Source organism: Nocardioides eburneus, from assembly GCF_040838215.1.
In the GTDB taxonomy this organism is placed as follows: domain Bacteria; phylum Actinomycetota; class Actinomycetes; order Propionibacteriales; family Nocardioidaceae; genus Nocardioides; species Nocardioides eburneus.
This window is the reverse complement of sequence record NZ_JBFPJR010000021.1, coordinates 1-55656: the sequence shown is the minus strand read 5'-3', so window position 1 is coordinate 55656 and position 55656 is coordinate 1. Positions and strand designations below refer to the sequence as shown.

Here is a 55656-nt window from a genome sequence, read left to right as displayed (position 1 = left end):
CCGGACGCTGGTGTGGACCGAGCCGGCGGCCGCGGTCGCCGCGGCGCGTGCCGCCGGGATGCGGTTCGCGCGCGTCGGGGCCGTCGCGTGGCGGACGCGGGCCGACGCGGTCCTCATCGCGGCGTCGGTGCGTCGCGGCCGTGGCGGCCGGGCTCTCGTCGAGCGCGCGGAGACCGTCGCCGACGCCCTCGAGCGGCAGGGACTCGCCTGGGTCGCCCGGGCGTCCCGCCTGGATGCCGCCACGGCGCTGCTGCGCGCCGGAGACCTCGCCGGCGCCCGGTCACGGCTGGGGAGCGGCAGACCACCCAGGGGCGCGCCGCTCGCCGTACGCCTGCAGGAGCGGGAGGTGCGGGCGCAGCTCGCGGCCGCGTCGGGACGGCGCGGCCAGGCGCTGGCGCAGCTGCGCCGCGGTCTCGGTGATCTCCACGACTGGCAGAGCTCGTTCGGCAGCCTGGACCTGCAGACCAACGTCGTCGGACACGGCGCCCAGCTGGCGATGCGCGGCCTCGAGCTGGCGCTGGCGTCCCCGTCACGGGCGGTGCTCTTCGAGTGGTCGGAGCGGGCGCGGATGCTGGCGTCGCGGATTCAGCCGGTGCGGGCGCCGGCCGACCCGCAGCTCGCCGCCGACCTCGCCGAGCTGCGTCGTGAGCCGGCGCCTGCGCGGGAGGCCGAGCTGCGGAAGCAGATCCGGGAGCGGTCCTGGCAGCAGCGCGGGTCGGGCGAGGTCGCCGAGCCGGTGACCCTCGACGCGCTGCGGGCAGGGCTCGGCGGGCAGACGCTGGTGGCGTACGTCGTTGCGGCCGGTCAGGTGGTGGCGCTGGTCGTCACCCGGGAGGCGGTCACGCGGGTGCCTCTCGGCGACCGGTCCACGCTCACCCCGCTGCTCGGCGGTCTGATGCCGGACCTCGACATGGCCTCCAGCGACCTCGACGGCCCCCTCGCGGAGGTGGTCCGCGGCGAGCTGGTCTGCCGGCTGGAGCGGCTCGGTGAGGCGCTGGTGGCGCCGCTGCGGCCCTACCTCGGCGAGGGCGGGGTCGTCCTCACCCCGTCGGGCGTGCTCGCCGGGGTGCCGTGGACGCTGCTGCCGGGGTTCGCCGGACGGCCGGTGACGGTGGCGCAGAGCGCGACCTCGTGGCTGGCGCGCACCCGCTCGCCGCTGCGGACCTCCTCCGTCGGTCTCGTCGCCGGACCACGGGTGGCGCGCGCCGAGGACGAGGTCGTCGCGGCCGCGAAGGAGTGGCCGTCCGCGCGGGTGCTCGTGGGCGAGGCCGCGACGGCGGGGGCCGTCGCCGGCCTGGCCGCCGGGGTCGACGTCCTCCACGTCGCCGCCCACGGCCGTCACTCCGCCGAGAGCCCGCTCTTCTCCGGTCTGGCGCTGGCCGACGGCCCGTGGTTCGGCTACGACGTCGACCAGCTCGCCGCCGTCCCTGACGTCGTGCTCCTCTCTGCCTGCGAGGGCGGTCGCTCGACGGTCCGTTGGGGTGAGGAGCTGATCGGCATGACCGCCGCCTGGCTCCACGCCGGCGCCCGCTGCGTCATCGCCTCGCCCGCGGCGGTCGGCGACGAGGCGGCGTACGACGCCCTGGTCCGGGTCCATCGCGGTCTCGCCGCGGGAGTCGCGCCCGCGGAGGCGCTGGCCGCCGCCGTACCTCCCGCGACCCGCGACCGGGCCCCGGCGCCGTTCCTGTGCTTCTCCTGAGGCGGCGGACGGGCTACTCCGGGACCCTTCGGTCGGTTACTGACGGGTCATGAGACGCGGACGTCCCGGACTACCACGACGGATCCGGCCGCCGGTGTATCAGCGGCCCGGTGACGTCGCTCCTTCCTGACGTCACCTGCCGGACCGACGCACCGAGGAGCACCGATGGCCGCCGTACCCGTTGACCTGCCCACGTCGCTGCGGACGGTGCGCGACCCGCGCAGCGGCCAGGTCGTGGAGTGCCCGGTGGCGTCGTGCGTCGAGGTGAGCTTCGCGCCGACGTTGGCGAGCCGGTGGCGCATCGAGGCGGCGCCGGGCCATCTCGTGCCGCTCAGCCAGGGCGACCACAGCTTCGTCTTCATGGTCTTCAGCCCGCGCGCGGAGCCGACGCCGCTGCGGCTCGTGCGATCGCGCGTCGACCGCGCCGGTGATCTCGAGGTGCGGCTCGTCCACGTGCTGCCGCGCGACCGCATCGGCGCCGGCCGTACGCCGGGGGCGCTCGTGCCGGTCGGCTGACGGCCCCTCGCGCCCGGCGTGGGAGCGGCGGGCTCCGCAGCGACGGGCACGGGAGCGGGCGGCCTCCCCCGGTTGAGGGGGTCGGGGGAGGCCGCGTCCGGGCCGGTTTTGGGCGGCTTTGGACAATAGAGCGATGGACGTACGACCGGGCGTGACTCGTCCTGACCCTTCTCGCAACGCCGGCGAGGCCCCCGAGCACGGGCCCGCCGGCCGGCCGACCTCGCGTGCCGTGGGCGTCGTGGCGGTCGGCGTGGTGCTGGCGGTCGCGCTGGTCGGCGTCTTCGTGTGGCCGGGCGGCCATGGCAGCTCCTCCGACGACGGCGCGGGGACGGACGCGTCCGACGCCCGCCCGTTCTTCGGCCTCGATCTGCCCTCGGTCGACGAGGACCGGGTGGCCCGGATCGCGAAGGCGGTCGGCTGCGCGCCCGCGGTCCAGAACGTCTTCGTGAAGCTCGACAGCACGTCGTTCGACGAGGGCCTCCTCCAGCGGCTGGGCGCGAACGGCCGGGAGCCGATGATCACGCTCGAGCCCTGGTCGTGGCAGTCGACGCCCGAGGAGACCGACCTGCCGGCGTACTCCCTCACGACGATCGCCGATGGGCAGCACGACGACGCGTTCCGGCGGATCGCGCGCGTGCTGGCCACGCATCCCGGTCCGGTGATGGTGCGGTTCGCCCACGAGATGAACGCCAACTGGTATCCCTGGGCCGTCGGCGTCAACGGCAACACCGCCTCGGACTACGTCGCCGCCTGGCGCCACGTGCACGACCTGATGAGCGGCATCGACCCGCGGATCCAGTGGGTCTGGGCACCCGCCACCGTGCCGTGGGACGACCAACCGCTGCCGCTGAAGGACGTCTACCCCGGCGACGACCAGGTCGACTACGTCGGGGTGAGCGGCTACGGCCACGCCGACCAGGACGGCACGCGGACGGCCACGCAGACCTACGGCCCGTGGTACGACGAGATCCGGACCTTCACGAAGAAGCCGGCGATCCTCAGCGAGATGGGCGCGGACGGCGGCGCGAAGGACTCCTGGATCGCCAGCCTGCCGTCGTTCCTCCACGACCGGCCCGGGATCGTGGGCTTCGTCTGGTATGACACCTCACCCGAGACGACGGGCGCCACGGGCGACTATCGCATCGACGACACCCCGGCCCACCTCGCCGCCTTCCGCAGCGCGCTGCACGACATCGGCGTGCACTGCCGCTGAGTGCGCGGCTGCGGTCACGCCGCGGAGGTCAGGTCGTGAAGTCAGGCCGCGGAGGTCAGGCCGCAGGCGACCAGCCCAGCAGCGGCCCGAGCCGCGTCGCCATGTCGGTGAGGATCTGGACGTAGTCGGCATGCGCGAAGGTGAAGGGCAGGGCGAAGGCGACCTCGTCGACGAGCTGGAAGCCGGCGTGGGCCGTGAGCTGCTCGGCGAGCTGCTCGGAGGTGCCGACGAGGTCGGGGGCGAACATCATCCGGCGCGGCCCCTGCGGCTCACGGGTGCGCGGCAGCCGGGCGGCGGCGTACTCCTCATAGCGGCGGGCCTGCTCCGGCGTCGCGCTGTCGGTCGGGATCACGACGAGCCCCTGTGACACGCGCGCGTCCTGGCCGAGCGGGTGGAGCGAGCGGAAGAGCTCGATCTGGCCGGCCTGGATGGTGGCGAAGTCGGTCTCCTCCGACTCGGCGGTGATGACGCTCGAGGTGAGCAGGTTGACGCCACGCCGGGCGGCCCACTCGACGCTGCGCAGCGAGCCGCCGCCATACCAGACCCGGTCGACGAGCCCCGGGGAGTGGGGCTCGATCCGGCGGGAGAACGTCTCGATCCCGACCTGGCCCTCGAAGTCGGAGACCGGCTCGCCGGCGAGGTTGTGGAGCAGCCGCTCGACCCGGGCGTAGGAGAAGTCCTCCAGGTCGGCGGTGTCGGGGTAGAGGTGGTCCTTGAAGCGCTCGTAGTTCATCGGCGGACCGACGCTGACGCCGGGGTTGATCCGCCCGACGCCGCGGTCGCTGTGGGCGGCGGAGAGCACGTCCACGGTCGCGAGGTCCTCGGCGAGGCGGAACGGGTTCTCCAGGCCGAGCGGGGTCACGGCGGTGCCGAGCTCGATCCGGCGCGTGCGCTGGGTAGCGGCCGCCATGACGGCGATCGGCGAGGAGATGCCGAACTGGAGGTGGCGGTGGCGCAGCCACGCGGAGTCGAAGCCGAGCTCCTCGCCCAGCTCGATGATCCGGAGCGTCTCCTCGTGGCCCGCGGCCGGGTCGTCCGGATCGAAGAGACCGATGGTGAGGAAGCCCAGCCTCCGCAGCGGTCGCGACTCAGCCATCGAGCCGCTCGCGCAGCCAGGCGAAGTCGGCGACGTGCTCGGCGGCGCCACCGGGGGTCTCGCACACGACCGGGGCGCCGGCGTCCTGGATGACCGCCGCGAGCAGGTCGGGATCGATCTTGCCGGCGCCGAAGTTGGTGTGGCGGTCGGCGCCGGAGTCGAACGCGTCGCGGCTGTCGTTGGCGTGGACCAGGTCGATCCGGCCGGTGATCTTCCGGATGTCGTCGACGACGGTCTCGAGGCTGTTGCCGCCTGCGTGGGCGTGGCAGGTGTCAAGGCAGAAGCCGACCATGTCGAACCCCTCCGCCTGGCTGATCGCGGCCCAGACGCCCTCGATCCGCTCCAGGTAGCGGGTCATCGCGTTGTCGCCGCCGGCGGTGTTCTCGATGAGCAGCGGGATCTTGAGGTCGGTGGCCTCGATCGCCTTGCGCCAGTTGTCGAAGCCCTTCGCCGGTTCATCGTCCTTGTTGACGTGGCCGCCGTGCACGATCAGCCCCTGGGCGCCGATCTCCGCGGCCGCGTCCATGTGCTGCTGGAGCAGCTTGCGGCTGGGGATCCGGATCCGGTTGTTCGTGGTGGCGACGTTGATGATGTAGGGCGCGTGGACGTAGAGCCCCACGCCGGCCTCCTCGGCCGCCGCGCGGAGGGCGTCCGCGCCGCCGGCGTAGGCCACCTTCGGGCCCTTGTAGCTCTGCGGGTCGCCGAGGAAGAACTGCACGTGGGGCGCCTGACGTGCCTGCGCCTCCGCGATCGGGTCGGTCTGGTCGACGTGGGCGCCGATGGCGATGGTGCTCATGGCGGTCAGTCTAGGAGCGGCCGGGGACGGCCTCGCCGGGCTATGGTCTCCGCGTGACGGGGATCCTGCTCGGGGTCGCGGCCCTGCTGGTCGCGGTCGGCTTCCTCCTGCTCTTCCGCGCCAACGACCGGCGCGAGCTCTCAGCCCAGGACGCGCGTGAGCGCCACGGCGCACAGTCCGATCGCGCCGGCGAAGCAGCCGAGCGCCGCGACCACCCGCGCTGAGCCCGTACGCCGGGCGGCCGCTGCGGGGAGCGCCAGCCCGCGCCGCAGCGGCATCACCGCATCGCCCAGCCGGTCCCGCACCTCCGGTCCGTCCGGTCGTGGCCGCAGGCCGCCCGGTGACGCCTCCGCGGCGAGCCGCAGCAGCCAGCGCTGGGCCTCCGCGGCAGTGGCCGGCCGGTCCGCCGGGTCGGGCGCGGTGAGCGCCCGGAGCAGCGGCGCGAGAGGACAGTCCGGCACCTCGGTCTGCAGGTGCGGTCCCAGGCCGGTGAGCATCTGGAGGCCGACCCGGCCGGCGGCGTACAGGTCCTGGCGTGGGTCGGGCGGGGCGCCGGCGGCCTGCTCGGGGGCGGCGTACCCCTCGGTGCCGACCATGCCCGGCGCCTGCGTCAGGCGTACGGCGTCGGTGGTGGCCGCCACCCCGAAGTCGCCGAGCCTGAGGTGGGGCCGGGCGCGGCCGGTGACTTCGAGCAGGAGGTTCGCGGGCTTGACGTCGCGGTGGACGACGCCGGCGGCGTGGACGGCGGCGAGCGCCTGGAGGAGCTGGTCGAGCAGCACCCCGGCGTAGGGGAGCGGGAGCGGGCCGTGCTCGGCGACGAGGTCGGCGACGGTGCCGCCGCGGATGAGGTCCATGGTGAAGACGACGACGTCGTCGTCGGCCGCCCAACCGGTCGGCGCGACGACGTGCGGGTGCTGGATCCGCAGGCCCTGCTCGCGGACGAAGCGGAGCAGCATGGCACTGCTGCGCTGGGTCAGCACCTTGGCCGCGACCCAGGACTGGGTGCGGACGTCGTAGGCGCGCCAGACCGACCCCATGCCACCGGCGCCGATCTGGTCCACGAGGACGTAGCGGCCGGCGACGGGGTGGTCCGCGGCCCCGAGCGACTCGATCATCCGCGGGAGCCTAGGCGAAATCCGGCTCAGGGGCTTGGTCGGTATACCCCCAGGGGGTAAGGTGGAAGCACGGCGACGAAAGGCTGACCATGAGCGAGCAGGCCGCACCCGGCTCTGTCGACGGGGCGCACGAGGCCCACGACGGCCACCAGCACGGCTATCTCCACCACGGCAACAAGGACGCCTACCTCAAGCGGCTGCGCCGCGTCGAGGGGCAGGTCCGTGGGCTCCAGCGGATGGTGGAGGAGGAGCAGTACTGCATCGACATCCTCACCCAGGTCAGCGCGGCCACGAAGGCGCTCCAGTCGGTTGCGCTCGGCCTGCTCGACGAGCACCTCGGCCACTGCGTCGCCGAAGCGGTCCAGGAGGGCGGTCCCGAGGCCGACGTCAAGCTCGCCGAGGCGTCCCAGGCGATCGCCCGCCTCGTCCGGTCCTGACCTACGAAGGAGAGACATGAGCAACCACACGTTCACCGGCACGGTCGTGGGGATGACCTGCGAGCACTGCGTCGCCTCGGTCACCGAGGAGGTCGCCGAGGTCGCCTCGGTCACCGGTGTCGACGTCGACCTGGCGAGTGGCACCCTCACCGTCGCCGCCACCGAGCCCGTCTCCGACGAGGCCATCCGGGCCGCCGTCGAAGAGGCCGGCTACCACTTGGCGTAGGCCCTCGATGACCACCCGCCAGGAACCCCTGCAGACCGTCGAGCTCGAGCTCGACGGGATGACCTGCGCCTCCTGCGCCCACCGCATCGAGCGCAAGCTCAACAAGCTCGACGGCGTGCAGGCCAGCGTCAACTACGCCACTGAGAAGGCGAGGGTGGAGTACGCCGCCGGCGTGACCACCGACCAGCTGATCGACACCGTGGCGGCCGCCGGCTACCACGCGTCCCTGCCGGTCCCCGACGCCGCCGAGGCCCGGGACGCCGACCGGTCCGCGGTGCTGCGCCGCCGGATGTGGGTCGCCGTCGTCCTCGCCGTGCCGGTCGTCCTGCTCGGCATGGTGATGCCGCTGCGCTTCCCGGGGTGGGACTGGGTCTCGCTCGCGCTGGCCACGCCGGTCGTCGCCTGGGCGGGCTGGCCGTTCCACCGGGCCGCGTTGGTCAACCTGCGCCACGGCGCCGCCACGATGGACACGCTCGTCTCGGTCGGGACGCTGGCGGCGTACGTCTGGTCGCTCGTGACGCTCGTCGGCGGGACCGGCGGCCATCTCTACCTCGAGGCCGCGGCGGTGGTGACGGCGTTCGTCCTGGCGGGGCGCTACGCCGAGGCGCGGTCGAAGCGGCGCGCCGGCGACGCGTTGCGGGCGCTCGGCTCGCTGGGCGCCAAGGAGGTCGCGGTGCTGCGGGAGGGCCCGGGCGGTCCCGAGGTGCGGGTGCCGGTGGCCGAGCTCGCGGTGGGCGACCTCTTCGTCGTACGCCCGGGGGAGAAGGTGGCCACCGACGGCGTCGTCGTCGAGGGCGTCTCCGCGGTCGACAACGCGCTGCTGACCGGCGAGTCGGTGCCGGTGGAGGTCACGCCCGGGGACGCCGTCGTGGGCGCGACGCTCAACACCAGCGGCCGGCTCGTGGTCCGCGCCACCCGCGTCGGTCGCGACACCCACCTCGCCCAGCTCGCGCGGCTGGTCGAGGAGGCGCAGACGGGCAAGGCGGCCGTCCAGCGGCTCGCCGACCGGATCTCCGGCGTCTTCGTGCCGGTCGTCATCGGGCTCGCGCTGCTGACCCTCGCCGGGTGGCTGGTCGCCGGGGGCGACGCGGACGCCGCATTCACCGCCGCCGTGGCGGTGCTGATCATCGCCTGCCCCTGCGCGCTCGGGCTGGCCACACCGACCGCGCTCCTGGTCGGGACCGGCCGCGGCGCCCAGCTGGGGATCCTGATCAAGGGCCCCGAGGTGCTCGAGTCCACCCGGGCCGTCGACACCATCGTGCTCGACAAGACCGGGACCGTGACCACGGGCCGGATGCAGGTCAGTGGGGTGTACGCCGAGGGCGCGCTGTCGCGCGACGAGGTGCTGCGCCTCGCCGCGGCCGTCGAGGCGGGCTCGGAGCACCCGATCGGCCGTGCCGTCGCGGAGGCCGGTCCGGCCGGCCTATCGCCGGTGACGGACTTCCGGGCCGAGGCCGGCGTCGGTGTGTCCGGCACGGTCGAGGGGCGGCGGGTCGAGGTCGGTCGTGCCGCGGACGGCGGCGTGACGGACGGGGCCGGTGTGGTCGTGAGGGTCGACGGCGAGGTCGTCGGGCGGATCGAGGTCGCCGACGCCGTCAAGGACAGCTCGGCCGAGGCGGTCGCGGCCCTGCGCGGGCTCGGGCTGCGTCCGGTCCTGCTGACGGGGGACCGCGCGGAGGTCGCGCGGGCCGTCGCCGACGAGGTCGGCATCGACCCCGAGGACGTCGTGGCCGGCGTACTCCCGTCCGGGAAGGTCGAGGTCGTCACGCGGCTGCAGCGCGAGGGCCACGTCGTCGCCATGGTCGGTGACGGCGTCAACGACGCCGCGGCGCTCGCGCAGGCCGACCTCGGCCTCGCGATGGGGACCGGCACCGACGCGGCCATCTCGGCCGCCGACCTGACGCTCGTGCGCGGTGACCTGCGGGTGGCGGCCGACGCGATCCGGCTCTCGCGGCGCACGCTCGCGGTGATCAAGGGCAACCTCTTCTGGGCGTTCGCCTACAACGTCGCCGCGATCCCGCTCGCTGCCGCGGGCCTGCTGAGCCCGATGATCGCCGGCGCCGCGATGGCGTGCTCGTCGCTCTTCGTGGTCACCAACTCCCTGCGGCTGCGGCGGTTCCGCTGACTCGTCACCTCCGGGAGCGCGGATTCGGCCGGCGTACTCCCGCGTTGATAGCCTGACGTGTCTCGTTCCGTTCGGAGGAACGACACAACGCAGTAGCCCTCCTGCCATGGAGAGACCATGGCCGCCGAGTCCGTAGGAGGTGGAGACAGCTATGCGTGCTTATGAAGTGGTGGTCATCCTCGACCCCAGTCTCGACGAGCGCACCGTCGCCCCGTCGCTCGACAAGTACCTCAATGGTGTCATCGTCAAGGACGGTGGGACCGTGGAGAACGTCGACGTGTGGGGCCGGCGTCGCCTGGCCTACGAGGTCAAGAAGAACGCCGAGGGCATCTACGCGGTCATCAACCTGACCGCCGAGCCCAAGTCCGTGCAGGAGCTCGACCGTCAGCTCACGCTGAACGAGTCCATCCTGCGCACCAAGGTCCTCCGTCCCGGCAAGTGAGCCGGGGGTGCGTCCTCGTGGCGCGCCCTGTGGATGACCATCTGTCCGTTGTCGGACCCGCCCTGTTGAATGGGCCGGGTCATGGACATCGGACCTGCATCACGAACTAGCCAGGGAGGCCTCATGGCAGGCGACACGATCATCACCGTGGTCGGCAACCTCACCGACGACCCGGAGCTCCGCTTCACCCCGTCGGGCGCTGCGGTTGCGAACTTCACGGTGGCCTCGACCCCCAGCACCTTCAACCGCCAGACCAACAGCTGGGAGGACGGGGAGACCCTCTTCCTGCGCTGCTCGATCTGGCGTCAGGCCGCTGAGAACGTCGCCGAGTCGCTCCAGCGCGGCATGCGTGTCGTCGCGCAGGGACGGCTGAAGGCCCGGTCCTACGAGACCCGCGAGGGCGAGAAGCGCACCGTCTTCGAGCTCGAGGTCGACGAGATCGGTCCCTCGATGAGGTATGCCACCGCCAAGGTCACCAAGACCTCCCGCCAGTCGGGTGGTCAGGGTGGCGGCTACAACAGCGGTGGTGGCGGCGGCTACGGCGGCGGTCAGGGTGGCGGTCAGTCCGCTCCGGCCAACGACCCGTGGGCCACGAACGCTCCCGCCGCCCCGCAGGGCGGCCAGGGTGGCGGCGGCTACGGCGGCGGTGGTGGTTACGGCGGCGGTCAGGGTGGCGGTCAGCCTGCCCCGGCCAACGACCCGTGGGCCACGCCCGGCGTCGGCAACGACGAGCCCCCCTTCTAGTTCGATGGTCGAGCCCGCCGGCGTCAGTCAGCGGTGCTGAGACCACAGCCCAGCCAACCGAATCCCTCAACCATTCCGGCGCGAGCCGGGCTTCTAGAAAGGAAGCACCACAATGGCCAAGGCAGTGATTCGCAAGCCGAAGAAGAAGGTTTGCCAGTTCTGCAAGGAGAAGGCGACCGGTGTCGACTTCAAGGACACCGCGCTGCTCCGCAAGTTCATCTCCGACCGCGGCAAGATCCGCGCTCGTCGGGTGACCGGCAACTGCGTCCAGCACCAGCGCGACGTGGCCACGGCGGTCAAGAACGCCCGTGAGCTCGCCCTGCTGCCCTACACCTCGACCGGTCGCTGAGAGGAGTTCCTGACATGAAGATCATCCTCACCCAGGAGGTCACCGGTCTCGGCTCCGCCGGCGACGTCGTCGAGGTCAAGGACGGCTACGCCCGGAACTACCTCGTCCCGCGCGGAGACGCGATGCGCTGGACCCGTGGCGCCGAGAAGCAGGTCGAGCAGATCAGGGCCGCCCGCGCTGCCCGTGCGGTGCGCGACGCCGACCACGCCGGCCAGATCAAGGGCAAGCTCGAGGCCGCCGCGGTCAACGTCAAGGTCCGTGCCGGCAAGGACGGCCGCCTCTACGGCGCCGTGACCGCTGCCGACATCGCCGGCGCGCTGACCGAGTCGACCGGCGAGCAGATCGACAAGCGGACCATCGCGGTCGGCAACCCGATCAAGTCGCTCGGCTCCCACGAGGTCTTTGTCAAGCTCCACGACGAGGTGTCGGCCAAGGTCGCCCTCAACATCGTGTCCGCCTGACCTCTCGAGGCACGCTGCGCGGTTTCACGCGAAACATCATCAGGGCCGTCCTGCTCCGGCAGGGCGGCCCTGCTGCATGCCGAGTCGCGGGTTGTGACGGGCCGAGATGTCGATTGTGACCGGCCGAGATGTCGGTTGCGACCGGCCGAGTGGTGGGTTGTGGTCCGACCGCCGAGAGCGTCAGACGGCACCGGTCACGAGCCAGCGGTCGCCGAGCGCCCGGCGTACGAGCACGGCGAAGCGGGCCCCCATGAAGGCGAACGTGAAGGCGACCCAGACCCAGACCAGCCCGCCGCCGAGGACGATGGCGAGCGCGACGAGGGGCAGGTAGGCCACCAGGACGGCGAGGCCGCCCCACGCGAGATAGCGGCCGTCGCCGGCCCCGATCAGCACACCGTCGAGGACGAACACCACTCCCGCGACCGGCTGCCCCAGGGCCGCGATCAGCAGCACCGGCACGAGCCGGTCCCGCACCTCACCGTCGTCGGTGAAGAGGGCGCCGAGGAACGGCGACAGACCGGCCAGGAGTACGCCGACGGCGACCCCCACGACCACACCCCACCACACCATTCGGGCGGTGATCGCGCGCGTCCCGGTCGTCTCGCCGGCACCCAGCGCACGCCCGGTGAGAGCCTGCGCGGCGATGGCGATGGCATCGAGCACGAACGAGAGGAACGACCAGAGCGTGAACGCGATCTGGTGGGCGGCGAGATCGACGGCCTGCTCGTGGCTGCCGTCGCCGGCGATGTGGGTGACGGCGTAGGTGGTGGCCAACAGCGCCGCCCGCAGGGTGAGCGTCCGGATCACGAGCGCGATGCCGGCACGCGCCGCCGACCTGATCCCGGGCAGGTCGGGGCGGAGAGAGGCGCCTTCCCGGCGGGCGGCCCGGCCGACGACGTACACGAGGGCGGTGGCGGCGAGCAGCTGGGCGAGCACGCTGCCGGTGGCGGAGCCGGCGATGCCGAGCCCGGCGCCGTACACGAGCGTGACGTTGAGGACGACGTTGAGGACGTTGCCGCCGATGGCGACCACCATCGGCGTGCGGGTGTCCTGCAGTCCGCGGAGGACACCGGTGGCGGCCAGCATGAGGAGCAGCGGGGTGACACCCAGGAGGGCGATGCGCAGGTACGTCGTCGCGGGGCCGACCACGTCGTCGCCGGCGCCGAGCGCGCGGCTGAGCGGCCGGGCGAGCAGGATGCCGGGGGCGGTGACCAGGGCGCCGATGCCGACGGCCAGCCAGAGACCGTCGACGCCCTGGGCGATCGCTCCCCGGAGGTCGCCGGCGCCGATGCGTCGTGCGACGCCGGCGGTGGTCCCGTAGGCGAGGAAGACGCAGAGCCCGACGATCGTCTGCAGGACCGCACCGGCGATCCCGAGCCCGGCGAGCTGGCGGGTGCCGAGGTGGCCGACGATCGCGGAGTCGGCCATGAGGAAGAGCGGCTCGGCCACGAGAGCGAGGAACGCGGGGATCGCGAGCCGCCAGATCTCCCTGTCGTGGCTGCGGTCCATCGGCACGTTAGGCAGGCTATCGGGGCATGCAGCACGTGGCTGGCGGGGCGGGTGGGCCCGAGGTGCGGACGGTCCCGGGTGGGCCACAGACCGCCGGTGGATAACTTGTGGAATGCGTCGCTGTGGGCGCTTTGTCGACAAACAGTCCTGCCCGGTGGTGGCGGTCCGTCGCGTCGCCGCGACACGCCCGGGACTTTTTTTCATCCACACCCGGGAAGAGGCGTTTGCGCAGGTCAGAGGCGTGTTGGGTGACCCTCGTCGCGGGTTCTCAACAGGGATCTCCCCAGCCTCTGCACACAGATTCCGCGGTCGTCCACGGGTTGGCGCTAGTTATCCCCAAGAGTCTGTGGATAACGACGCGTCGCGGGCTGGAGAAGGAGGAGTCACGGCGCGTAGCGTCCGCGGGACCGTGTCGGTCAGATCCACCAACGACGCAGCCGCTGTCGGGTGACGGCGCGGTGCCCGGGGCCGGTCCTCCGAACTGTCGGTGGTCGGCTCTACCGTGCTGCGTGGTGGGTCGACGACAGGTGTCAGCGTGGGGTGTGAGGGGGACAGTTGAGCGTCGCAGAGTCGGATACGCGGAGCGTGCCGGAGCCGCCGTACGACGACTGGGGGGACGGCCCGGCGGCGTACGAACCGGGCGAGCGACCGCGCAACGCCAACGACCGGACGCCGCCGCAGGACATGGCCGCAGAGCAGGCGGTCCTCGGCTCGATGCTCATCTCGAAGGACGCGATCGCGGACGTCGCCGAGTCGGTGCGCGGTGCGGACTTCTACCGCCCGGCCCACGAGACGATCTATGACGCGATCATCGACCTGTACGGCCGCGGCGAGCCGGCCGACATGGTCACCGTCGCCGACGAGCTGCGACGCCAGGGTGAACTGGAGCGGATCGGCGGCGCGCCGTACCTTCACACGCTCGCCGCCAACGTCCCGATCGCCGCCAACGCGGGCTACTACGGCGAGATCGTGCGCGAGAAGGCGATGCTGCGCCGACTCGTCGACGCCGGCACGAAGATCGTGCAGATCGGGTACGCCGGCGAGGGCGAGGTCGACGACATCGTCGACCAGGCGCAGGCGGAGGTCTTCCGGCTCACGGAGAAGCGGTCGAGCGAGGACTATGCGCCGCTGTCGGACATCATGGACGGCGTCCTCGACGAGATCGAGGCGATCTCCAACCGTGAGGCCGGGATCTACGGCGTGCCGACGGGCTTCGCCGACCTCGACGAACTCACCAACGGCTTCCACGGTGGTCAGATGATCATCGTCGCGGCGCGCCCCGCGATGGGGAAGAGCACCCTGGCGCTGGACTTCTGCCGTGCGGCGTCGATCCACAACAACCTGGCCAGCGTCTTCTTCAGCCTGGAGATGAGCCGGTCGGAGATCACGATGCGTCTGCTCTCGGCCGAGGCGAAGGTGCCGCTGAACCACATCCGCAACGGCAACATGAGCGACGAGGACTGGAACAAGCTGGCCCGCAAGATGGGTGAGGTCTCCTCGGCGCCGATGTTCATCGACGACAGCCCCAACATGACGATGATGGAGATCCGCTCGAAGGCCCGGCGCCTCAAGCAGCGCCACGACCTGAAGCTGATCGTTCTCGACTACCTCCAGCTGATGAGCTCCGGCAAGAAGGTGGAGTCGCGTCAGCTCGAGGTCTCGGAGTTCTCCCGTCAGATCAAGCTGCTGGCCAAGGAGCTCGAGGTCCCGATCATCGCGCTCTCCCAGCTCAACCGTGGCTCCGAGCAGCGTTCGGATAAGCGCCCGATGGTCTCCGACCTTCGCGAGTCCGGGTCTTTGGAGCAGGATGCGGATATGGTCATCCTTTTGCATCGTGACGATGTCTATGAAAAGGAATCGACCCGACCCGGCGAGGCTGACGTGATTGTCGCCAAGCACCGCAACGGTCCCACCCGGGACCTCGTGGTCGCCTTCCAGGGCCACTATTCGCGCTTCGTCGATATGGCTCACTGACGACTGCGTTGTCGAGAATCAACGAAGATTAGGCCGTGCGCTCTCCAGCGTGGAACTCCCAGGGAGGGGTGGGCAGCACGTCGCCGGTCTCGAGGAGCGTCTTGAGATTTGCGAGCACCGTCGGCCAACCCTGTCCGATCGCTTCGCGGTCAGCGAGTGAACGCAACCGTGACTGGGTAAGGGTGAGTTTCACGATGTCGCGGTACGGCTCGATCTCAAGTGTCACGAGGCTCTGCTCAGAAGTCGGGTCATCGGCGCGGTTCGGCTCATCGAATCCAAACGACAGCCGACGCGGCCGGTCGACTTCGACGACAGTCCCCGCCGCATCGGCGATACCTGATCCATCGACCCGTACGTGGGCGACCCGGCCGCCGACCCGCCACTCTGAGACCTGTGCGTGACCCCAGAACTTTGCGGTGATGTCTGCGTCGGTGAGGGCCTCCCACACCTGCTCGGCCGTGGCCCGAATGTAGGTCGTGTAGACGTAGTCAGGGACTGTCCTTGCCGCCGACGAGCCGGCCATAGCGTTCTCCTCCGCGCGGTTCTTGATCGCTTCGAGCATCGCGAGATGCGACTCTTCGAACTTCCAAATCCATCGGGTCTGGATCTGGTGGATCGGTACGGGATTTAGGTAGTGGAGCTTGCGTCGCCCATCGGGTACCGAAGTGACCAAACCCGCGGCGGCGAGGAGTTCAAGGTGCTGGCTGACCGATTGGCGGCGAATCTCGAGCTCTTCGCAAAGCTCGCCGAGGGTCAGCCCTGCCCTGTCGTGAAGCATGTCCAGCAAGCGCCGCCGGACGGGGTCAGCAAGGGCCTTGAAGACCTTGTCTGCATCCACAAGGGGATTATGCAGGTAAATGCCTGCATGTTGCAACAGCGTGGCCGACTGGCGCCACACCGTGCTAACCGACGTGCTCGGCGACCTTGGGGAGTTTCTCAGCCAGGGCGTCGACGACGCGGTCGAGCTGGGCGTGCACGGACTCGGCGTCGGGCTGGTTCGTAGACGCTGTGCAACAGCGCCTTGACCCAGCCCCAGCTGGACTTCGGCTTCGCCGACATCAGGTTCGCGGTGTCGTGGGTGCGGCAGCGTTGCCACCCGGCGCCTGGCAGGGTCGCGGCGATCGCCGGTTGACGCGGTCCTCGGACACGGTGCCGTAGGCAGCGCCGCAGACCGCGTCGGCCTCAGAGATCTCGCGCGATGCTGGATGCACTGCGGCGTAGCCTGAAGCTGTGGATGACGATGACGGTCACTGGCTTGCGGGAACGATCTACTTCAACAGCAAAGACCCGCGCATTCTCGTGCCGAAGAAGCTCGGCTTCGGCCTTGGTCGAACCCTCAACCTGGGACATCCGGTGTCCTGGCTGATCGTCGCCATACCGTTCGTGATCATGCTCATCACGGCCGTCACCCGAACCCGTTGACTCAGCGGAAAGGGCGTAACCGCACTTGACCGGCCGGTCCTCAGCCTCGTTCCGTCAAAGTTCCGCGCAGGCCCGGAAGGAGTGCTACCGCAGCACTTGAGTGATCTCGCGTACGTCGCCGTCGACACTCAGGGTTGCCATCGCTCCGTTCACGAGTGGCAGGTGCGGTGGCACGTGTCCGATCTCGACGTCGAACACGATCGGTAGGTCGAGGCGTCCCAACGCGTCGAGCACCGCCTGCTCCTGGGTCATCTTGGGGTTGTCGACGGCGTTGGTACGGCCGATGAGGATCGCCTTGGCGTTCTCGAACCAGCCCGCAAGCCTGAGTGCGTGAAGGTTGCGGCAGATCGTGGCAGCCTCGGCTTCTGCCGCCTCCAGGTACACGATCAAGCCGTCGCTGGCGTGCTGCTCGCCGAATGCCGCGACGTCGCCGTAGGGCGTGCCGGCGAGGTTCGCGACTGCTTCGATGCATCCGCCGATGAGCCGCCCGCTGACCTCGAGCGACTCAGCCCCGTAGAGGCGCCACTCTCCTTCGCCGGCTTCGCGCCACTGGACAGCCTTCGGGTCCTCGTTGAAGCGCCACCACTCGGCGATCAACCGTGAGTCGCGCTGAAGGTGCGGCCCCGGCCCTGACGCGAGGGCGATCCACGGCAGCAGGCCTGCCGGTGGTCGGTACGGCGTATCGGCGAGGTTGTCGCCGTGCACCGTTGCCCAGCCAAGGCGGGTGGTGATCGGCAGCAGGACGGTCGAGATGTCGGAGTAGCCGACCAGCCAGGTCGGTTCGGCGGTATCGAGCGCGTCCCAGTCGAGCAGGTCGACCAGGTCGATCGCCGTTTCACCACCCCAAGGAGGCAGGACGCATCGGACGTCGGGGTCGCAGAGCATCGCGGTGAGTTCCGCGGCCCGCTCTTGGGCCGGTGCCGACGTGATCCCCGATCCGTCCATGCACTCGCCGACGACGATTTCGTAGCCCTCCGCTCGGAGCCAGTCCACGCAGAACGCGACTCGCTCGACACCGGGGCCGGACGCGCCGGCCGATGGCGAGGTCACCGCGATCTTGTCGCCCGGACGTAGCGGGGCCGGGTAGCGAACCATGGACTCGATCCTGCCAGCGGCGCCGGTGAGCCGGAGCCGAAGGAAGACGGTGAAGACCTCAGTGACCGTGCCCGGATATCGCGGCGACTCCTGGGGCTCGCCATCGGGGTCGGTGTCGGTCACCCAGCGATGCTTGCCCACCTCCGTGCTCTTCGTCTGCACGGGAACTCCGCCCGGTCGCCGCTCGCGGCCGCGATCGGGGCGCCGCCACAGCACCATGCCACCAGATTTGGCGGGAACTCATCCCGCCACGGCGATCGCGGGCCACGCGATCGCCGTCGCCGACGTACGGCACCTGCGACTGCCAGCGACGTCGCCCGTCTTCCGGGCGACTTCGTGGTCACACTGTGCGACAAGGGCCGGCGCGAGCTCAGCCGAGCGCCGCGACGACCTTCTTGGCCGTCTCCTTCGCAGATCCGGGGTTCTGGCCGGTCACGAGGTTGCCGTCGGTGACGGCGTACGAGGTGAACGGGATGAGTCCCTTCTTGTAGAGCGCGCCGCGCTTCTTGACCTCGTCCTCGATGTTGAACGGGACGAGCTTGTCGACTCCTGCGAGGACCTCCTCGCGCCAGGCGAAGCCGGTGAGCGTCTTGCCGGCGACGAGATAGGAGCCGTCGGAGAGCTTGGTGTTGAGGAGGGCGGCGTACCCGTGGCAGACCGTCGAGACGATGTCGCCGCGCTCGTAGATCTCCCGGATGATGCGCTGGAGACCTTCGCTGTCGGGGAAGTCGTACATCGTGCCGTGGCCGCCGGTGAAGTAGACCGCGTCGAAGTCGGCGGAGTCGATCTCGTCGGGGCGCTTGGTGTGCTCCAGCAGCGTCATCCTCGCCGGATCGGCGTGCCAGGCCTTCGCGCCCTTGTCGTACGTCGGGAACTTCAGCGACCGGGGCTCCAGGGGCGAGAGGCCACCGCGGGGGCTGGCGAGGGTCATCTCATAGCCCGCCTCCTCGAAGACCTCCCAGGCGTGAGTGAGCTCCGAGAGCCAGAGGCCGGTGGGGTGACTCGGGTCGTCATAGTGGCCGACGTTGGTGACCACGATCAGGACACGCTGGCTCATCCTCTGGACTCTTTCGCTGGGCGCCCCGGGCGCTTGTTGACGGTGCTTACATAGGACCCGTAGGCGCCAATGTGAGCAGTGTCAACACTGGCGCTTCGACATCTCGCCTCAGCTGGCGGGGGAGGTCTGGATGGACAGGATCGCGGCGAAGGCGGCGCGGACGCGGGCGTCGACCTCCTCCTGTGACGTGGCCTTCAGCTTCCCGTCCAGATGCAGGAAGGCGAGCCCGTGGGCAAGTGCCCAACCGGCGGCGGCCAGGGCCTCGCCGTCGTGTCCGGGGAACACGTGATTCATGGCGAAGGCGAGCATGTCGTGGAGTTCGGCGGCGGCGATGACGCGCTGGTCGTTCTCCGGGTCGCACTCCTGGCCGAACATCAGCTTGAACAGCGCCGGACGACGCAGGGCGAACCTGACGTAGATGACGCCGAGCTCGCCGAGATCCGCCGGGGTGGCCGGCACCGATCCAGCCGCCGCCAGGTCCGCCTTGAGGTCCTGGAGCCCCTCGGCCGCGAGGGCCGACTCGAGCGCCTCGCGATCTTCGAAGTGCCGGTAGGGCGCGGTCGCGGAGACGCCGGCGCGACGGGCGACAGCGCGTAGCGAGAAGGTCTCGCCGCCTTCGAGCATCTCCATGGCGCTGGTCAGCAGCGCGGCACGGAGGTCGCCGTGGTGATAGGCGGATTTCGTCGTCGTGGACACGGGGCATCGTCTTTCTGACGCTATGTAAGCGATGTAAACACCAAGGTTAGCATCACGATGCTCTGGGCTCGCGCATCCGGGCCGCGACCAGCGAGACCACGGTGCCCACGACCGCCCACGCGGCGATCACCGCGAGATGCGTCGCGATGCCCTGGGAGCCGAAGTAGACGATGCGGCGCACGGAGTCGGTGCCGGCTCCGTTCGGCAGGGCGTTGCCGATCGTGCGCCACAGCCACGGCAGCATCTGGATCTGATAGGCGCCACCCGCACTCGGGTTCCCGAGCACGACGAAGATCAGCACCGCCAGCCCGACGCCGCTGACGCCGAGCAGGACCTGGAACGCCGTCGTGGCTGCTGCGGCCGCGAACACGATCAGTGCTCCGAGCCCCCACAGCGCGAGCACGTGACCGTCGAGCGCGCCCATCCATGGCCCGGCCACGAGTGCGCCCAACAGCCCTGAGACGACCGCGTAGGGGAGCAGGGAAGTGAGTCGGATCGCGATGCGGCGAAGGGTCGGAGGACGCTCGCCCTTGGCGATGCCGAGCATGGAGGCGACCAGGTAGCCGCCGACGAGCCAGCCGATGACCAGATAAAACCCGCTGAGTCCGCGGGCGTCACCGGACTGGAGCGGCACGAGGTCGGTCGTCTGCACGGTGCGGTGCTGGCTCGCGTCCGCCTGGGTCATGACCGCTTCGACGGCGGTCACGATCGAGGCGCCGCCGCCGGACGCCACCAAGAGCTGGTCCTTCGTCGAGGACGGGTCGACGACCAGCGCTGCGCTGATATCTCCATCGACCACGGCGTTGTGTGCGGCGTCGGCCGAGTCCATCACCTCGGCATGCAATGGCGTGCCCGAGATCGCGTTCAGCTGCCCCGCCAGCTTCGGCGCCTGGTCGGCGGGGGCGACGACCGCCACGTCGATCTTGTGCGGCGCGGGTGCGTGAAAGGCTCCGATGAAGGAGGCGATGAAGCCCAGCTGCAGGAGCATCACGCCGAGGACCAGGACGAACGCTCGTGGGGTGATCGCGTCCTTGATCTCGTCTCGCAGCGTGCCCATGGGGGGCTCCTTCGTCGTCGGGTCTGACGGTGTCTGTCTCGGTATCGGGTTCGGGTGGCTCATCGGTCGGCTCCGCGGGCCGCGAGCCATGCGGCGTACTGGCGCAGGGCGCCTCGTCGGTGCAGCATCTCGCGGGCGTAGGCGCCGATGGGGTGGACCGAGGGTCGGGTACGCCGTCCGGTGCCCAGTCGTCGCAGCTGGTAGCGGACCCTGGCCATCCCCGCGGCCGACGCGATGGCCTTGTCCTTGATCTTGATCGGCTTGAGCACGACCGCCGCCTCGGCGTCGCGGCGCCAGGTGTTCGGCAGATCGGGGTCGACGGCGAGCGCGGTGCCCATGCCGACGAGGTCGATGCCGTCGGCGAGGACCTCCTCGGCGACGGGGCGGCGCAGGATGCCGCCGGTGAGCATGATCGGCAGGGGGCTGGACTGCGCCAAGTCCGAGGCAAGAGTGAGGAAGTAGGCCTCGCGGGCCAGGGTGCGCTCGTCCGCGGCGGCCCGACCGGACATGGCGGGGCTCTCGTAGCTGCCGCCGGAGAGCTCGACCACGTCCACGCCGAGGGGCGCGAGCAGCTCGATGACCTTCTTGGCGTCGTCGGCGTCGAAGCCGCCGCGCTGGAAGTCGGCGGAGTTGAGCTTCACGGCGACCGCGAACGTCTCGCCGACGCTGGCGCGGATCGCCCGCGTGATGTCGAGCAACAGCCTCGCGCGGTTCTCCAGTGGACCGCCCCACTGATCGGTGCGCTGGTTGGCCAGGGGCGAGAGGAACTGGGAGAGCAGGTAGCCGTGGGCAGCGTGGATCTCGACACCGTCGAAGCCGGCGGCCTCGGCGCGGCGGGCGGTGGTCGCAAACCGCGCGACGGTCGCCTCGATCTGGTCGGCGGTCATCTCGGTCGGCTGGGCCAGGCGCTTGCTGTTCTTGCCGATGTCGACTCGGATCGCCGAGGGGGCCCAGGCGACGCCGGGCATGTCGGCCATGACTTGGCGGCCGGGGTGGTTGATCTGCATCCAGACCTGGGCCCCTCCGCTCTTGGCGGCCTTCGCCCACTCCTGGAAGGGCTCGATCGGTGAGCTCGCGTCCAGGACGACGCCGGCCGGGCCGGTGAGCGCCTCGGCGTGGACCATGACGTTGCCGGTGATGATCAGGCCGACGCCGCCGGCGCTCCAGCGTCGGTAGAGGCTGAAGAGCTCCTCGCCCGGGAGCTGGCCCGGGGCGGACATGTTCTCCTCCATCGCGGCCTTTGCGAGTCGGTTGGGCAGCACGGCTCCACTGCGGAGGGCGAGAGGTGTGTAGATCGGCGACGGCATGGTTTCTCCGATTGAATGTTGACGATGCTCACATACTGTACGAAGATGACGTGAGCAGTGTCAACATCACTCAGAAGAGGAGCCGCCCGTGGCGACCAGCAGCCAGCAGGCCGAGACGATCGAGGTCGAGCTCGGCAACCACACCGTGAGCGTCCCGAAGGGCGGCTACTACGACCGCTTCAGGATGAATCCCGACCTCGACCAGGTCGAGGCCGATCCGCGGGTCAGCAACGTCGACTTCTTCCGCGGCCTGACGAAGACGCGGGTCGACTCACCGATCGGCGAGACCTACACGCCGAACTTCTACTATCGGATGTCCTCGGCGCGGCTGACCATCCTCGCGCGCTCCTCGGCCATCCGCTCCCGCCTTCCGGAGGAGCTGGAGCCGCTCGAGATCGCGCCGGGCCTCGGGCTCGCCTCGGTCATCTTCTTCCGGTACGACGTCGCGGACATCGACTTCTACACCGAAGCTGCCGTCGGCGTCGCCGTCAAGCCTGCCCGCCACGGTCGGCTCGGGTTCCTGGATCTCGTGACGGACCTGAAGAATGACCACCTGCACTCCTACGTCTTCTCCCTGCCGGTCAACACCGAGATCGCCCAGGTCCGCGGCCACGACGGATATGGCTTCCCCAAGTGGGTCACCGACCTCGACGTGGACATCAACGCCGAGACCAGCACGGCACGCATCGCCAACGACGCCGGCGGACTCGACCTCGCGTTCGCGGCGCCGACCCCCGAGCAGACCAGCTTCCGCTCCGGCGAGCGCGTGTCGTCGCTGACGTCGTACACGAAGGTCAACGGCACCTGGCAGTCGACCTTCAACCAGACCAACCTGCTGAGCGCCGGCAGCGCTCGTCTCCCGCGCGGCGTCAAGCTCGAGCTCGGCGAGGGCCGGATGTCGAACGACCTGCGTTCGCTCAAGCCGATCAAGACCCTGCGCCTCGACGTCGCCACCGAGGCCCAGGCCGCCCTCCACATGCCCGTGACCACCTCGGTCCGGCCGTCCGCCTAGAACCCGTCAGAACACGAATCGAAGGAGATCGCCATGACCGAGATCAAGCCCGTCCTCGAGCCCGAGGCCGCACAGTTCGCCCAGGACACCGACAGCCCGCCGTTCCTCTTCCAGATGCCTCCGGCCGAGGGCCGCGCCACCGTCGAGCAGGTGCAGTCCGGGGAGATCGAGAAGCCCGCGGTCGACGAGGAGTGGATCACCGTCGAGGGCGGCCCCACCGGGTCGGTGAAGGTCAAGATCATCAAGCCTGCCGGGGCAACCGGCACGCTGCCGGTGGTCTTCTACATCCACGGCGCCGGCTGGGTCTTCGGCAGTGCCGACACCCACGACCGGCTGGTGCGCGAGCTCGCCGTCGGGGCCGAGGCGGCCGTCGTCTTCCCGGAGTACGACCTGTCCCCGGAGGCGAAGTACCCGACCGCCATCGAGCAGAACTACGCCGCCGCGCAGTGGGTCGTCAGCAACGGCACGGACAAGGACCTCGACCCCACCCGCATCGCCGTCGCCGGTGACTCGGTCGGCGGTGACATGGCCGCCGTGCTGACACTGATGGCCAAGGACCGAGGTGACGTGACCATCAGCCACCAGGTGCTGCTCTACCCGGTGACGTCGGCCGACTTCGACACCCCGTCCTACCACCAGTTCGCCGAGCACCACTTCCTCAGCCGCGAGGGCATGAAGTGGTTCTGGGACCAGTACACCGAGAACGACGCCCAGCGCGAGGAGGTCTACGCCTCGCCGCTGCTCGCCACCCTCGACCAGCTCGCCGACCTCCCGCCGGCTCTGGTCATCACCGCCGAGGCCGACGTCCTGCGCGACGGCGGCGAGGCCTACGCCGCCAAGCTGCGGGAGGCCGGCGTCCCGGTCACCCAGGTCCGCTTCGGCGGCACGATCCACGACTTCATGATGCTCAACGCGCTGCGCTCCAGCCGTGCCTCCGACGCGGCCATCAAGCTCGCCCAGGTCACCCTGCGCGAAGCCCTGCACTGAGCACACGTCCGACCTGCCGGGTGAGGGGCGGGCGTCCATGGCTGTCCCTGACGGCCTCCCTCGGACGCCCGCCCCTCACCCTCCCGACCCGACGCCACACCTCGCGAACCGAAAGAACGCACATGTCCATCGACCACGCGCCGGCCCCGACGCGCCCCTCCACCCTGCCTGCGTCGCTCACGCCCGCGCTGCTGACCCGCCTCGCACGCCAGGTCACCGCGGCTCCGGGCGCTGCCACGGTCACCACCACCGCGCCCTACACCGGCGAGCCCCTCGCCGAGCTCCCGTCCTCGTCGGCCGAGGACGTCGAGGCCGCCTTCGCCCGCGCCCGGGCCGCCCAGATCCACTGGGCCGCCACGCCGATCGCCGAGCGGAAGCGGATCTTCCTGCGCTTCCACGACCTCGTCCTCGAGCGCCAGGAGCAGGGCCTCGACCTGATGCAGGCCGAGAACGGCAAGACCCGCCGCGACGCGTTCCTCGAGATCACCGACATCGCCATCAACGCGCGCCACTACGCCCGCAGCGCCGAGCGGCTCCTCGCGCCCAAGCGTCGCCGCGGCGCCCTCCCGGTGCTCACGCACACCACCGAGCTGCACCACCCCAAGGGTGTCGTCACCGTCATCTCGCCGTGGAACTACCCGCTCTCCATGGCCGCGGGCGACGCCATCCCTGCGCTGCTGGCCGGCAACGCCGTCGTACAGAAGCCCGACACGCAGACCGCGTTGACCGCGCTGTGGGCCCTGGACCTGATGAAGGAGGCCGGCCTGCCCGCCGACGTCTGGCAGATGGTCATCGGCCGCGCCGGCACGATCGGCGATCCGCTGATGGCCAACGCCGACTACCTGATGTTCACCGGCTCCACCGCCAGCGGCCGCAAGCTGGCGAGCGCCGCGGGTGAGCGGCTGATCGGTGCCTCCATGGAGCTGGGCGGCAAGAACCCCATGATCGTCCTGCCCGACGCCGACATCGACCGGGCCGTCGAGGGTGCCGTGATGGCGTCCTTCTCCTCCGCCGGCCAGCTGTGCGTCTCCATCGAGCGCATGTACGTCGCCGACGAGATCTACGACCGGTTCGTCCCCGCGTTCGTGGAGCGGACCACGGCCCTGCGGTTGGGTGCCGCGTACGACTTCAGCGCCGACATGGGGAGCCTCACCACCCCCTCGCAGCTCCAGACCATCTCGGCGCACGTCGATGACGCCGTCGCCAAGGGGGTGACCGTGCTCGCGGGTGGCAAGCGCCGCCCCGACCTCGGCCCGCTGTTCTACGAGCCGACGCTGCTGGCCGACGTCACGCCGGAGATGACTCTCTTCGACCACGAGACCTTCGGGCCCGTCGTCTCGATCTACCGCTTCACCGACGTCGAGGACGCCATCCGACGCGCCAACGAGTCGGCGTACGGCCTCAACGCGAGCGTGTGGACGCGCGACGGTGCGCTCGGGCGTGCGGTGGCCGCACGGATCCACACGGGCACTGTCAACGTCAACGACGCCTACGCCGCGGCGTGGGGCAGCATCGACGCTCCGATGGGCGGCATGGGCGACTCCGGCGTCGGTCGCCGGCACGGCGCCGAGGGCCTGCTGAAGTACACCGAGGCCCAGACCGTCGCCCACCAGCGCCTGCAGGGATTCCAGCCGCCCAAGGGCATCTCGCACGAGCGGTGGGCCGGCATCCTCACTGGCGCACTCAAGGTCCTCAAGACGGTGGGTGCGCGTTGACCGACGCACCCGTGGTGCTGATCGCCCCGGCCATGGGGATCGGATCCCGCTACTACCGACCCCTGGTCGAGGCGTTCAGCACGATCGGCTGGGACGCGGTCGCGCTGACCCGCCGTGGCTTCGAGGACACGGCAGGCGCGGCCAGTCGGCGACACGACTGGAGCTATCAGGACGAGATCGGCGACATCGCCTCGGCTGTCACCGCCGCCCGCCGGAACTACTCCGGCCGCCCCGTACTCCTGCTCGGCCACAGCCTCGGTGGCCAGCTCGCCGCCGGCTACGCCCTGTCGGGAGGACAGGTCGATGGCCTGATCACCATCGGGGGAGCGGTGCCCTACTTCCGCCACTTCCCGTACGGCGGCGTCCCGCTCGTCATCATGGGCGCGGTGGTCGTGCCGGTGCTCACCACCGCCTTCGGCTACCTCCCGAAGCCGGCCTTCGGTGGACCCGGCGCCCGCACGCTGATGCGCGAGTGGGCGTCAATGGTCCTGACCGGTCGGCCCCCCTTCCCGACGGAGCCTCCCATCACCACGCCGTCGCTGGTGGTCAGCCTCGAGGACGACAACCTGGCGCCGTACGGTGCGATCGAGGCGTTCGTGGCCGACCTCTTCGACCCGGGCGCGGTCACGCGCTGGCACTACACGGACGACGAGGTGCCCGAGGGTGCGAGCAACGACCACATCACCTGGGTCCGCACCCCCGAGCACGTCGTCTCACGCGCGCAGCTCTGGTGGGGCGCCGAGGCGGCCGCGGCATGAGCGCCGACTCCGGTCCGGCGCCCGACCGGCCCTGGACCCAGCACTACACCGCCGGCGTACGACCGGAGATGGAGGTCCCCGACGAGCCGGTCACCGCGCCGCTCCAGCGCGCGGCGCAGCGTTGGCCCGACCGCCGCAGGACGCTCTCCCTGCTGGTCTTCAAGATCGAGCTGTTCGCCTTCTTCGTGGCCGCCGCCGCGCCCTCACCGTTGCTGGTGCCGTACCGGCACGAGTTCGGGTTCGGTCCAGCGATGGTGACCATCATCTTCGCGATCTACGCGGTCGCGCTCCTGATCGCGCTCCTGGTGGCAGGCGGCCTGTCGGATCACGTCGGCCGCCGTCCCGTCCTGATCGGGACCCTGGCGCTCGAGGCCCTGGGCATGGCGGTGTTCTGGTCCGCGCTGGACACCGACTGGCTCCTCGCCGGCCGGGCGGTCCAAGGCGTGGCGACCGGTATCGCCGTCGGCGCGCTCAACGCCGCGATCCTGGAGGCGGCACCCTCCGGGTCGCGGGTCGGTGCGCTCATCAACGGGTTCGCGCCGTTGTCAGGCCTGGCAGTCGGCGGCCTCGCGACCGGCTGGCTGATCCGGCAGGTCGCTGACCCGGTCACGGTGACGTTCGCCTTCCTGACGCTCTTCTTCGCCGTGGTGGCTCTGGTGTCCCTCGGGCTTCCTGAGACCAGTCCCAGGCGACCCGGCGCCCTCACGTCACTGGTCCCGCGGATCTCCGTGCCACGCACGGCGCGGCGTACGTTCCTGTCCCTGGTGCCCAGCCTCAGCGCGCTCTGGGCCACCGGTGGTCTCTACCTCTCGCTCGTGCCGCTGGCGATGAAGGATGTCTTCGGCGTGGAGAGCGCGCTGGCCGGCGGGTTCGCCATCGGCCTGCTCAACGCCTCCGGGGCCGTCGCGCCACTCCTGCTCCGCAGACTCCTGCCCTCGCTGACCACCGTCATCGGGAGCTCTGCCCTCGTGCTCGGAGCGGCCGGGGTGGCGCTGTCGACCGCGCTCACGTCGACACCCGTGTTCTTCGTGGCCACCGCGGTCGCGGGTAGCGGCTTCGGGATGGTCTTCTCGGCAGGTCCACGCCAGGTCATGGAGCTCGTCCCAGGTGACCAGCGTGCGGCCACCTTCGCCTCGATCTACGTCGTCAGCTATCTGACGTTCAGCGTGCCCGCCGTCGCTGCGGGCGCGCTGGTCGGACCGCTCGGCCTGGACCACGTGCTGCTGGGCTACGCCGTCGTGGTGCTCGTCTCGTCGGCGATCGGGCTGGCGACCTCGATGAGCGAACGGCGGCGTACACGAGATGGCGCGGATGCGGCGGGCACTGTCGCGCCTCACGTAGCCGAGGTGTAGCGAACCAGGCCTCCTGGCGGGGACCGGACATGTCCGCGGAGCCGCGACGCCAGGGGTGCTGCATCACGGTAGCGTCGTGGCCATGGCAGACGAGTCGGTGATCCTCTGCTGCTTCTTGTGGGCCGTTCACGGTGAGGAGAGCGGTCTGAGCCACCACGAGGACAGCGTGCTGGCGCTGGTCCCCGAGCACAGCGGCACGGTCCTCCAGCGGGCCCGCTCCGACGGCGCCGACGGGCGACCGCACGAGATCCAGCTCTTCCGCTTCGAAGGTCAAGCCGCGCTCGACGGCTACCTCCAGGACCCCAGGCGAGTTGCGCTCTCGGGCGAACGGGATCGGGTCGTCGCACGCACGGAGCTCTTCCCAGTCAGCATCGACTGACCGCCGCGAGGACTCCGCTGACGAGAGTTGGCGATCAGCGGCTCTGCGGCCCAGGACAGCCCCATGAGCCAAGGTCGAGGACCCAGTTCTGCCCGACGAGGTCGCTGCCGAAACTGTGGTGCCGCTCCTCGTCGATGAGGGTGAAGCCTGCGGCCTCATAGATCCGCCGAGCTGACGTGAGGATGTCGTTGGTCCACAGGGTCACGTGGCGATAGCCGGCGGCTCGCGCGAAGTCGAGGCACTCCTGCACCAGTCGGGTGCCCAGTCCGCAGCCACGAGCCTCCGGCGTGACGAGGAGGATCCGGAGCCTCGCGACGTCGGGGTCGGTGGTCGCCACGAGGATGACGCAGCCCGCCCGCTGACCGTCGACCTCGGCCACCCAGCCGGCTTCGCGAGCGGGGTCGCGAGAGGTGGCGAAGTCCGCGACGATGCGCGCCACGAGTGCTTCGTACTCGGTGTCCCAGCCGAACTGTTCGGCGTAGGTCTCACCGTTCGCCATCACCATCCACCCGAAGTCGCCGGGCCGATCAGCCCGACGTACGACGACCTTCGACTCCTGCTGGTGTGTCATCCCTCGCTCCTGACTGACACGACTGTTTCAGTCGACTACTCTAGAGCCATGTCCGAAGACCTAGCAATCCCGTCGCGACGGCAGGTCGAGCTGCTCGAGGCGGCCTACGCCTACGTGCTCGAACACGGACTCGCCGAGGTGTCGTTGCGGCCGCTCGCGGCGGCGATCGGATCCAGTCCGCGGGTCTTGATGTTTCTCTTCGGGAACAAGGACGGGCTCGTCAAGGCCCTGCTGGCTCGGGCCCGGCGCGACGAGCTCGCCCTGCTCGACGATCTCGCCGCACAGGGGGCACCCGTCGGCCTCGACGCGGCCGTCACCCGAGTCTGGGCATGGCTGAGTGCAGCCGAGCACCGGCCGCTGCTGCGGCTCTGGGTCGAGGCCTACGCCCGCTCCTTGGTCGACCCCGACGGCCCGTGGGCCGGCTTCGCCCATGCGACCGTCGCCGACTGGCTCGACGTCCTGGCCGCGAACCAGGAACCGGGCGAATCGGACGCGGAGGCTCGTCGTACGCTCGCGCTGGCCGTGCTTCGCGGCGCGTTGCTCGACCTGCTCGCGACCGGCGACGAGGCCCGGACGACCGCGGCGGTCCGGGCCTGCGTCTTTCCCCGCACCTGACCGATCCGCATCAGGTCTCGCCCTGGGGGATCATCCGGCTGTGAGGCTCTTGAGCAGCGTCGCGCTTCGCTCGTCGGCGGGGAAGAACGTCTCGATGGCGATCTCGTCCAGCGTCACGTCGAGAGCGGCGCCGAAGACGGTCAGCGCATGGTGCAGCGCAACGTCACCGTGCGCCGTCGCAAGCACGGTCGGCGTCACCAGGTCGTTGTCGGGAATCGTGACGTCGTGGTCTGGCTGACCCGTCGGCGTCGGGTAGGACTCGAGCTCATCGAGCAGCTCGGCCAACCCGTCGGCCGCCGTACGCTCGAGTTGACGACGTACGCGTCGGATCGTCGCGGCTCGCCATTGGCTGTAGTTGCGGACGCGTGAGGCCATCCCGTCGGGGTGGAGCATGGCGCGGAGCACGTTGGCGCGGGGTTCGCGGAACCGGACGTCCAGACCGCTGAGAAGGACCTCCATCGCGTGGTTGGCGGCCAGGAGCTCCCACCGGACGTTGATCGCCATCGCCGGGTTCGGGTCGTGGCCGGCCAACACCGCCTCGACAGCGGCCCGCGCGACACCGAGATCTCCGAGCGGGCGTTCGGCGTACTTCGGAGCAAAGCCGGCGGCGAGATAGAGCTCATTGCGATGGCGCAACGGGATGTCGAGCTCCTCGCAGATCCGTTCGATCATGTCCCGACTCGGGGTGGCCCGGCCGGTCTCGATGAAACTCAGGTGGCGCGCCGACAGCCCTGCGGCAATCGAGACGTCGAGTTGCGAACGGCGGCGATGCTCGCGCCACTGCCGGACCAGATCCCCCACCGGCGCCCGCATCACGGTCATGCGTGCAGGCTGCCTGAACCGGAGCGGGCCAACAACTACCTGCGAGGTAATCGACAGGCTGCAGCACCGGCGTCACGCTCGTGGCGGTATTGAAAGATCCCGTCGAACACACAGGAGATACGCATGACCGAGACCACGACGCCACTGACCGCCGAGGCGGTGGCGAACTACGTCCGCTTCTGGAACACCGATCCTTCCGAGCTGCGCCGGAGCGGCGGCCAGATCTTCAGCGAGGACATCATCTGGGTCACACCCATCGGCGTGACGAGCGGCATCGAGGGGTTGGCCCGCTTCGTCGAACAGTTCACCGAGCACGTCGGCGCCTACGAATTCCGAGCCCGAACCGAGCCCGATGTCCACCACGACCGAGCCCGTGTGCCGTGGGAACTCCGAGTTGGCGACGCGTCGTTCGCCGAGGGCACCGACGTCCTCACCGCCACCGGCGATGGACGCATCATGTCCGTCACGGGGTTCCTCGACCGCGCCCCTGACGGCTTCGACCCGGCCGACCACTGAGGGATCCACTCTCCCCGTGGGCGGCGGCGCCGGCGGCAGGCGTGGGCAACGATCAGCCCGATCAGCCCGACGGTGTCGCGTCGACCCCATGCCGCGGGCGGGCATCTAGCATCGTGGTGTGCCCCGGTTCGTCTATGCCACCGCGACCACACTCGACGGGTTCATCGCGGATCCGGACAACTCCCTGGACTGGCTCTTCGCGGTCGAAGGAGGGGACGAGTCCATCGCCGATCTGGAGTCGTTCGTCGCCGGCGTCGGCGTCATGGTCGAGGGGTCGACGACGTACCGCTGGGTGCTCGATCACGAGGAGCTGCTCGAGAAGCCGGAGAAATGGCAGGAGTTCTACAGCGACAGACCGACGTACGTCTTCTCCTCCCGCTCCGACCTGCCGCTCGTCCCCGGCGCTGACATCCGGGTCGTCTCCGGCCCGGTGAGCGACCACCTCGCTGCCATCGGTGAGACGGCTGGCGACAAGGATGTGTGGATCGCCGGCGGGGGCGACCTGGTCGGGCAGTTCTACGACGCCGGGGCGCTCGACCAGATCCGGCTCTCCGTCGCAGCGGTCACGCTCGGTGCCGGCGCGCCGCTCCTGCCGCGCCGGATCGAGTCGGACACGCTGCGACTGCTCGAGGTCAAGCAGATCGGTCAGTTCGCGACCCTGCGCTATGAGGTACGCCGGCCTGCGCGGTGAGCTGGGGACTGAGCCGTTGCCGCCGCGGACGGGCGCGGCGCAGATCGAGGATTGAGGTCGGTGCCGGTCTGACTGACCCGTCAGTCAGACCGCACGGGGCTCGGCCGGGCGACCGAGGAGCGGCCGTCGAAAGCGGGGTCGCTCACCGTGGGTCTGCCATGCGTGGGATCAGCGCCGAACAGCGCGTACGACGACGTCGCGCAGCGAGCTCCGATGTCCCCCGGGTCCGGTGAGCGTGCGGGCGAGCTCGTCGGCGGTCACGACTTCCCAAGTGTCGCTGTCGAGCCGCGCGGTGATGTCCGCGGCGGTCACCGAGGCCTCGGCGGGCGGCTCGACATCGCCGTGTCCATGTCCGTGTCCATGGCCGCGGCCCTGTCCGCCGGCGGCGTGGTCCCGCAGGTGGCCGACAATGAGCAGAGTGCCGCCCGGGACGACCCACGAGGCCAGGCGGTCGTAGAAGGCGAGCTGCGGCATCGCCGGGTGGGCGTAGTGGGTGGTGACCAGATCGAACCTCGCGCCCGGCTCCCAGGTGCTCAGGTCGGCCTCGACCCACCGGAGGCGCTCGGCGGCGTCGGTCGTCCCGGCGCGCTGCGCCGCGCGGACGAGCGCCTCGGTGGAGATGTCCACCCCGGTGACGTGCCAACCGCGCTCGGCGAGCCAGATCGCCTCGGCGCCGGCGCCGCACCCGGCCTCCAGCGCCGTCCCGGGCGCCAGGTCGCCGACCTCACGGACGAGGTGCGGGTTGGGCGGGCTCGCGGCCATGGACGCGGACGCGCCACCGTCGTACCAGTGCTTCTCCCAGTACTCCTTGTCGAACTCCTGCGCCATCGTCGTACTCCTCGTCTGCGGGCCCGCGGAGCCCATCCTGCCGCGATGCCCACGGTCAGCGCGGCGAGGCGGTCCGGACCAGCAGGCATGGTCAACACGTCCAGCGACGTGATATGTCTCGAATCTTTCAGTGCCGTCGTCGGAGGCCGCCATGGCAGACGTACCTGACCGCGCGGATGTCGTGGTCGTCGGAGCAGGAATCGTCGGCAGCTCGGTGGTGCGCCACCTCGCCGACCGCGGGTGGCGCCGCATCGTGCTCCTGGAGAAGGGCCCGCTGCCCGATCCGGGAGGCTCGACCGGGCATGCGTCGAACTTCGTCTTCCCGGTCGACCACTCCAAGGAGATCACCGAGCTGACCGTCGACTCGCTGCGTCAGTACGCCGCGCTCGACACCCTGATCGGCTGCGGGGGGATCGAGGTCGCGCGCACCGAGGAACGCATGCAGGAGTTCCGCCGACGGATGTCGTCGGCGCGGGCCTGGGGCGTGGACGCCGAGCTGATCGGCCCCGCCCGGATCAAGGAGCTGGTGCCGTACGTCGACGCCGACCTCCTCCTCGGCGGCTTCCACACGCCGTCGGGCGCCATCGTCGACCCGCTGCGGGCGGGGGAGCTGATGCGGGAGCACGCGGAGAAGCTCGGCGCGCTCACGGTCTGCGACGAGACGGAGGTGACGGGCATCGACGTCGCCGACGGACGGGTGAGCCGGGTGCGCACCTCCCGAGGCGACATCGACACCGAGGTCGTCGTGGTCGCCTGCGGAGTCTGGAGCCCCCGGATCGCGGCCCTGGCGGGGGCCAGCATCCCGCTGACGCCGGCGGTGCATCAGATGATCGACGTCGGTCCGATCCCCGAGCTCGAGGAGACCGAGGAGTGGGTCAGCTTCCCGCTCGTGCGCGACATCGACAACCTGATGTACGAGCGTCAGCGCGGACCGGACCTCGAGATCGGCTCCTATGCGCACCGGCCGATCCTGCACGCGCCCGAGGAGATCCCGCCGTACGGCGCCGCCGGCCAGGACTCCCCGACGCAGTTCCCGTTCACCGCCGATGACTTCGAGCAGCAGCTGGGTCAGGCTCGTGAGCTCTTCCCGGGCCTGCTCGGCCGGCCGCGGCTGCAGACCCGCAAGGCGTTGAACGGGCTGCTCTCGGTCACGGCGGACGGGTCGCCGCTGTTGGGGCAGACCCCCGAGGTCGCGGGGCTGTGGTCGGCCGCCGCGGTGTGGATCAAGGAGGCGCCCGCGGTCGGTCGGGTGATCGCGGAGTGGCTCACCGACGGCACCTCGGAGATCGACGTGCACGGCGCCGACATCGCCCGCTTCCACCCCAGCGCGCGCACGCGCTCCCACGTGCGGGCGCGCGCCGCGGAAGGGTTCCCGAAGATCTACGGCATCGTGCATCCGCGCGAGCAGTGGTCCTCGGACCGGCCGATGCGCACCAGCCCGTTCTACCCGCGTGAGCAGGAGCTCGGGGCGGTGTTCTTCGAGGCGGCCGGCTGGGAGCGGCCGCAGTGGTATGAGTCGAACGCGCCGCTCCTGGAGGAGTACGCCGACCGCGTCACCCACCGCACCGCGGAGTGGGACGCCCGCTGGTGGTCGCCGATCATCGAGGCGGAGCACCTCGCGATGCGCGATCGGGTGGCGATGGTGGACATCAGCGCCTTCGCGGTCTTCGACATCATCGGGCCCCGCGCGCTCGACACCGTGCAGCGGATCGCGATGGCGCAGGTGGACCGCCCGGTCGGCCGCGTCATCTACACGCCGTTGTTGGCGCCTGACGGCGGCTTCCGCGCCGACCTCACGATCATCCGGCTCGGAGAGCAGCACTTCCGGGTCGTCACCGGCGGGGCGGACGGCAGTCGCGACCTCGCGTGGTTCCACGACCACCTGCCCCGTGACGGCTCCGTGCAGCTGGTGGACCTGACGTCGGCGTACTGCTCGCTGGGCGTGTGGGGCCCGCGAGCCCGCGACCTCGTGGCCGTGGTGACCGACGACGACGTCAGCGACGAGGGCTTCGGCTTCGGTACGGCGCGCGAGGTGCTGCTCGGCGGCGTGCCGGCGCTGATGGCGCGGATCTCGTACGTCGGCGAGCTCGGCTGGGAGATCCACGCCCCGACCGAGCTCGGGCTCCGGCTGTGGGACACGCTGTGGCAGGCGGGACAGGAGTATGGCGTCGTGCCGGCCGGGATCGGCGTCTACGGGACGACGGGTCGCCTCGAGAAGGCGCACCGACTGATGAACGCGGAGCTGACCTCGGACTACGACCCGGTCGAGGCCGGGCTCGCGCTGCCGCGGGTGAAGAGCGCCGACTTCATCGGCAAGGAGGCCTACCTGGCGGCGCGCGAACGCGAGCCGGCGGCCGTGCTGTGCACGCTGGCGGTCGACGACCACGCGGTCCCGGCGGGAGTCCCGCGGTTCATGACCGGCCACGAGCCGGTGCTCACCACGGACGGTGAGGCCGTCGTGGATGTTCGGGGCCGGCGGTCCTACGTCACCTCGGCCGGTCCGGCACCGTCGCTGGGTCGCTACCTGCTGATGGCCTACCTGCCCCCGGCGTACGCCGTCGAGGGCACCGCGCTGCAGGTCGAGTATCTCGGCGAGCGATTCCCGGTCTCGGTGCTCACGACCGGCCGCACGGCGCCGTTCGACCCCGAGCAGCGCCGGACGAAGGCCTGAACGGCGCCATGGAAGGAGATCTGGCCGAGCATTCGGTGGAGCGGTTGACGCGCCGCCTCGCGGGTCGGGGAGCGCCTGCCGCGGGATCGGCCGCCGCGGTGGCCACGGCGATGGCGGCGGCTCTGGTGGTCAAGGTCGCCGAGCGGTCCGGCTCGCACCTGGGCGACGCCACGGCGATCGCGCGCCGGGCTCACGACTGGCGGGTCCGGGCGCTCCGGCTGGCCGAGGAGGACGAGGCCGCGGTCGCCGCGATGCTGGCGGGCGCGCCGGGACGCGCCGCGGTCGTCGTACCCGAGGAGATCGACGGGCTGGCGGCGACGGTCTCGGCCGAGGCCGACCGGCTTGCGAGCGAGGGCAATCCCCGGCTGCGTGCGGACGCGGTCACCGCGCGGGTCCTCGCCGAGGCCGCACGCGCGGCCGTCGACGCCATCCTCGCCGACGACCACGGCTGAGGGTTGTGCGGCTCAGCCCGCCGTCAGGGGTGGTGCCCCATCCGTCGGGAGATCTCCTGGGCGGCCCGGATGACCGCGTCCGTGGTGGCAGGCAGGTCGTCCGGCCCCAGCCGGTAGGCCGGCCCGGCCGCGCTGATCGCCGCGATCACGCTCCCGTCGGGTCCGCGCACCGGTGCGGCGACGGCGTTCAGCCCCTCCTCGTACTCCTCGACCGCGGTGGCGTAGCCCGTCTCGCGCACCTCGCGGAGCTGAGCACGCAGGGCGCGGACCGTGGTGATCGTGTGGGGGGTGAAGCGCTCCAGCGGCCGCTGCAGGAGCGCCGCGAGGTCGTCCTCGTCGAGGTACGCCAGCAGGACCTTCCCGCTGGAGGTGGCGTGGAGGACCGTCCGTCGACCCACCCAGTTCTGGGTGGCCACGGCGTTGCTGCCGGCGGCCTGGCAGACGTTGATCGCCACCCCGTCGCTGAGGATCGCGACGTTCGTGGTCTCGTCCAGCTCGGCCGCCAGCGCGTCGCAGACCGGTTGGGCCTGGCCGGTCAGGTCGAGGCGTGACGCGGTCGCGCCGGCCAGGCGCAGCAGTCCGACGCCGAGCCGGAAGCCGCCGTTGACGCCGTTCCGCTCGACCAGGCCGTGCGCGGAGAGCGACGCGATGAGCCGGGAGACCGTGGAGCCGTGCACGCCGAGCTCACGAGCGATCTCGCCCGCAGCCACGTCGCCGTCGCGGGCCAGGATCTCGAGCACGCGGACGGCGCGGTCCACGGACTGCACCGGCGCTGCGCCGGTCGTGTCGGTGGGAGTCATCGGCGACAGGCTATCGGCGCGAGGGCCGGGAGGATAGGCCTGACTTGCGTCATACGCAATGCGTTGCATGATACGCATCACAGTGCTAGGCAGGGTGTTGTCCGACAGCCGAAGCGGTTGACGCCTGGAGGCGGCGCTGATGCCCGAGAACCCCCACCCCGAAGTCCTGCTCTATCCACGGATCCGCAAGTCCCCGTTCTTCTACGCCTCACGGCGGCACGGGGTCGCGATGTACAGCGTCTACAACCGCACCTACCATCCCCGGCACTACGGCGACCCGGTCGCGGAGTACTGGTCACTGCTGAACGGCGTCACCATGTGGGACGTCGGGGTCGAGCGGCAGGTGGAGATCACCGGTCCGGACGCCTTCGCCTTCACCAACATGCTCGTCACCCGGGACCTGACCAGATGCCGGGTCGGACAGTGCAAGTACGTCTTCCTGACCGACGCCGACGGCGGCATCCTCAACGACCCGGTGCTGCTGCGGCTGGGGGAGAACCACTTCTGGCTCTCGCTGGCCGACAGCGACATCCTGCTCTGGGCCCGCGGGGTGGCGCTCCACTCCGGGCTCGACGTGCAGATCCATGAGGCGGACGTCGGTCCCGTGCAGGTCCAGGGACCGAAGTCGGCCGCCGTGCTCCGCGACGTCTTCGGCGACTCGGTGCTCGACATCCCCTACTACTACCTGCGCGAGTACGACCTCGACGGTATGCGGCTGGTGGTGTCCCGGACCGGCTACACCGCCGAGGTCGGCTACGAGATCTACGTCCGCGACGCCAGCCGCGACGGCGTTCGGCTCTGGGACACGATCTGGGAGGCCGGCCGGCCCCACGGACTGGAGGTCATCGGGCCGTGCCACATCCGTCGGATCGAGGCCGGGATCCTGGCGCACGGCAGCGACATCACCTTCGACACGAACCCGTTCGAGGTCGGTATGGGCTACGACTGGATGGTCAGCCTCGACCAGGACGCCGACTTCATCGGCAAACAGGCGCTGACCCGGATCAAGGCGGAGGGGCCCCGGCGGATGCTGGCCGGCCTCGAGGTCGGTGGCGAGCGGCTCGGCAGCTACATCGACGGCTCGATGATCGACGTCATGCCGGTCCAGTACGACGGCCGTCGGGTCGGCGAGGTCACGTCGGCCTGCTACTCGCCGCGGCTGGAGAAGAACATCGGCTACGCGATGCTCCCGATCGAGCTCACCACCCTGGGCACCGAGGTCGAGGTCGACACCGGCCGAGGCGTGGCGCCCGCGGTCGTCGTACCCAAGCCGTTCATCGACCCCACCAAGGACCAGCCGAAGCAGGACGTCGGCACACTGACGTCGGCGGTGCCTGCCGCGGGGAGCTGAGACGATGGGCCAGCCGAGCAGCCTGGAGATCAGTCGGGCGAGCGAGCTCAAGCCGATCGAGGACGTCGCCGGGGAGATGGGGCTGGGCAGCCACCTGCTGGAGCAGTACGGCCGCGGCGTCGCGAAGGTCGACCTCGCCGCGATCGAGGATCTCGCGGACAGGCCGAAGGCGAAGTACGTCGTCGTCAGCGCCGTCACGCCGACCCCGCTCGGGGAGGGCAAGACGACCACCACCATCGGCCTGGGCCAGGGGCTGAACCGGACCGGTCGCCGTGCGGTGATCGCGATCCGGCAGCCCTCGCTCGGTCCGACGCTGGGCATCAAGGGCGGTGCGGCGGGCGGCGGGCACAGCCAGGTGGTGCCGATGGAGCGCCTCAACCTGCACCTGACCGGCGACATGCACGCCGTCACCGCGGCGCACAACCTGCTGGCGGCGATGGTCGACGACCACCTGTTCCGGGGGAACGCGCTCGGCCTCGAGCCCGCCGACGTCAGCTGGCGTCGCGTCCTCGACGTCGATGACCGAGTGTTGCGCAACATCGTGGTCGGACTCGGGAGTCGGACGGACGGCACGCCGCGGCAGACCGGGTTCGACATCACCGCGGCCTCGGAGGTGATGGCGACCCTGGCACTCTCGACCTCGCTGCGCGACCTCCGGGAGCGGCTGGGTCGGATTGTCGTCGGATACACCCGCCGGCCCGAGCAGCGGCCGGTCACCGCCGAGGAGCTGCACGCGGCCGGCACGATGACCGTGCTGCTGCGCGACGCCCTCAAGCCGAACCTGCTCCAGACCCTGGAGAACACGCCTGCCCTCGTCCACTGCGGGCCGTTCGGCAACATCGCCACCGGCAACTCCTCGGTGGTCGCCGACCTGATCGGCATCCACGCCGGCGACTACCTCGTCACCGAGGCGGGTTTCGGCGCCGACATGGGGGCGGAGCGGTTCTTCAACCTCAAGTGCCGGGTCTCGGGACTGGTCCCGGACGCGGCGGTCCTGGTCACGACGGTCCGGGCGCTGAAGGTCCACTCGGGACGGCACAAGGTGGTGGCCGGTCGGCCGCTGCCCACGGAGCTGATGGCGGAGAACCCCGACGACGTCCTCGCCGGTGCCAACAACCTCCGCAAGCAGATCGGCAACATCCGGCTGCACGGCGTCACGCCGGTGGTCGCGATCAACGCCTTCCCGACCGACCATCCCTCCGAGCACGACGCGATCCGCCGGGTGGCGGAGGAGGCCGGCGTACGGTGTGCGCTCTCGACCCACTTCGCGGAGGGTGGCCGTGGCGCCACCGAGCTCGCCGAGGCGGTCGCGGAGGCGGCGGACGAGCCCGGCGGGTTCCGCTTCCTCTACTCCCTCGACGCCGGCCTGCGGAAGAAGATCGAGACGATCGCGACCCAGGTGTACGGCGCCGACGGCGTCGACTACGCGCCCGCGGCGGCGGGCGCGCTCGACCTCTACGAGCGGCGCGGCTGGGGCGGCCTCCCGATCTGCGTGGCCAAGACCCACCTCTCGCTGTCGTCCGACCCGAGCCTGCGGGGCGCGCCGACCGGATGGCGACTGCCCGTGCGTGAGGTGCGCGCCTCGGTCGGCGCCGGGTTCATCTACCCGATCTGCGGTGACATGCGCACCATGCCCGGGCTCGGCTCGGACCCGGCGGCCGCCCACATCGACATCGACGACCACGGCGACACCGTCGGGCTGTTCTGAGTCGAGGCGCCGGCCGGCGAGCCGGACCTGCTCCGCTCGTCGTTCCAGCAGGGCATCAAGCGGCTGCCGGTGCGCTGGCACGCCGCCTGAGGTGTCGGATCTCGGCCGGAGATCGGGTGCCGTGATCGAACCGGCGTCCGAAGGGAACCGGCGCGCGAGGCCCTCAGCTCGGCACCGCGCGTGTGCCGCGTTGACCGATCGATCGGTCAACGGCTGGGCCACGTCGTCGGCGAGAAGCTGGTCGGCGCGGAGCGCGCGGCTCGGTGGTCGCGACGAGCATGCCCGGTTGGCGAGCGGGGACGTACGGTGCGGGCATGACCATCGAGCTCACGCCGGCCAACGCGCGGCGGCTGCGCTGGCGGGCGCAGCTCCTCGGCGGCTCGGACCTCGGCCCGTCCGCCGTGGTCGACCGTGCCGTGGCGCTGCAGGGGCAGGATCTGCCGGCCGTCCTCGCGGCGATCGCGATCCGGTCGCGTCCCGGGACGACCGTCGCCGACGTACGCGCCGCCTTCGACGCCGGCGAGCTGGTGCGGTCGTGGCCGATGCGCGGGACGCTCTTCGCGACCACGCCGACGCGGCTCGCCGCGCTGCTGCACTTCACTGCGGAGCGGACCCACCGGGCCGCCGTACGACGCCGGGAGCGGCTCGGTCTCGACGACGCCGTCCTGGCCCGGGCGCGCGACGTGCTGCACGAGGCGCTGCTGGAGCGTCCGCTGCGGCGGGCGGAGGCCCTGGCGTGCTGGGAGAAGGCCGGGATCGAGACCGCGGCCGGCCGCGGCTACCACCTGCTCATGCACCTCGCGGTCGACGGGCTCGCTCATTGGGGTGCCTTCGACGACACCGGCGCGGAGCAGCTGCTGACACTCACGGCGACGCCATCGCTCGAGGACCCCGACGCCGCGCTCGCCGGGCTCGCTGATGTCGTCCGCGGCTTCGTCGCCGCCCGGGGGCCGGTCACCGAGGCGGACCTGGCCTGGTGGACGAAGCTGCCGAAGGCGACGCTGCGTCGCGCGCTGACGACGGTCGGCGACCTCGTCGAGGTGCGGGTCGACGGCGCTTCGGCCTGGGTCGCGGGCGAGCCCGCGGTTCCCGACCCGACCGGTGTCACGCTGGTGCCGGGCTTCGACGAGTGGATCCTCGGCTACGCCGACCGGTCGCTCGTCGCGAGCCCGTCCGCGCTCGAGGCGCTCGTCCCCGGCGGCAACGGGGTCTTCCGCCCGGCCGTGCTCGTCGACGGCGTCGTGGTCGGCACCTGGCGTGCGTCCCGCTCCTCCTCGCGTACGACGCCGGAGCCGTCCGTCACGCTGGTGGAGAAGGTCTCCGCGTCGACCCGCCGGCTGATCGACCGCGCCGTCGCGACCTGGACGCACGGCTGAGCAGGTCTGCGGCGTTCGACTGGGACGCCACGCCGCTAGCATCGATCGCGTGGAGTCGACGACGGGTGGGCCGATCGTGAAGAAGCGCCGTCTGGCCGTCGCCGGCGCTACCGGGCTGATCGGGTCACAGGTGACGCGCCTCGCCCGGGACGCCGGGCATGAGGTGATCGCCCTCAGCCGGACCACGGGCGTCGATCTCACCGATCCCGCTTCGATCGGCGACCGCCTCGACGGCGTCGACGCCGTCATCGACGTCACCCGGTCGCCCTCGATGGACGAGCAGGCGGCGGTCGCATTCTTCACCACGGTGGCGGCGAACCTCGGCGCCGCGGCCCGCGCTGCCGGCGTACGACGCACCGTCGTGCTCTCCATCGTGGGGATCGACGAGAGCCAGGGCTACGGGTGGTACGTCGCCACTCTGGCGCACGAACGCGCCACCCGCGAGCATGCGCCGGGCGTCCGCGTCTTGCGCGCCACTCAGTTCCACGAGTTCCCGGGCCAGGTGCTGGAGCGCTCCCGGAGCGGGGACCGTGCGCAGATCATGGACATGCCCACCCAGCCGGTGGCGTCGGCCGAGGTGGCGAGGCTGCTGGTCGAGATGGCGACGGACGATGGTGACGGTGATCTCGAGCTTGCCGGCCCGCGGAGGGAGAACCTCATCGACCTGGTGCGCCGGCTGGTCGCCCTCCGTGGCGAGCACCTCGAGCTCGTGGCCGTGCCCGCGCCGGCCAGCATGGCCGGCGGGTCGGTGCTCCCCGGACCGGGAGCGTTGGTCAGAGGCGTGGACTGGGAGACGTGGTCACGGGACGTGCGGCAACGGCCATAGCTCGCCGGTCGAGCTGTCGATGAGCGCCGCCCGGTCGACCGGCAGCGGCACGGGTACGGCGTCCGCGACCGCGCCGGTGACGGTTCTCAGATCGCCGGCGGCGGCCCGGGTGGCGAGCGAGACGTGCGGGAGCCAGGCGCCGGGCAGGTAGTGCCGGTGCACCAGGGCGCCGGTTTCCGAGAGCGCGCGGATCACCGCCTCCTGTCGCGCCATCACGGACGCGGGCAGCGCCGGCGCCAGCGCCACCCGGCCCCGCGGGAACACGACCGCGCCCTGTCCGGAGAGCGTGAAGCCACCCCCGTCCGGCAGTGTGGTCACCGCCTGGCGTACGGCGTCGAGGTCCCACTCCAGCAGCACCGCGTAGGAGAGATGGGGGACGTGGTGACCGTGGGTGTGGCTCTGGAGCGTGCCGATGCCGTGCTCCTCGAGCCTCGACCAGAGGTTGCGGATCAGCAGGTCGCCGCGGCGGTCGAAGAGCAGACACACCGCGAGAGCCATGGCTCCAGCGTGACGGGTGCATGTCGTCGACGAAAGCCCGGTTCGGCGGCTCGGGCCCGCTCATGCGACGCTCTTCCATCGTGAAACGATCCATTCCCACGTCTCGGGAGGCGCGATGAAGCGCTTCACCAACGCCTGTGTCCGCTACGTCGAGCGGCTGATGCCCGACCCGTTCCTGCTCGCCCTGATCCTCACGGTCATCAGCGTGGTCGTGGTCTTCGCCGTGGTCCCGCACGCGACGCCGTCCGGCGTCACCGACGCGTGGTTCTCCGGCGTCTGGGGCGAGAACAACATCTTCGCCTTCGCGTTCGAGATGGTGCTCGTCCTGGTCACCGGTCACGCGCTGGCCGAGGCGCCGGTCATCCGTCGCGGTCTCGAGTGGCTGGCCGCGCGGCCCGCGACTCAGGTCCAGGCGGCGCTGCTGTGCTTCGGCGTCGCGCTCGTGTGCTCGTTCCTCAACTGGGGCCTCGGCCTGGTGAGCGGCGCGCTGCTGGCGCGCCACATCGCCCGCCGGTTGAAGGGCATCCACTTCGGCTACCTGATCGCCGCGAGCTACACCGGCTTCATCGTCTGCAACAGCGGCCTCTCGGCCTCGGTCGCGCTTGCCAACACCGACCCGAAGAGCCCGCTCGACGTCGTACACACGGCGACCGGGCACACGTTGAGCCTGTGGCGGCAGATCGGCCAGCCGTCCAACCTGGTGCCGGTGGTCGTGCTCGCCATCGCGATCCCGTTCCTGCTCGCCCGGATGGTGCCCGACCACGAGCTGGCGCCCGACCCAGCCATCTTCGAGGAGGACGAGCCGGCGGCCGTCCACGAGCGCAGCGGCTTCGCCGGTGCGGTGGAGCGCTTCCGTCCGCTGAGCCTGCTGCTCGTCGCCGCGGGCGCGTACGCGTTCTACCTCTACCACTTCAAGCTCGACGTCGGCAGTCTCGTCATGGTCTTCACCCTCATCGGGGTGCTGTTGCACGGCACGCCGATCAGGTACGTTCGGGCCTTCACCGCCGCCGCGCGCTCGGTCGGCCCGATGGTGCTGCAGTTCCCCCTCTACGGCGGCATCATCGCGCTCCTCGGCTACGCCCCCGCGGCGGACGTTCACTCCCTCGCGGTCCGGATCGCCGACGGCATCGTCTCGGGCGCGAACGCCACGACGCTGCCGTTCTTCAACTTCCTCGCCTCGGTGGTCATCACCCTCTTCGTGCCCTCCGCGGGTGGGCACTGGGGTGTCCAGGGGCCGGTGGCGGTGAACGCCGCGCTGGCGATGCACCAGAGCTCGCCGGGCTACCTGTCGAAGATCGCCATGTCGGTGGCGGCGGGCGAGTCGGTCACCAACATGATCCAGCCGTTCTGGCTGCTGCCCGTCCTCGCCCTCGCGAAGCTGCCGCTGCGGCAGGTCATGGGCTACACGGTCGTCATGTTCCTGGTGGGGTTGGTCGTCTACGGGGCGTCGTTCCTGCTGATCCCCGCGCTGTGACGGAGCGCCCCGTCCCTCGGGGGACGGGGTCGCCCTCCGTTTCGTCGTCGACCACGACCGAGCATGGTCGCGAAAACCCGATTGCCCCGCCCGAGCCGGCGCCCCGAGGATGAGCCCGTGCCCGATGCCGCTGCCCTGCTCCAGGCGTACGACGACCAGCTCCGGACCGAGGCCGAGACGCCGAGCGCGTTGGCGGTGACCCGGCTCGGGCCGCTCCGGCTGGCGACGTTCGCCGGCGGACGTGGCTTCATCACCTACCGGGACCTCGGTGGCGCGGATGCCGACGAGATCAGGCGGCTGGTGGCGGCCGGCCGGGCGCACTTCGAGGCGGACCCGGAGATCACGCGGGTGGAGTGGAAGACGCGCGGTCACGATCGCGCGCCCGGCCTCGCGGAGGCGTTGGCGGCGTACGCCTTCGTCCCCGAGGAGCCGGAGTCGATCATGATCGGCGAGGCCGCCCTCCTCGCCGTGGACGTGCCGCTCCCCGCCGGTGTCACGCTGCGCCGGGTGAGCGCCGAGGCGGACGTGCGCGCGATGACCGCGATGCAGGACGTGGCCTTCGGCGACTCGTTGGCCGACGAGATGGCCGAGGCGATGTTGCGGCGGCTGGCGCGCGACGACGGGATGGAGCTGTGAGTCGCGGAGGCCGACGGCCAGGTCGTCAGCGCGGGCCGGCTCGAGCCCGTCGCCGGGACGACGTTCGGCGGCATCTGGGGCGGCGCGACGCTCCCGGAGTGGCGGGGCCGGGGCATCTATCGCGCGCTGACCGCAGCGCGCGCCCGGTCGGCGCTCGCGCTCGGGAAGAGGCTGATCCACAGCGACTCGACGGAGTTCTCCTGGCCGATCCTGGAGCGCTCCGGCCTGGTCAGGGTGAGCACCACGACGCCGTACACGTGGCGGCGCTGACGCGGTCCACGGACGTCGAGGTCGCCCTCGCCGCGGCCACGGTCCGCCACGGGCGCGCCGCGGTCTGCGGCGATAGCTATCGGGACGGTCGCGGGGCACGTTGACCGAACGTTCGATCAAACGCCTGGGCACCTGGTCGACGGGTCGTGCGTGCCCGCGCGGAGCACGGTGCCTCGGTCGATCGCAACGCGGACAGTCGATGAGCGGACACACCGTGAGGACCAGGGCTCCGGCGTGACGCTCGTGTGCCGGAGGGCAGGGCTCCGGGCTCGTGGGGCTCTCACTCCTCCATCGACGGCGTGACAGCGTCCGCCGTGGGGGAGGCCGCAGGCGACGATGCTGGGTCGCTGGGGGACGGCGACGGCTCGGCCGGAGTCGGGTCGGCCGCAGGCGGCTCGTCGGGTCCGGTGAGGCCGTCGACATCATCGGCCAGCGCGGCGACGACATCGGCGACCTTCGCCCGGGCGTCGTCCAGCGTCTGTCCGCTGAGCTGGGTGGCGCACTCGGCGACCGCCTGCGTCCGGGCCTCCGCGGTGGCGTCGGGGTAGGTCGCGTCCACCTGGTCGCCGCAGAGCGCGCCGAGGTCGGCGGCTGAGGCGGCCGGCGGCGGTGTCGCGGTGGGGCTCTGAGCGCTCGGCTGTTCGCTGGGCCCGGTCGTCGTCTGCGCGGTGGTGCCGGTGGAGCTCGGCCCCGCGTCGTCGTGGCTTCGGATCGTGCCGACCTGATGGGGCTGTGTCGCCGTGTAATGCGGGTGCGCCGCGTGATGGCTGTGGGGCGACTTCTGGTCGTGGGGGTTCGCGGTGGCCGTGGGGTCGAGTGTGGTGACATCGACGGCGGGCAGGGCGCGGAGCGAGACCGGCAGCGTGCTGCCGGAGCGGTAGGCGGCCGCGATGGCGAGCACCCGGGCGACGTACGCCTGGCTGTGGTTGTAGCGGAGCACGGCGACCTGCTGGCCGGCGGTCGTGGCGAGGTCGTCGTCGCCGGAGCAGAGGTAGACCGCGGCGGCGAGGGCGGCGTCATTGAGGTCCTGGGGATTGCGGCGGCCGTCGCCGTTGGCGTCGACGCCGACGAGAGCCCAGGTGGACGGGATGAACTGCATCGGACCGAGGGCGCGGTCGTAGCGCCGGTCGTGGTCGTAGGAGCCGCCATCGGTGTCAGCGACGCGCGCGGCCCCGCGCTTGCCGTCGAGTCGCGGTCCGTAGATTCCGGGCTTCGCGACGCCCTCCGGGGTGAGGGTGTTGCCGTGGGCGCTCCCGTGGTGGGACTCCACCTCCCCGATCGCGGCCAGCAACTGCCAGTCGAGGTGGCAATCGTGGTCGGCCTCATCGATCACCGTCGCGGCGCGCTGGTAGGCCGCCAGCGCGACCACAGGGATGGCGGTCGTGGAGGGGAGGGAGTCGCTCAGCGCGGGCCGGGTCGTCGTGACCGCGGCGCTGGCGCCGGGGCCTCCGGTCGGTGCTCGCACGCTCGAGACGCTGACCGGACTCTCGGGCGCCTGGCTCGGCACCGTGGTGCCATCCGGCAGGACCGACACGCCGGCGCCCTGGGTCAGGAGCTGACTCGGCTCCGCGGTCGGTGCGGTCACGGCGTGGATCGTCCAGGCGGCGGACAGCATGGCCAAGGGCGCCAGGGCGGTGGCTCTGTTGAGCCGGCGGCGTCGCGTCATCCCGAGTCACATCCTCACTCCGCACCTCGTCGTGCGGCGTCCACGATCAAGCCACCCCGCGAGGCGAGTCACAAGGCGTGGTCGTGGATCGGAGGCCGTGACCAGCAGGTTCTTGTCACACGCGTGACAAGGCCGGAGCCGCCAGTCGCGGCAGCTTGGTCGTGTGACTGATGCCCAGGACCAGTCCCATCCCGAGGAGGGCGGCGACGGCGGCGAGCCACGGGACCAGCACCCCGGACGCGGCGAGCGCCACCATCGCGGCGTGCCAGGCCAGCGCGATCCGGGCGCAGAGCTGAACTTCGCGGGCAGCGTCGCGGCACAGACCGACGGCCCGGGCGGCGGAGACGATGTCGCAGCGTTCGAGTGAGATCCGGTCACTCTGGGGTCCGAGCACGAGGGCCGCTCTGCGTGCCGTCGGGCCGAGAACGGCGACCCGAGCGCCCTCGTCAGACCGTTGCGCCATGACCTGGGCGAGCGGCGGCCGGAGAGTGGATTCGATGCCGACCTGGCCGGTGATGGCCTGCGCCCGTGCCATCGGGGCGTCCGTCACGAGCACGGGCTCGACTCCCATCGCGCGCAGAGCGGCCACGGCCTCGCCGGAGCCATCACGGACGGTGTCCACGACACTGATCGTTCCGAGCACTCGGGCGTCGACTTCGACCGCAACGGTCTGCGTGGCGCCGTCGGGCGGAGCATCCGGCAGGCCGAGCCAGTCGGGACTGCCGACCCGTACCGGATGACGGTCGACAGAGCCGCTGATGCCGAGGCCGGCGTGTTCGCGGACATCGCTGAGGTTCCCCCGTCCGGCGAGCTTGGCGATGGCCCGTCCGACGGGATGGTCGGACGCGTGCGCGAGGGCTCCGGCGAACCAGCGCAGGTTGCGCAGGTGGGTCTCGTCGAGCGGGTCGACGGACGAGACGTGCTTGCCCTCGACGAGCGTCGTGAGACCGTCGAGGACCAGCGTGTCGACGGCGAGCGCGGCAGGGAGAGCCGCGGTGTGGTGCAACTGGATCCCCGCCTCGTCGCCGCGTCGAGCGGCGAGCCGCAGTGGTGCCCCCAGCGCGACGGCGAGCGCGCCCGGGGCACCGGCGGCGAGGACTGCGACGGTGGCGGCGTACGCACTGATTCCGTCGCTCGTCCACCCACGGATGAGCAGCGTCGCGCCGGCGACGGCCAGCAACGCGGGCGCATACCAGCGCGGCCAGGGCGGTCGGCCGGCGATGCCGGCGGCAGCACTACTGACCGTGGCGCTGCAGATTGCGACGAGAGCGACGAGGGCCGCGGCGACGAAGGCCGCCGGTGGGCGGTGGCCGAGCGCCGCCGTCCACGCCAGCGCATACGACGCGGTGCCGGCGATCAACGTCAACGACTCCGTCCTCAGCCACTCGCGCGGTCGGCGAAGCGCGACGGCGCAGCCGAGGGCGACGGTGTCCAAGGCGAGGGCCGCCCACCGCCACCCGTCGCCCCGAAGGGCGGGGGCCAGGCTCCAGGCCGCCAGTGCGAGGGCCACGCCAAGGCCGAGCGCCAGACACAGCCGTGCGAGCCAGGGCCGCAGCCTCCACGTCGCGTCGCAGGATCCGGCCGCCTCTGTCGCAGCCGGGGCAGTGGTCACGCCATCTCCTCGTTCCAGTACCGCTCGAAGTCGCTCTGGTCGCCGGCCACCCACAGCGGGACGCTGGCTTTGAGCACCATGGTCAACTGCACCACGAACTCGGGGTCTCTGAGTGCTTCTCCGAAGAGTTCGTTGATGCGTCGCCACCGATAGCGCACGGTCTGCGGGTGCACGCCCAGGACGGCGGCGATCGCAGGCGCGCTATCCCGTGTCTCGAGCCAGACGAGAAGGGTCTCGGAGAGGATCTCGCGCGAGTTGGGGGTTTCGGCAAAAAGCGGGCTGAGGAGCTCTTGTGCCAGTTGGCGCCTGAGCGCGGGCTCCGCGTGGAGCCAGAGGTGCGTGCGGTATTTCGCGCAGTCGACGACCTGCTGGCGGGGGATCGCCCCGGCGTCGACGAGCTCGAGCGCTCGCGTCGCCCAGCGGAAGGCGGCGCCGGCGTCGGCGAGCTCGACCGGCCAGCTCTGTGCGACCCGCACGCCGCGCCCGAGGCCGCGGAGCTGATCGACGACCGGCGCGGTGTGCTCGGCGGGAGTGAGGTAGAGCGCCGGCGTCGCCGCAGTATCGGTGAGCACCTTGCCCTCGAAGACTTCGGTGTCGGGCCAGGTCGCGTCGGTGTTGTCGGCGGTCGCGGCAATCGCGACGACGCGGGCGGGCAGCGGCCAGCCGGCGAGACCCGCCCGGTGGTGAACGGTCGCGAGGTCGGCGTCGTCGCGGAGCGCCTGCATCAGGAGGCTGCGGTTGACCCCGACGTCGCGCTCTCGGGCACGCTCCGCCATGAGGCGACCCGCGTCGGCCTGGCCCGCGAGGTGGTGGATGAAGGCGCCGAGGTCGTCGCCCAGCCGGCCGAGAGTGCTGGCGGGAAGACCGGCGGCCACGACGGTCGACTGCAGTCCGCGCCATCCCTCCCGAGCGGCGATGCCGAGGGCTTCGCGGAGGGCGTCGAGGTCGTGGCCCTCACTCGCCTCTCCATAACCCATCCGTCGGAAGAGGTCGTCCACGCCGGCGGTGGAGAGTCGTCGCCCGCCGAGCGATCGGATGAAGACTCGGGCCGACTCGGCGACCGCCATGGAGATCAGTCGTTGTCGGCGGCCGTCCGCCGGCCCGGCGTACGCCTCGATCTCGGCCTGCACCCGTCGGGTCACCCGCTCGGCGAAGGCAGGCACGGAGGCTTGGAGCTGCTGCGTGATCTGCGGTGGCAGCGCGGTCTGCGGAACCTCGACACCGGCCTGACTCATCGGACGCCCGCCTGGGCCGGTGGGTGGCTTCTGGTCATCACTCGCTCCCTCCCCGGGTGTGTCGGACATCACACTCCCATTCGCCGGCTGAGTCGAGTCGGATCGCCGAGACGTGGCTCGCCTACCGGGTTTTGGAGTCTGCTCTGGCCGGGACAGCACGGCAAGAGCGGTGGCGCGCGACTGTGGATAGCCCACTTCTATGTGGTGATTTCTTATGACGCAGGTGACAAACCCGGGCGGCTTCAGCTTTCGCTGTGGCGCGCGAGTTGCGCGGCAAGGCCGCGCTCCAGCAACTGGGCCGACTCGACGGTGAGGACCAACCTCGGCTCGCGTCGCTCAGCAGGCTCGATCGCCACCCATGCGACGACGTCGTCGACGTACTGACAGACCCTGGCGAGCATGTCGATCCCCTCAAACGAGTCCATGATCGGCGTCGTCGCATGGGTGCTGACGATCGCGGGAAAGAAGGTTGGCTCGCTCTGGTGATAACGGTCCTCGGGGTGGTCGCCCTCCTCGTGGACACGCGCGCACCACTGCGGGCAGGGCGTTCGCTGCCAGCTCGGCTGGGCCTTCTCGTCGGCCGGCCGGTCCTCCGGTCTGTTCATCGGGCCGCCTCCAGCATGAGTCCGTGTGGTGGCCGTGGTGGCCGCGCCCTCGACGATAGGGAGACGGACCGACGGTTCGACCCGCTGCGCGACCGTTGTCCACAGCACGCCACTTCATACGCAGATTGCCATATTGGTATGGCCATCTTCGTAAGCCGGCACCACCACGATGGCAATATGCCGGACCACGTGCACGAGTACGGTCGCCTCACCGTCGACGAGTTTGCTCGACTGGTTGGGCACAACTTGGCGAGCGCGCGTCAAGCCAAGGGCCTGAGCCAGGAACACGTCGCGCGCATGGTCGGCATCGCGGGATACACGTATCAGAAGTACGAGAAGGGCGAGTCGCGGCCCGGCGCGCCGATGAACCCTCAGATGGGCACGCTGCTCGCTCTTTGCCAGGTGCTCGACGTCGAGCTGGCGGAGCTGCTCCCGAAGCCTTGGCCGGACTTCACTGCTGGCCGCTGACGCGGCGGCGTATCACCCGTCGGTCACCCGGCCGCATGATGGGCGAGCATCTCCTTGACGCGCTGCGCGAGCCGGCTCGCCGACTCGGCGGTGAGCACGATCCGGGGGACGGTGAGCTCGATCGGCTCGATGGCGACCCAGTCGACGATCTCCCCGCTGAATCGCCCGACCCGCAGGGTCAGGTCGACCGTCTCGAAGTTGTTGTGGTGCGGCTCGTCGGGCCGGGTGCTCATCGCCACTGACAACGACGCGGGCGGCCCTTGGTGGTAGCGATCGAGCGCGATGTCGTCCTCGCCATGCTCGCGGATGCACCACAACGGACAGGGCTCGCGCTGCCATGAAGGCTGGAGTCCGGGCATGTTTCCTCCGGGGCCGGGTGCGTCGTTGGCGGTGCTGTGTCAACGCATGGCGGGGGCCTCGAGTTACCACCCCGAGAGGGTGCTCATTCTGATATGGCCATACGCATATGGGCATCACAATGGGCATCGAGCTGGGTTGACGTCGAGAGTGTGGTTGCGGTCCATCCCAGCGTAGGTCGGTTCTCTTGTCACGCAGGTGACAAGAACCTGTGGATGAAGCGTGTCTGGTGCGCATCTTCCGGGACAGAGCGGACTCTGTTGTGTCTACATCGTGGTGGCGAGCCCGACGCCCGATCGAGCACTACTCCGGGCCCACCGGAGGAACGATGAGTCCATCTCGGCGAGAGCCGTTCGACACCGATGTCGGCGGTGTGGTGGTGCCGCGTGCGCGGAGTCAGCTCGGGAGGACTCTGGGTGTGCCTCGACTGCCGCCGACGCTGGTTGAGAGGTTGCATCGGGCGAGTCACCAACTACCGGATCGGATCGCCGTGCGCGTTCGAGTGGGGGTTCTTGCCTTCGGTGGCCCGCGTCGCGGGCAGTTGCATCGGATGGTGCGGGATGCGGCGAGCGTCGCGATCGACCGGTTCTTCCGCATCGGCTCAGGCGATCATGCTGCCATCGCGGAGATCGAGGAGTATTTCCGAGGTTTGGGGCGGGCCGAGGCCTTGGCGGGCGCGGACCCGCGGCGGATCGAGGCCTCGATCCACATTGCGAACACGACGGTATGCGAGGCGCTCCAGGTCCTGACCGCCCGCGAGGACCTGCGCGGGCAGGTGGTCGCGGAACTCGCCCGTGGCATCGCGGAGTACCTCGTGCATCTCGCCCGCTTCGTCGACTGCGGCTTCCATGGCGCGAGAAGCGCCCATGACGATCGTCGCCGTGAGCTGCTGTCGGCCCTTCTGAAGCTCGCTGCGCCGGATGACGCCTGCCGTCTCGCGGAGGGCGCCGGATGGTCACCGCCACCGCGGGTGGTCGTGCTGGTCGCGCAGGCCTACGGCGACGTGGTACGGGCGTCTGGCGTCCTTCCTGCCGGGGTGCTTGACGCCCGCATCGGCGATCAGCTCGTGGTGGTGAGTGACGAGCGAGATGTCGAGCTCGTGCGTCGGATCCTGCTGCGGACGAGCCCGCGAGTGTTGGTTGCCGAGTCGTGGCCCATGCCGGTCGCTCACACCCGCGACGGTTATCGCTGGGCCCGAGCTGCGCTCGCGCTGGTGGCCCGGGGGAGAATCCGGTCCGCAGGGCGGATCGTGCGGTGCGCCGATCACCGGGTCGAGCTATGGCTGGAGGCGGATGCGTCGCTGACGCGGAGCGTCAGCGACGAGGTGCTCGCGCCACTGGCAGAGGAGAAGGCAAGCCAGCAGTACGTCTTGGCCGAGACCCTGCTGGGATGGCTGGTGGTCAGCCAGAAGGCGCCGGCGCTGGCGGCTCACCTCGGCGTGCATCCCAAAACGGTCCGGTATCGGCTCAAGAAGCTGCGCAGGCTCTTCGGCGAGGCGTTGGACGATCCCGACCAGCGTCTCCTGTTGATCCTCTGTCTCAAGGTCACTTTGCCGACGTGGCGTGTCGAGCGGGGCCGGCGATAGCCGAAGGTGCGGTGCCGGACGAGCCGGCACCGCACTCCAGAGTTGACGGATCGATCAGGACAGGTAGATCGGAGCGCCTTCGGTCACGGTGAACGTGCCGACGAAGTCGGCGGTGTCACCGTTGTTCACCTGGTTGAGGCAGCCGATGGCGCTGCTGCGGTTGCCGAGGACCAGGTTGCCGGCAGTCTCGTTCATGTCGATCGTCTGGCTCGCCTCGTGGAAGGTGCCGTTCGCTGCACCGGTGACGTCGAAGGTGCAAGCGCCGCTGAGGATGCTCACATTGGCGTTGACATTGCGGACCTGGCCATCGATGTCGTCGGTGTTGCCGGAAGTGGCGGCGGAGGTGCCGTAGAGGTCCCAGGACGGGCTGTGGTTGGGCGTCACGTTGACCGGGAGGCCGCTGTAAGCACAGCCCTGCCAGGTCGAGCTGGTGATCGAGGCGACCGGGTTGACGCCGGTGCCGGTGTGGATGACGCCGCCGACGGTGACGTCGCTGCAGGTCATCACCCGATCGCCACCGGAGTTGTGCACGGTGAAGGTGATCGCGTCCGAGTGGGCGCTGAACGTCACGTCACCGCTGCTGACACCGTTGGCGGTCACCGCGTACGGCGGGCTGGCCATGGCCGGGGCGGCAAAGGCGACGAGGGCCGCGGCACCGGCGGCGACGGCTGAGTACTTCAACATCTGACTACTCCAATCCCTGGGACGAATCCGCGTGGTCACCGAGTGAGGGACGGGCCACGCGCTTGCAGATCTATGGCGTCACCGGCGCCGAGCGGTGGTCCAGCGGTGGTCGGCCGCCGCCGAAATGAGTGCGCTGGATTAGCACGCAGGTGACAATTCGCGGCGCGGATCCCCGGCTCCGGAGGTCATCCGCGAGAGAGTAGTGGTCACCGACGGCATTGCCTGTCACCGTGCGGCCATGAGCATGTGGCGAAGACACCGCCGATGGGTCGTGGCGGTCATCGGGCTTGTGCTGACGGCGGCCGCGCTGCCGGCGCGCGCCTACACCCCCTACCCGGGCGTCCACGAGCCGGACCATCCGGGAAGCTGGTACGGCGTCCAAGGCAACGGACTCTCGGAGGTCGCTCGTGCCCGAGAATGGGTGCGGCTCTCGGCGCAGGCGCTGATTGTGTCTGCGGCTTCGCTGGAGCCGACGTACTACCCCGCAGACGACCCCGAGCATCGGCAGTTCACCCAACCGATGTTGACCGAGGTGACCTTCTCGTCGCCGGCCCGCGCGAAGCACGGCTACGGCGAGGGGATACCGATCACGGTGCGCACGGCCGCCTTCGGGACGATCCCGGTGGAGGCGCAGGTGCAGATCGAGCAGCTCCGAGACGCTCAGGACGTTCCGGTCCCGTTGCTGCTCAGCACGTCGGAGACCGACTACCGCCAGCGGATCGAAATCCGTCCTGGCGTCTTTGATGCTCAGCACGAGGACGCCAGTCACCTTCGCGGGCAGGTGAAGGTGCGGGTGAACCGGATCGCCGTCGATGGCATCGACCTCCACCTGGCAGCCGGGTGCACGACCGGAGCGGTTGATCTTGTCGCGAGAGCCCAAGGCTTCTGGGCTAACGATCCCGAGAACGTGCCTGAGAAACAGGACCCACCGCTCGTCCCCGGCACCGCGGCAGCCGCCACCTGGATGGCGAAGCGAGGCCTCTTCAGCCTGGCCAACGGCGGTTCGCTGTCCGGCACCGTGACGATCCCGCCGTTCTCCGGCTGCCGCACCCGCACCGGCGAGGACGTCTCGCGTCTGCTCACCGCCGCCATCTCGGGGCCAGGAAACCGGGTGACCGTCGGCGCCGGAACGGTCAACGGCAACAAGTGCACCAGTTGGTTCCCCGGGACTCAGCTCGCCACGGGGCGGGCGCCGTACTCCGGAGATCCCTCGGACTGCGACCCGGACTACGGGCCACCGCAGCTCGACTATCCCATCGAGGCCGAATGAAGAGCGGGGATGTTGTCACCGTGGTGACAACATCCCCGCTCTCGTTCGGGTTGGTGCCCCGCTCCTCATGGACAGCCCGGCGCTCAGGTCGTGAACTTCGTGTGATCGAGGACACAGAGCCGTGAGTCCGCGAAGGAACCGGCTTGGGAGGGCGCCAAGCCCGAGAAGGAGAGACGATGTTGCGAATCGAAACGCGCCGATATCTGAGGGTGGGACTGGCCGCCTTCACGGGGCTGGCTGGTCTGGCGGTCTTGAATGGTCCGGCGCAGGCAACGACGCCGGTGCCGTTGTCAGCGGCCGGGTCGGTGGCGATCTGGGGTCCGGGCGACACCGGCGACGGCCTGCCGAGCCCGTCGCTCACCGAGGCCCAGGCCCGGGTGGCCTACACCAAGGTGGTCGCGAACGGGTTCTCCTCCGCGATCGGGCTCACCGCGGCAGGCAAGGTCGAGACCTTTGGCCAATCGATTTTCGGCGTCGCTCCGCCGGCTTCGCTCGCCAACCAGAGGGTGGTCGATATCGCCGGAGGACAGCAGGAGGACGGAGCCGCGGTCACCGCCGACGGTCATCTGGTCACCTGGGGCATGGGCAGCGAGGCGTGGCTGACCAACCTCCCGTCGGCGTCGGAGCTGACGAACCTCACCGCGATCAGCGTCGCGACGACTGAAGGGATCGCCGCAGCCGTCAAGTCCGACGGCAGCGTGATCGCCTGGGGGAAGCCGAACCCTGATCGCGGCCAGTTGAACGTGCCCGAGGGCCTCGCCGGAGTGGCCTCGGTAACGGTGACCGGCTCCAATATCTATGCCATCAAGTCGGATGGCACCGCCGTCGCCTGGGGCGACGATGCAAGCGGCCAGACCAACCTGCCGGCGGTGCTCACCGACACCGGCGACGACCTCGACGTGATCGATGTCGTCTCGAGCGGCAACAATGCCGTCGCGCTGCTCTCGGACCACTCGCTGGTCGCGTGGGGTTCGCAGACGGCGCCGGGCGAGAACAATGCCGTGCCCGCAGAGCTCGAGGGTAAGCAGGTCGCGGCGATCACCAATGCGTCCAATGCCTACGAGGCGGTTGACACCGACGGCAACTTCTATGTCTGGGGCGCGGGAGCTTCGGCGGTAGCGCCCAGCATGATCCAGCCGCCCGTCGGTGTCGATCCGGCGGACATCTCCTATCTAGCAGCCAACGACTACAACATGATGGCCGTATTCGAGGCCGTGCTGCCGGCCGCCAAACCGACGATCACGGGTTTGGCCAAGGTGGGTCAGACGTTGACCGCGACACTGGGGACGTTCTCAGGCGAGCCCGAGGAGATCACGGGGCAGTGGCTGCGGAACGGGTCGCCGATCTCGGGCGAGACGGGGGCGACGTACAAGATCGTCTCGGCGGACGCGGGGAAGAAGATCTCCTACCGCAGCACGGCCACCAAGGGTGAGGAGACCGCGAGCTCGGAGTCGGCAGCGGTGACGCCGAGCGCGGGGGCGGTGAGCGGTTCGAAGCCGACCATCTCGGGCACGGTGAAGGTCGGGCATCGGGTGAGCGTCAATCGGGGTCGCTGGACCTCCGGCACCAAGTTCGCGTACCGGTGGCTGCGCAACGGCAAGGCCATCAAGGGGGCGACCAGGTCGTCGTACACGCCGGTCGCTGCTGACGCCGGCAGGAGGCTGTCGGTGCGGGTGACCGGCACGAAGTCCGGCTACACGAGTGCGTCGAAGACATCGTCGGCAAGGACCGTCGCCAAGGGGACGTTGTCGGGCGCGAAACCGTGGATCAAGGGGAAGGCCAAGGTCGGGCAGAAGCTGACCGCCAAGCGCGGCCACTGGACGGCCGGCACCAAGATTCACTACCAGTGGTTCGCCAACGGCAAGAAGATCTGGCACGCCACCAAGGCGACGCTCAAGCTGACCAAGAAGTTCAAGGGCAAGAAGCTCGTGGTGAAGGTGACCGGTACCAAGTCCGGCTACAAGACGCTGGTCAAGGCCTCCAAGCCGACCGCGAAGGTCCGAAGGTAGGCAGCAGGTACTACCGAAACAGCAGGTGAACAGGGCTCCCGTCGCTCGTACGAGCGACGGGAGCCCTGTGGCGTGTTGAGCCGCCAAACGTCCACAAGGGCGACTCGCGCCGGTGGCTTCCTCAGCTCCGCCGGGAACGCCAGACGCTGACCGGCGTCGGCTTCTAGCGTCGTGGCATGCCATGCAGATGTGGCGCACACTGAAGAGGTGATGTCCGTGGATCTCGACACCTGGGTCTCAATCGCGGCGCTGGCTGCCGTGTTGCTGTCCTTCTACGGACTGCTCAGCCGCTCGATCGGTCAGCTCAGCCGACGGCTCGATGGCATGGACCAGAGTCTCGGCGCCACGCGAACCAGTCTTGAGGACAAGGTCGGGCACGTCGAGGCCACGCTTCGCAGCGACATCGTCCGGCTGGACGAGAAGGTGGACGCAACTCGGGTCGCTCTGGAGGAGCGGATCGGGAGCGTCGAGGTGGGGCTGCGTGGGGAGATCAGCGGTCTCGACCAGAAGATCGACGCCAC

The 55656-nt window shown here is 70.5% G+C and carries 56 protein-coding genes and 1 pseudogene (1 of these 57 only partly in view); 34 read left to right on the top strand and 23 right to left on the bottom strand.

The genetic code is table 11. From position 1 onward, the window contains the following. The 3 genes from AB3X52_RS12805 to AB3X52_RS12795 all read left to right on the top strand — a co-directional run. Positions 1–1699, top strand: the 3' portion of a protein-coding gene (locus AB3X52_RS12805) for a CHAT domain-containing protein (protein ID WP_367994474.1). 734 nt of this gene lie to the left of the window's left edge; the window shows 1699 of its 2433 coding nt (coding positions 735–2433); its start codon lies beyond the left edge, outside the window; the stop codon is at positions 1697–1699. 165 nt (positions 1700–1864) lie between these two features. Then, positions 1865–2215 (top strand): hypothetical protein, encoded by a 351-nt coding sequence (locus AB3X52_RS12800; protein ID WP_367994473.1) that lies wholly within the window; start codon positions 1865–1867, stop codon positions 2213–2215. Positions 2216–2366: 151 nt separating this feature from the next. Further along, positions 2367–3428 carry a glycoside hydrolase family 26 protein gene (locus AB3X52_RS12795; protein WP_367994472.1) on the top strand — a complete coding sequence of 354 codons (1062 nt, stop codon included), beginning with the start codon at positions 2367–2369 and terminating at the stop codon, positions 3426–3428. Between the two features lie 55 nt (positions 3429–3483). Here AB3X52_RS12795 and AB3X52_RS12790 read toward each other — a convergent pair whose 3' ends face one another. From AB3X52_RS12790 to AB3X52_RS12780, 3 genes are all read right to left on the bottom strand, one after another. Next, entirely contained in the window at positions 3484–4524 is a 1041-nt protein-coding gene (locus AB3X52_RS12790) for an LLM class flavin-dependent oxidoreductase (protein ID WP_367994471.1), read from the bottom strand. Continuing rightward, positions 4517–5320, bottom strand: a complete 804-nt coding sequence (locus AB3X52_RS12785; RefSeq protein ID WP_367994470.1) for a deoxyribonuclease IV — start codon at positions 5318–5320, stop codon at positions 4517–4519. The genes AB3X52_RS12790 and AB3X52_RS12785 overlap by 8 nt, the downstream gene beginning before the upstream one ends. Before the next feature lie 140 nt (positions 5321–5460). Then, entirely contained in the window at positions 5461–6435 is a 975-nt protein-coding gene (locus AB3X52_RS12780) for a serine/threonine-protein kinase (protein ID WP_367994469.1), read from the bottom strand. A gap of 89 nt (positions 6436–6524) precedes the next feature. Here AB3X52_RS12780 and AB3X52_RS12775 point away from each other — a divergent pair, with 89 nt between their 5' ends. The 7 genes from AB3X52_RS12775 to rplI all read left to right on the top strand — a co-directional run bounded on the left by AB3X52_RS12775 (position 6525) and on the right by rplI (position 11219). Continuing rightward, complete coding sequence (locus AB3X52_RS12775) at positions 6525–6872, top strand: metal-sensitive transcriptional regulator (RefSeq protein WP_367994468.1); 348 nt, start codon at positions 6525–6527, stop codon at positions 6870–6872. 16 nt (positions 6873–6888) lie between these two features. Then, positions 6889–7098 (top strand): heavy-metal-associated domain-containing protein, encoded by a 210-nt coding sequence (locus tag AB3X52_RS12770; RefSeq protein WP_367994467.1) that lies wholly within the window; start codon positions 6889–6891, stop codon positions 7096–7098. 7 nt (positions 7099–7105) lie between these two features. Then, positions 7106–9223, top strand: coding sequence for a heavy metal translocating P-type ATPase (locus AB3X52_RS12765; RefSeq protein ID WP_367994466.1), 2118 nt, complete (start codon positions 7106–7108; stop codon positions 9221–9223). A gap of 151 nt (positions 9224–9374) precedes the next feature. Beyond that, positions 9375–9665: a 30S ribosomal protein S6 gene (gene rpsF, locus AB3X52_RS12760; RefSeq protein WP_367994465.1), complete on the top strand. Its 291-nt coding sequence runs from the start codon at positions 9375–9377 to the stop codon at positions 9663–9665. 123 nt (positions 9666–9788) lie between these two features. Then, entirely contained in the window at positions 9789–10409 is a 621-nt protein-coding gene (locus AB3X52_RS12755; RefSeq protein WP_367994464.1) for a single-stranded DNA-binding protein, read from the top strand. 112 nt (positions 10410–10521) lie between these two features. After that, positions 10522–10758: a 30S ribosomal protein S18 gene (gene rpsR / locus AB3X52_RS12750; protein ID WP_367994463.1), complete on the top strand. Its 237-nt coding sequence runs from the start codon at positions 10522–10524 to the stop codon at positions 10756–10758. 14 nt (positions 10759–10772) lie between these two features. Further along, on the top strand, positions 10773–11219 hold the full coding sequence (gene rplI / locus AB3X52_RS12745) for a 50S ribosomal protein L9 (protein ID WP_367994462.1): 447 nt from the start codon (positions 10773–10775) through the stop codon (positions 11217–11219). A gap of 180 nt (positions 11220–11399) precedes the next feature. Here the strand turns inward: rplI and AB3X52_RS12740 are convergent, their stop codons facing one another. Next, positions 11400–12728 carry an MATE family efflux transporter gene (locus AB3X52_RS12740; RefSeq protein ID WP_367994483.1) on the bottom strand — a complete coding sequence of 443 codons (1329 nt, stop codon included), beginning with the start codon at positions 12726–12728 and terminating at the stop codon, positions 11400–11402. Positions 12729–13313: 585 nt separating this feature from the next. Between AB3X52_RS12740 and dnaB the strand changes: the two genes are divergently transcribed. Beyond that, positions 13314–14702, top strand: coding sequence for a replicative DNA helicase (dnaB, locus tag AB3X52_RS12735; protein ID WP_367994461.1), 1389 nt, complete (start codon positions 13314–13316; stop codon positions 14700–14702). A 28-nt stretch (positions 14703–14730) separates the two neighbouring features. On the opposite strand, the gene AB3X52_RS12730 is transcribed toward dnaB, so the two are convergent. Together AB3X52_RS12730 and AB3X52_RS12725 are read right to left on the bottom strand one after the other, a co-directional pair. Further along, positions 14731–15600: an ArsR/SmtB family transcription factor gene (locus AB3X52_RS12730; RefSeq protein ID WP_367994460.1), complete on the bottom strand. Its 870-nt coding sequence runs from the start codon at positions 15598–15600 to the stop codon at positions 14731–14733. 10 nt (positions 15601–15610) lie between these two features. After that, positions 15611–15827, bottom strand: a pseudogene (locus AB3X52_RS12725) (transposase); the annotation flags it as partial. 105 nt (positions 15828–15932) lie between these two features. Between AB3X52_RS12725 and AB3X52_RS12720 the strand changes: the two are divergent. Continuing rightward, the gene (locus AB3X52_RS12720; protein WP_367994459.1) at positions 15933–16124 is read left to right on the top strand and encodes a DUF5808 domain-containing protein; all 192 of its coding nucleotides are present in this window, start codon (positions 15933–15935) and stop codon (positions 16122–16124) included. Between the two features lie 84 nt (positions 16125–16208). On the opposite strand, the gene AB3X52_RS12715 is transcribed toward AB3X52_RS12720, so the two are convergent. The 5 genes from AB3X52_RS12715 to AB3X52_RS12695 all read right to left on the bottom strand — a co-directional run bounded on the left by AB3X52_RS12715 (position 16209) and on the right by AB3X52_RS12695 (position 21336). Then, the gene (locus AB3X52_RS12715; RefSeq protein ID WP_367994458.1) at positions 16209–17342 is read right to left on the bottom strand and encodes a S66 family peptidase; all 1134 of its coding nucleotides are present in this window, start codon (positions 17340–17342) and stop codon (positions 16209–16211) included. A 247-nt stretch (positions 17343–17589) separates the two neighbouring features. After that, on the bottom strand, positions 17590–18276 hold the full coding sequence (locus AB3X52_RS12710; protein WP_367994457.1) for a type 1 glutamine amidotransferase domain-containing protein: 687 nt from the start codon (positions 18274–18276) through the stop codon (positions 17590–17592). A gap of 108 nt (positions 18277–18384) precedes the next feature. Then, positions 18385–18972, bottom strand: a complete 588-nt coding sequence (locus AB3X52_RS12705; RefSeq protein ID WP_367994456.1) for a TetR/AcrR family transcriptional regulator — start codon at positions 18970–18972, stop codon at positions 18385–18387. Positions 18973–19024: 52 nt separating this feature from the next. Next, positions 19025–20029, bottom strand: a complete 1005-nt coding sequence (locus tag AB3X52_RS12700; RefSeq protein ID WP_367994455.1) for an ABC transporter permease — start codon at positions 20027–20029, stop codon at positions 19025–19027. Between the two features lie 59 nt (positions 20030–20088). Then, positions 20089–21336: an NADH:flavin oxidoreductase/NADH oxidase family protein gene (locus tag AB3X52_RS12695; RefSeq protein WP_367994454.1), complete on the bottom strand. Its 1248-nt coding sequence runs from the start codon at positions 21334–21336 to the stop codon at positions 20089–20091. An 88-nt stretch (positions 21337–21424) separates the two neighbouring features. On the opposite strand from AB3X52_RS12695, the gene AB3X52_RS12690 reads away from it, so the two are divergent. The 6 genes from AB3X52_RS12690 to AB3X52_RS12665 all read left to right on the top strand — a co-directional run bounded on the left by AB3X52_RS12690 (position 21425) and on the right by AB3X52_RS12665 (position 27539). Next, positions 21425–22348, top strand: coding sequence for an acetoacetate decarboxylase family protein (locus tag AB3X52_RS12690; protein ID WP_367994453.1), 924 nt, complete (start codon positions 21425–21427; stop codon positions 22346–22348). Between the two features lie 33 nt (positions 22349–22381). Next, entirely contained in the window at positions 22382–23335 is a 954-nt protein-coding gene (locus tag AB3X52_RS12685) for an alpha/beta hydrolase (RefSeq protein WP_367994452.1), read from the top strand. Between the two features lie 122 nt (positions 23336–23457). Then, positions 23458–25050, top strand: a complete 1593-nt coding sequence (locus AB3X52_RS12680) for a succinic semialdehyde dehydrogenase (RefSeq protein WP_367994451.1) — start codon at positions 23458–23460, stop codon at positions 25048–25050. Next, positions 25047–25808 (top strand): alpha/beta fold hydrolase, encoded by a 762-nt coding sequence (locus AB3X52_RS12675; RefSeq protein WP_367994450.1) that lies wholly within the window; start codon positions 25047–25049, stop codon positions 25806–25808. Before AB3X52_RS12680 ends, AB3X52_RS12675 begins: the two co-directional genes overlap by 4 nt. Then, a complete protein-coding gene (locus tag AB3X52_RS12670; protein ID WP_367994449.1) occupies positions 25805–27160 on the top strand; it encodes an MFS transporter in 1356 nt (451 codons plus the stop codon). Before AB3X52_RS12675 ends, AB3X52_RS12670 begins: the two co-directional genes overlap by 4 nt. Positions 27161–27242: 82 nt before the next feature. Further along, the gene (locus AB3X52_RS12665) at positions 27243–27539 is read left to right on the top strand and encodes a hypothetical protein (RefSeq protein ID WP_367994448.1); all 297 of its coding nucleotides are present in this window, start codon (positions 27243–27245) and stop codon (positions 27537–27539) included. A 34-nt stretch (positions 27540–27573) separates the two neighbouring features. Here the strand turns inward: AB3X52_RS12665 and AB3X52_RS12660 are convergent, their stop codons facing one another. Further along, on the bottom strand, positions 27574–28110 hold the full coding sequence (locus AB3X52_RS12660) for a GNAT family N-acetyltransferase (RefSeq protein ID WP_367994447.1): 537 nt from the start codon (positions 28108–28110) through the stop codon (positions 27574–27576). Positions 28111–28158: 48 nt separating this feature from the next. Between AB3X52_RS12660 and AB3X52_RS12655 the strand changes: the two genes are divergently transcribed. Further along, positions 28159–28725: a TetR/AcrR family transcriptional regulator gene (locus AB3X52_RS12655; RefSeq protein ID WP_367994446.1), complete on the top strand. Its 567-nt coding sequence runs from the start codon at positions 28159–28161 to the stop codon at positions 28723–28725. A 30-nt stretch (positions 28726–28755) separates the two neighbouring features. On the opposite strand, the gene AB3X52_RS12650 is transcribed toward AB3X52_RS12655, so the two are convergent. Beyond that, positions 28756–29547, bottom strand: a complete 792-nt coding sequence (locus AB3X52_RS12650; protein WP_367994445.1) for a helix-turn-helix domain-containing protein — start codon at positions 29545–29547, stop codon at positions 28756–28758. A gap of 123 nt (positions 29548–29670) precedes the next feature. Here AB3X52_RS12650 and AB3X52_RS12645 point away from each other — a divergent pair, with 123 nt between their 5' ends. Then, positions 29671–30063, top strand: coding sequence for a nuclear transport factor 2 family protein (locus AB3X52_RS12645; protein ID WP_367994444.1), 393 nt, complete (start codon positions 29671–29673; stop codon positions 30061–30063). Positions 30064–30181: 118 nt separating this feature from the next. Beyond that, the gene (locus AB3X52_RS12640; protein WP_367994443.1) at positions 30182–30754 is read left to right on the top strand and encodes a dihydrofolate reductase family protein; all 573 of its coding nucleotides are present in this window, start codon (positions 30182–30184) and stop codon (positions 30752–30754) included. Positions 30755–30922: 168 nt separating this feature from the next. On the opposite strand, the gene AB3X52_RS12635 is transcribed toward AB3X52_RS12640, so the two are convergent. Beyond that, a complete protein-coding gene (locus AB3X52_RS12635; protein ID WP_367994442.1) occupies positions 30923–31582 on the bottom strand; it encodes a class I SAM-dependent methyltransferase in 660 nt (219 codons plus the stop codon). A gap of 151 nt (positions 31583–31733) precedes the next feature. Between AB3X52_RS12635 and AB3X52_RS12630 the strand changes: the two genes are divergently transcribed. Together AB3X52_RS12630 and AB3X52_RS12625 are read left to right on the top strand one after the other, a co-directional pair. Then, the gene (locus tag AB3X52_RS12630; RefSeq protein WP_367994441.1) at positions 31734–34253 is read left to right on the top strand and encodes a GcvT family protein; all 2520 of its coding nucleotides are present in this window, start codon (positions 31734–31736) and stop codon (positions 34251–34253) included. An 8-nt stretch (positions 34254–34261) separates the two neighbouring features. Beyond that, complete coding sequence (locus AB3X52_RS12625) at positions 34262–34705, top strand: hypothetical protein (RefSeq protein ID WP_367994440.1); 444 nt, start codon at positions 34262–34264, stop codon at positions 34703–34705. A gap of 23 nt (positions 34706–34728) precedes the next feature. Here the strand turns inward: AB3X52_RS12625 and AB3X52_RS12620 are convergent, their stop codons facing one another. Further along, positions 34729–35505, bottom strand: a complete 777-nt coding sequence (locus AB3X52_RS12620; protein WP_367994439.1) for an IclR family transcriptional regulator — start codon at positions 35503–35505, stop codon at positions 34729–34731. Between the two features lie 139 nt (positions 35506–35644). Here AB3X52_RS12620 and AB3X52_RS12615 point away from each other — a divergent pair, with 139 nt between their 5' ends. The 4 genes from AB3X52_RS12615 (at position 35645) to AB3X52_RS12600 (ending at position 40766) form a co-directional block, all read left to right on the top strand. Beyond that, the gene (locus tag AB3X52_RS12615; protein WP_367994438.1) at positions 35645–36856 is read left to right on the top strand and encodes a glycine cleavage T C-terminal barrel domain-containing protein; all 1212 of its coding nucleotides are present in this window, start codon (positions 35645–35647) and stop codon (positions 36854–36856) included. A 4-nt stretch (positions 36857–36860) separates the two neighbouring features. Continuing rightward, positions 36861–38564 carry a formate--tetrahydrofolate ligase gene (locus AB3X52_RS12610; protein WP_367994437.1) on the top strand — a complete coding sequence of 568 codons (1704 nt, stop codon included), beginning with the start codon at positions 36861–36863 and terminating at the stop codon, positions 38562–38564. 314 nt (positions 38565–38878) lie between these two features. Beyond that, entirely contained in the window at positions 38879–39940 is a 1062-nt protein-coding gene (locus AB3X52_RS12605; protein WP_367994436.1) for a winged helix DNA-binding domain-containing protein, read from the top strand. Positions 39941–39989: 49 nt separating this feature from the next. Then, on the top strand, positions 39990–40766 hold the full coding sequence (locus tag AB3X52_RS12600; protein WP_367994435.1) for an SDR family oxidoreductase: 777 nt from the start codon (positions 39990–39992) through the stop codon (positions 40764–40766). On the opposite strand, the gene AB3X52_RS12595 is transcribed toward AB3X52_RS12600, so the two are convergent. Further along, on the bottom strand, positions 40740–41264 hold the full coding sequence (locus tag AB3X52_RS12595) for a 2'-5' RNA ligase family protein (RefSeq protein WP_367994434.1): 525 nt from the start codon (positions 41262–41264) through the stop codon (positions 40740–40742). The two genes, AB3X52_RS12600 and AB3X52_RS12595, sit on opposite strands and share 27 nt — an antisense overlap. Positions 41265–41379: 115 nt before the next feature. Here AB3X52_RS12595 and AB3X52_RS12590 point away from each other — a divergent pair, with 115 nt between their 5' ends. Both AB3X52_RS12590 and AB3X52_RS12585 read left to right on the top strand, forming a co-directional pair. Further along, positions 41380–42738, top strand: coding sequence for a TIGR00366 family protein (locus tag AB3X52_RS12590; protein WP_367994433.1), 1359 nt, complete (start codon positions 41380–41382; stop codon positions 42736–42738). Positions 42739–42855: 117 nt separating this feature from the next. Next, positions 42856–43374, top strand: a complete 519-nt coding sequence (locus AB3X52_RS12585) for a hypothetical protein (RefSeq protein WP_367994432.1) — start codon at positions 42856–42858, stop codon at positions 43372–43374. A gap of 116 nt (positions 43375–43490) precedes the next feature. Here the strand turns inward: AB3X52_RS12585 and AB3X52_RS12580 are convergent, their stop codons facing one another. From AB3X52_RS12580 to AB3X52_RS12560, 5 genes are all read right to left on the bottom strand, one after another. After that, positions 43491–43694, bottom strand: coding sequence for a hypothetical protein (locus AB3X52_RS12580; RefSeq protein WP_367994431.1), 204 nt, complete (start codon positions 43692–43694; stop codon positions 43491–43493). 230 nt (positions 43695–43924) lie between these two features. Next, complete coding sequence (locus AB3X52_RS12575) at positions 43925–45229, bottom strand: lytic transglycosylase domain-containing protein (RefSeq protein WP_367994430.1); 1305 nt, start codon at positions 45227–45229, stop codon at positions 43925–43927. Between the two features lie 196 nt (positions 45230–45425). Next, positions 45426–46922: an HAD family hydrolase gene (locus AB3X52_RS12570; RefSeq protein ID WP_367994429.1), complete on the bottom strand. Its 1497-nt coding sequence runs from the start codon at positions 46920–46922 to the stop codon at positions 45426–45428. Continuing rightward, entirely contained in the window at positions 46919–48157 is a 1239-nt protein-coding gene (locus tag AB3X52_RS12565) for a PucR-like N-terminal domain-containing protein (RefSeq protein WP_367994428.1), read from the bottom strand. Before AB3X52_RS12565 ends, AB3X52_RS12570 begins: the two co-directional genes overlap by 4 nt. 242 nt (positions 48158–48399) lie before the next feature. Continuing rightward, positions 48400–48762, bottom strand: coding sequence for a DUF6907 domain-containing protein (locus AB3X52_RS12560; RefSeq protein ID WP_367994427.1), 363 nt, complete (start codon positions 48760–48762; stop codon positions 48400–48402). A gap of 138 nt (positions 48763–48900) precedes the next feature. On the opposite strand from AB3X52_RS12560, the gene AB3X52_RS12555 reads away from it, so the two are divergent. Next, entirely contained in the window at positions 48901–49230 is a 330-nt protein-coding gene (locus tag AB3X52_RS12555; RefSeq protein WP_367994426.1) for a helix-turn-helix domain-containing protein, read from the top strand. A 23-nt stretch (positions 49231–49253) separates the two neighbouring features. Here AB3X52_RS12555 and AB3X52_RS12550 read toward each other — a convergent pair whose 3' ends face one another. Further along, on the bottom strand, positions 49254–49589 hold the full coding sequence (locus AB3X52_RS12550) for a DUF6907 domain-containing protein (RefSeq protein WP_367994425.1): 336 nt from the start codon (positions 49587–49589) through the stop codon (positions 49254–49256). Positions 49590–50005: 416 nt separating this feature from the next. Between AB3X52_RS12550 and AB3X52_RS12545 the strand changes: the two genes are divergently transcribed. Continuing rightward, a complete protein-coding gene (locus AB3X52_RS12545) occupies positions 50006–51172 on the top strand; it encodes a helix-turn-helix domain-containing protein (RefSeq protein ID WP_367994424.1) in 1167 nt (388 codons plus the stop codon). A gap of 54 nt (positions 51173–51226) precedes the next feature. Here AB3X52_RS12545 and AB3X52_RS12540 read toward each other — a convergent pair whose 3' ends face one another. Continuing rightward, positions 51227–51856: a hypothetical protein gene (locus AB3X52_RS12540; protein ID WP_367994423.1), complete on the bottom strand. Its 630-nt coding sequence runs from the start codon at positions 51854–51856 to the stop codon at positions 51227–51229. 271 nt (positions 51857–52127) lie between these two features. Here AB3X52_RS12540 and AB3X52_RS12535 point away from each other — a divergent pair, with 271 nt between their 5' ends. The 3 genes from AB3X52_RS12535 to AB3X52_RS12525 form a co-directional block, all read left to right on the top strand. Next, positions 52128–53126: a hypothetical protein gene (locus AB3X52_RS12535; protein WP_367994422.1), complete on the top strand. Its 999-nt coding sequence runs from the start codon at positions 52128–52130 to the stop codon at positions 53124–53126. Positions 53127–53302: 176 nt separating this feature from the next. Continuing rightward, on the top strand, positions 53303–55135 hold the full coding sequence (locus tag AB3X52_RS12530) for a hypothetical protein (RefSeq protein WP_367994421.1): 1833 nt from the start codon (positions 53303–53305) through the stop codon (positions 55133–55135). Between the two features lie 216 nt (positions 55136–55351). After that, positions 55352–55656, top strand: a 305-nt coding sequence (locus AB3X52_RS12525) for a hypothetical protein (RefSeq protein WP_367994420.1), incomplete at its 3' end; no start/stop codon positions are given.

What these genes read in the sequence shown, in the direction of transcription:
- AB3X52_RS12800 (WP_367994473.1), top strand. Translation starts at nt 1,865, where the DNA reads ATGGCCGCCGTACCCGTTGACCTGCCCACGTCGCTGCGGACGGTGCGC.
- AB3X52_RS12790 (WP_367994471.1), bottom strand. Translation starts at nt 4,524, where the DNA reads ATGGCTGAGTCGCGACCGCTGCGGAGGCTGGGCTTCCTCACCATCGGT.
- AB3X52_RS12785 (WP_367994470.1), bottom strand. Translation starts at nt 5,320, where the DNA reads ATGAGCACCATCGCCATCGGCGCCCACGTCGACCAGACCGACCCGATC.
- AB3X52_RS12780 (WP_367994469.1), bottom strand. Translation starts at nt 6,435, where the DNA reads ATGATCGAGTCGCTCGGGGCCGCGGACCACCCCGTCGCCGGCCGCTAC.
- AB3X52_RS12775 (WP_367994468.1), top strand. Translation starts at nt 6,525, where the DNA reads ATGAGCGAGCAGGCCGCACCCGGCTCTGTCGACGGGGCGCACGAGGCC.
- AB3X52_RS12770 (WP_367994467.1), top strand. Translation starts at nt 6,889, where the DNA reads ATGAGCAACCACACGTTCACCGGCACGGTCGTGGGGATGACCTGCGAG.
- AB3X52_RS12765 (WP_367994466.1), top strand. Translation starts at nt 7,106, where the DNA reads ATGACCACCCGCCAGGAACCCCTGCAGACCGTCGAGCTCGAGCTCGAC.
- rpsF (WP_367994465.1), top strand. Translation starts at nt 9,375, where the DNA reads ATGCGTGCTTATGAAGTGGTGGTCATCCTCGACCCCAGTCTCGACGAG.
- AB3X52_RS12755 (WP_367994464.1), top strand. Translation starts at nt 9,789, where the DNA reads ATGGCAGGCGACACGATCATCACCGTGGTCGGCAACCTCACCGACGAC.
- rpsR (WP_367994463.1), top strand. Translation starts at nt 10,522, where the DNA reads ATGGCCAAGGCAGTGATTCGCAAGCCGAAGAAGAAGGTTTGCCAGTTC.
- rplI (WP_367994462.1), top strand. Translation starts at nt 10,773, where the DNA reads ATGAAGATCATCCTCACCCAGGAGGTCACCGGTCTCGGCTCCGCCGGC.
- AB3X52_RS12740 (WP_367994483.1), bottom strand. Translation starts at nt 12,728, where the DNA reads ATGGACCGCAGCCACGACAGGGAGATCTGGCGGCTCGCGATCCCCGCG.
- AB3X52_RS12710 (WP_367994457.1), bottom strand. Translation starts at nt 18,276, where the DNA reads ATGAGCCAGCGTGTCCTGATCGTGGTCACCAACGTCGGCCACTATGAC.
- AB3X52_RS12700 (WP_367994455.1), bottom strand. Translation starts at nt 20,029, where the DNA reads ATGGGCACGCTGCGAGACGAGATCAAGGACGCGATCACCCCACGAGCG.
- AB3X52_RS12695 (WP_367994454.1), bottom strand. Translation starts at nt 21,336, where the DNA reads ATGCCGTCGCCGATCTACACACCTCTCGCCCTCCGCAGTGGAGCCGTG.
- AB3X52_RS12685 (WP_367994452.1), top strand. Translation starts at nt 22,382, where the DNA reads ATGACCGAGATCAAGCCCGTCCTCGAGCCCGAGGCCGCACAGTTCGCC.
- AB3X52_RS12680 (WP_367994451.1), top strand. Translation starts at nt 23,458, where the DNA reads ATGTCCATCGACCACGCGCCGGCCCCGACGCGCCCCTCCACCCTGCCT.
- AB3X52_RS12670 (WP_367994449.1), top strand. Translation starts at nt 25,805, where the DNA reads ATGAGCGCCGACTCCGGTCCGGCGCCCGACCGGCCCTGGACCCAGCAC.
- AB3X52_RS12665 (WP_367994448.1), top strand. Translation starts at nt 27,243, where the DNA reads ATGGCAGACGAGTCGGTGATCCTCTGCTGCTTCTTGTGGGCCGTTCAC.
- AB3X52_RS12660 (WP_367994447.1), bottom strand. Translation starts at nt 28,110, where the DNA reads ATGACACACCAGCAGGAGTCGAAGGTCGTCGTACGTCGGGCTGATCGG.
- AB3X52_RS12655 (WP_367994446.1), top strand. Translation starts at nt 28,159, where the DNA reads ATGTCCGAAGACCTAGCAATCCCGTCGCGACGGCAGGTCGAGCTGCTC.
- AB3X52_RS12650 (WP_367994445.1), bottom strand. Translation starts at nt 29,547, where the DNA reads ATGACCGTGATGCGGGCGCCGGTGGGGGATCTGGTCCGGCAGTGGCGC.
- AB3X52_RS12645 (WP_367994444.1), top strand. Translation starts at nt 29,671, where the DNA reads ATGACCGAGACCACGACGCCACTGACCGCCGAGGCGGTGGCGAACTAC.
- AB3X52_RS12635 (WP_367994442.1), bottom strand. Translation starts at nt 31,582, where the DNA reads ATGGCGCAGGAGTTCGACAAGGAGTACTGGGAGAAGCACTGGTACGAC.
- AB3X52_RS12630 (WP_367994441.1), top strand. Translation starts at nt 31,734, where the DNA reads ATGGCAGACGTACCTGACCGCGCGGATGTCGTGGTCGTCGGAGCAGGA.
- AB3X52_RS12625 (WP_367994440.1), top strand. Translation starts at nt 34,262, where the DNA reads ATGGAAGGAGATCTGGCCGAGCATTCGGTGGAGCGGTTGACGCGCCGC.
- AB3X52_RS12620 (WP_367994439.1), bottom strand. Translation starts at nt 35,505, where the DNA reads ATGACTCCCACCGACACGACCGGCGCAGCGCCGGTGCAGTCCGTGGAC.
- AB3X52_RS12615 (WP_367994438.1), top strand. Translation starts at nt 35,645, where the DNA reads ATGCCCGAGAACCCCCACCCCGAAGTCCTGCTCTATCCACGGATCCGC.
- AB3X52_RS12610 (WP_367994437.1), top strand. Translation starts at nt 36,861, where the DNA reads ATGGGCCAGCCGAGCAGCCTGGAGATCAGTCGGGCGAGCGAGCTCAAG.
- AB3X52_RS12605 (WP_367994436.1), top strand. Translation starts at nt 38,879, where the DNA reads ATGACCATCGAGCTCACGCCGGCCAACGCGCGGCGGCTGCGCTGGCGG.
- AB3X52_RS12595 (WP_367994434.1), bottom strand. Translation starts at nt 41,264, where the DNA reads ATGGCTCTCGCGGTGTGTCTGCTCTTCGACCGCCGCGGCGACCTGCTG.
- AB3X52_RS12590 (WP_367994433.1), top strand. Translation starts at nt 41,380, where the DNA reads ATGAAGCGCTTCACCAACGCCTGTGTCCGCTACGTCGAGCGGCTGATG.
- AB3X52_RS12565 (WP_367994428.1), bottom strand. Translation starts at nt 48,157, where the DNA reads ATGAGTCAGGCCGGTGTCGAGGTTCCGCAGACCGCGCTGCCACCGCAG.
- AB3X52_RS12560 (WP_367994427.1), bottom strand. Translation starts at nt 48,762, where the DNA reads ATGAACAGACCGGAGGACCGGCCGGCCGACGAGAAGGCCCAGCCGAGC.
- AB3X52_RS12555 (WP_367994426.1), top strand. Translation starts at nt 48,901, where the DNA reads ATGGCCATCTTCGTAAGCCGGCACCACCACGATGGCAATATGCCGGAC.
- AB3X52_RS12550 (WP_367994425.1), bottom strand. Translation starts at nt 49,589, where the DNA reads ATGCCCGGACTCCAGCCTTCATGGCAGCGCGAGCCCTGTCCGTTGTGG.
- AB3X52_RS12540 (WP_367994423.1), bottom strand. Translation starts at nt 51,856, where the DNA reads ATGTTGAAGTACTCAGCCGTCGCCGCCGGTGCCGCGGCCCTCGTCGCC.
- AB3X52_RS12530 (WP_367994421.1), top strand. Translation starts at nt 53,303, where the DNA reads ATGTTGCGAATCGAAACGCGCCGATATCTGAGGGTGGGACTGGCCGCC.